Origin of the sequence: Flavobacterium glycogeni, assembly GCF_048286775.1 — a bacterium.
Taxonomy (GTDB): domain Bacteria; phylum Bacteroidota; class Bacteroidia; order Flavobacteriales; family Flavobacteriaceae; genus Flavobacterium.
In genome coordinates this window covers 57,672-115,342 of the sequence record NZ_JBLVPV010000009.1, presented here as the reverse complement: position 1 = coordinate 115,342, position 57,671 = coordinate 57,672, and the positions used below count along the sequence as shown (strand labels likewise).

General features: G+C 36.5%; 43 protein-coding genes (2 of these 43 cut by a window edge). 13 read left to right on the top strand and 30 right to left on the bottom strand.

Annotated features, from left to right (window positions below; all coding sequences use genetic code 11):
* The 10 genes from ACNQGX_RS09495 to ACNQGX_RS09450 all read right to left on the bottom strand — a co-directional run.
* A protein-coding gene (locus ACNQGX_RS09495) for a hypothetical protein (RefSeq protein WP_417975678.1) crosses the window boundary here: on the bottom strand, positions 1-282 show its 5' portion. It extends 225 nt beyond the left edge of the window; the window shows 282 of its 507 coding nt (coding positions 1-282); the start codon lies at positions 280-282; its stop codon lies off the left edge, out of view.
* A gap of 214 nt (positions 283-496) precedes the next feature.
* Positions 497-1,819: a hypothetical protein gene (locus ACNQGX_RS09490; RefSeq protein ID WP_417975676.1), complete on the bottom strand. Its 1,323-nt coding sequence runs from the start codon at positions 1,817-1,819 to the stop codon at positions 497-499.
* A gap of 189 nt (positions 1,820-2,008) precedes the next feature.
* Positions 2,009-6,649 carry a discoidin domain-containing protein gene (locus tag ACNQGX_RS09485; protein WP_417975674.1) on the bottom strand — a complete coding sequence of 1,547 codons (4,641 nt, stop codon included), beginning with the start codon at positions 6,647-6,649 and terminating at the stop codon, positions 2,009-2,011.
* Between the two features lie 243 nt (positions 6,650-6,892).
* The gene (locus ACNQGX_RS09480; RefSeq protein ID WP_417975672.1) at positions 6,893-10,957 is read right to left on the bottom strand and encodes a LamG-like jellyroll fold domain-containing protein; all 4,065 of its coding nucleotides are present in this window, start codon (positions 10,955-10,957) and stop codon (positions 6,893-6,895) included.
* A 248-nt stretch (positions 10,958-11,205) separates the two neighbouring features.
* On the bottom strand, positions 11,206-15,276 hold the full coding sequence (locus ACNQGX_RS09475; protein WP_417975670.1) for a LamG-like jellyroll fold domain-containing protein: 4,071 nt from the start codon (positions 15,274-15,276) through the stop codon (positions 11,206-11,208).
* A 504-nt stretch (positions 15,277-15,780) separates the two neighbouring features.
* On the bottom strand, positions 15,781-16,869 hold the full coding sequence (locus ACNQGX_RS09470; RefSeq protein ID WP_417975668.1) for a DUF5007 domain-containing protein: 1,089 nt from the start codon (positions 16,867-16,869) through the stop codon (positions 15,781-15,783).
* A gap of 121 nt (positions 16,870-16,990) precedes the next feature.
* The gene (locus tag ACNQGX_RS09465) at positions 16,991-17,650 is read right to left on the bottom strand and encodes a fasciclin domain-containing protein (RefSeq protein ID WP_417975666.1); all 660 of its coding nucleotides are present in this window, start codon (positions 17,648-17,650) and stop codon (positions 16,991-16,993) included.
* Positions 17,651-17,681: 31 nt separating this feature from the next.
* The gene (locus tag ACNQGX_RS09460) at positions 17,682-19,217 is read right to left on the bottom strand and encodes a RagB/SusD family nutrient uptake outer membrane protein (protein ID WP_417975664.1); all 1,536 of its coding nucleotides are present in this window, start codon (positions 19,215-19,217) and stop codon (positions 17,682-17,684) included.
* An 11-nt stretch (positions 19,218-19,228) separates the two neighbouring features.
* A complete protein-coding gene (locus ACNQGX_RS09455; protein WP_417975663.1) occupies positions 19,229-22,756 on the bottom strand; it encodes a SusC/RagA family TonB-linked outer membrane protein in 3,528 nt (1,175 codons plus the stop codon).
* A gap of 883 nt (positions 22,757-23,639) precedes the next feature.
* The gene (locus ACNQGX_RS09450; RefSeq protein WP_417975661.1) at positions 23,640-24,833 is read right to left on the bottom strand and encodes a FecR family protein; all 1,194 of its coding nucleotides are present in this window, start codon (positions 24,831-24,833) and stop codon (positions 23,640-23,642) included.
* 170 nt (positions 24,834-25,003) lie between these two features.
* Between ACNQGX_RS09450 and ACNQGX_RS09445 the strand changes: the two genes are divergently transcribed.
* Complete coding sequence (locus tag ACNQGX_RS09445) at positions 25,004-25,603, top strand: RNA polymerase sigma factor (RefSeq protein ID WP_417975659.1); 600 nt, start codon at positions 25,004-25,006, stop codon at positions 25,601-25,603.
* Positions 25,604-25,620: 17 nt separating this feature from the next.
* Here ACNQGX_RS09445 and ACNQGX_RS09440 read toward each other — a convergent pair whose 3' ends face one another.
* From ACNQGX_RS09440 to hemA, 11 genes are all read right to left on the bottom strand, one after another.
* Complete coding sequence (locus ACNQGX_RS09440) at positions 25,621-26,070, bottom strand: DUF1569 domain-containing protein (RefSeq protein ID WP_417975657.1); 450 nt, start codon at positions 26,068-26,070, stop codon at positions 25,621-25,623.
* Positions 26,071-26,263: 193 nt separating this feature from the next.
* Positions 26,264-27,703 carry a nucleoside recognition domain-containing protein gene (locus tag ACNQGX_RS09435; protein WP_417975655.1) on the bottom strand — a complete coding sequence of 480 codons (1,440 nt, stop codon included), beginning with the start codon at positions 27,701-27,703 and terminating at the stop codon, positions 26,264-26,266.
* Between the two features lie 146 nt (positions 27,704-27,849).
* Complete coding sequence (locus ACNQGX_RS09430; protein WP_417975653.1) at positions 27,850-28,563, bottom strand: 3'-5' exonuclease; 714 nt, start codon at positions 28,561-28,563, stop codon at positions 27,850-27,852.
* A 131-nt stretch (positions 28,564-28,694) separates the two neighbouring features.
* Complete coding sequence (locus ACNQGX_RS09425; RefSeq protein WP_417975651.1) at positions 28,695-29,165, bottom strand: methylated-DNA--[protein]-cysteine S-methyltransferase; 471 nt, start codon at positions 29,163-29,165, stop codon at positions 28,695-28,697.
* 215 nt (positions 29,166-29,380) lie between these two features.
* On the bottom strand, positions 29,381-29,767 hold the full coding sequence (locus ACNQGX_RS09420) for a c-type cytochrome (RefSeq protein ID WP_417975649.1): 387 nt from the start codon (positions 29,765-29,767) through the stop codon (positions 29,381-29,383).
* A 2-nt stretch (positions 29,768-29,769) separates the two neighbouring features.
* Positions 29,770-30,762, bottom strand: a complete 993-nt coding sequence (gene hemB / locus ACNQGX_RS09415; protein WP_417975647.1) for a porphobilinogen synthase — start codon at positions 30,760-30,762, stop codon at positions 29,770-29,772.
* Between the two features lie 80 nt (positions 30,763-30,842).
* Positions 30,843-31,745, bottom strand: coding sequence for an oxygen-dependent coproporphyrinogen oxidase (hemF, locus tag ACNQGX_RS09410; protein WP_417975646.1), 903 nt, complete (start codon positions 31,743-31,745; stop codon positions 30,843-30,845).
* 69 nt (positions 31,746-31,814) lie between these two features.
* Entirely contained in the window at positions 31,815-32,840 is a 1,026-nt protein-coding gene (gene hemE, locus ACNQGX_RS09405; protein ID WP_417975644.1) for a uroporphyrinogen decarboxylase, read from the bottom strand.
* A gap of 22 nt (positions 32,841-32,862) precedes the next feature.
* Positions 32,863-33,546: a uroporphyrinogen-III synthase gene (locus ACNQGX_RS09400; RefSeq protein ID WP_417975642.1), complete on the bottom strand. Its 684-nt coding sequence runs from the start codon at positions 33,544-33,546 to the stop codon at positions 32,863-32,865.
* The gene (gene hemC / locus ACNQGX_RS09395; protein ID WP_417975640.1) at positions 33,546-34,463 is read right to left on the bottom strand and encodes a hydroxymethylbilane synthase; all 918 of its coding nucleotides are present in this window, start codon (positions 34,461-34,463) and stop codon (positions 33,546-33,548) included. Before hemC ends, ACNQGX_RS09400 begins: the two co-directional genes overlap by 1 nt.
* A complete protein-coding gene (gene hemA / locus ACNQGX_RS09390) occupies positions 34,463-35,719 on the bottom strand; it encodes a glutamyl-tRNA reductase (RefSeq protein ID WP_417975638.1) in 1,257 nt (418 codons plus the stop codon). The genes hemC and hemA overlap by 1 nt, the downstream gene beginning before the upstream one ends.
* Positions 35,720-35,947: 228 nt before the next feature.
* Here hemA and ACNQGX_RS09385 point away from each other — a divergent pair, with 228 nt between their 5' ends.
* The 8 genes from ACNQGX_RS09385 (at position 35,948) to ACNQGX_RS09350 (ending at position 43,839) form a co-directional block, all read left to right on the top strand.
* On the top strand, positions 35,948-36,820 hold the full coding sequence (locus tag ACNQGX_RS09385) for a helix-turn-helix domain-containing protein (RefSeq protein WP_417975636.1): 873 nt from the start codon (positions 35,948-35,950) through the stop codon (positions 36,818-36,820).
* A gap of 10 nt (positions 36,821-36,830) precedes the next feature.
* Positions 36,831-37,955: a PDDEXK nuclease domain-containing protein gene (locus tag ACNQGX_RS09380; RefSeq protein WP_417975634.1), complete on the top strand. Its 1,125-nt coding sequence runs from the start codon at positions 36,831-36,833 to the stop codon at positions 37,953-37,955.
* Positions 37,956-38,067: 112 nt separating this feature from the next.
* Positions 38,068-39,123 (top strand): ferrochelatase, encoded by a 1,056-nt coding sequence (hemH, locus tag ACNQGX_RS09375; protein WP_417975632.1) that lies wholly within the window; start codon positions 38,068-38,070, stop codon positions 39,121-39,123.
* Positions 39,124-40,479 (top strand): MATE family efflux transporter, encoded by a 1,356-nt coding sequence (locus tag ACNQGX_RS09370; protein ID WP_417975630.1) that lies wholly within the window; start codon positions 39,124-39,126, stop codon positions 40,477-40,479.
* A complete protein-coding gene (locus ACNQGX_RS09365) occupies positions 40,466-41,020 on the top strand; it encodes a CopD family protein (RefSeq protein ID WP_417975628.1) in 555 nt (184 codons plus the stop codon). The genes ACNQGX_RS09370 and ACNQGX_RS09365 overlap by 14 nt, the downstream gene beginning before the upstream one ends.
* Position 41,021: 1 nt before the next feature.
* Positions 41,022-42,494 (top strand): sensor histidine kinase, encoded by a 1,473-nt coding sequence (locus ACNQGX_RS09360; RefSeq protein WP_417975626.1) that lies wholly within the window; start codon positions 41,022-41,024, stop codon positions 42,492-42,494.
* Between the two features lie 10 nt (positions 42,495-42,504).
* Complete coding sequence (locus tag ACNQGX_RS09355) at positions 42,505-43,287, top strand: enoyl-CoA hydratase/isomerase family protein (protein WP_131914546.1); 783 nt, start codon at positions 42,505-42,507, stop codon at positions 43,285-43,287.
* 150 nt (positions 43,288-43,437) lie between these two features.
* On the top strand, positions 43,438-43,839 hold the full coding sequence (locus ACNQGX_RS09350; RefSeq protein ID WP_417975625.1) for a hypothetical protein: 402 nt from the start codon (positions 43,438-43,440) through the stop codon (positions 43,837-43,839).
* Between the two features lie 56 nt (positions 43,840-43,895).
* Here ACNQGX_RS09350 and ACNQGX_RS09345 read toward each other — a convergent pair whose 3' ends face one another.
* The 3 genes from ACNQGX_RS09345 to ACNQGX_RS09335 all read right to left on the bottom strand — a co-directional run bounded on the left by ACNQGX_RS09345 (position 43,896) and on the right by ACNQGX_RS09335 (position 46,373).
* Positions 43,896-44,549 (bottom strand): HD domain-containing protein, encoded by a 654-nt coding sequence (locus tag ACNQGX_RS09345; RefSeq protein WP_417975624.1) that lies wholly within the window; start codon positions 44,547-44,549, stop codon positions 43,896-43,898.
* Positions 44,550-44,638: 89 nt separating this feature from the next.
* Positions 44,639-45,628 carry an acyl-ACP desaturase gene (locus ACNQGX_RS09340; protein WP_131914549.1) on the bottom strand — a complete coding sequence of 330 codons (990 nt, stop codon included), beginning with the start codon at positions 45,626-45,628 and terminating at the stop codon, positions 44,639-44,641.
* Positions 45,629-45,638: 10 nt separating this feature from the next.
* Positions 45,639-46,373 carry a lysophospholipid acyltransferase family protein gene (locus ACNQGX_RS09335; protein ID WP_417975623.1) on the bottom strand — a complete coding sequence of 245 codons (735 nt, stop codon included), beginning with the start codon at positions 46,371-46,373 and terminating at the stop codon, positions 45,639-45,641.
* A 125-nt stretch (positions 46,374-46,498) separates the two neighbouring features.
* Between ACNQGX_RS09335 and rnpA the strand changes: the two genes are divergently transcribed.
* From rnpA to ACNQGX_RS09315, 4 genes are read left to right on the top strand one after another with little or no spacing between them, the layout of a single operon-like run.
* The gene (gene rnpA / locus ACNQGX_RS09330) at positions 46,499-46,879 is read left to right on the top strand and encodes a ribonuclease P protein component (protein WP_417975622.1); all 381 of its coding nucleotides are present in this window, start codon (positions 46,499-46,501) and stop codon (positions 46,877-46,879) included.
* A 42-nt stretch (positions 46,880-46,921) separates the two neighbouring features.
* Positions 46,922-47,758 (top strand): DUF4349 domain-containing protein, encoded by an 837-nt coding sequence (locus tag ACNQGX_RS09325; RefSeq protein ID WP_417975621.1) that lies wholly within the window; start codon positions 46,922-46,924, stop codon positions 47,756-47,758.
* Between the two features lie 4 nt (positions 47,759-47,762).
* Positions 47,763-49,400, top strand: coding sequence for a S41 family peptidase (locus ACNQGX_RS09320; RefSeq protein WP_417975620.1), 1,638 nt, complete (start codon positions 47,763-47,765; stop codon positions 49,398-49,400).
* Positions 49,400-50,206, top strand: a complete 807-nt coding sequence (locus ACNQGX_RS09315; protein ID WP_417975619.1) for an OmpA family protein — start codon at positions 49,400-49,402, stop codon at positions 50,204-50,206. The genes ACNQGX_RS09320 and ACNQGX_RS09315 overlap by 1 nt, the downstream gene beginning before the upstream one ends.
* On the opposite strand, the gene ACNQGX_RS09310 is transcribed toward ACNQGX_RS09315, so the two are convergent.
* The 6 genes from ACNQGX_RS09310 to ACNQGX_RS09285 form a co-directional block, all read right to left on the bottom strand.
* Positions 50,207-50,653 carry a GNAT family N-acetyltransferase gene (locus tag ACNQGX_RS09310; RefSeq protein ID WP_417975618.1) on the bottom strand — a complete coding sequence of 149 codons (447 nt, stop codon included), beginning with the start codon at positions 50,651-50,653 and terminating at the stop codon, positions 50,207-50,209. It abuts the gene before it with no gap.
* 245 nt (positions 50,654-50,898) lie between these two features.
* Positions 50,899-51,876, bottom strand: a complete 978-nt coding sequence (locus tag ACNQGX_RS09305) for a DUF4837 family protein (protein ID WP_417975617.1) — start codon at positions 51,874-51,876, stop codon at positions 50,899-50,901.
* Positions 51,877-51,924: 48 nt separating this feature from the next.
* A complete protein-coding gene (locus tag ACNQGX_RS09300) occupies positions 51,925-53,688 on the bottom strand; it encodes a LysM peptidoglycan-binding domain-containing protein (protein ID WP_417975616.1) in 1,764 nt (587 codons plus the stop codon).
* Positions 53,689-53,987: 299 nt separating this feature from the next.
* Positions 53,988-55,175: a phosphoglycerate kinase gene (locus ACNQGX_RS09295; RefSeq protein ID WP_417975615.1), complete on the bottom strand. Its 1,188-nt coding sequence runs from the start codon at positions 55,173-55,175 to the stop codon at positions 53,988-53,990.
* A 400-nt stretch (positions 55,176-55,575) separates the two neighbouring features.
* Positions 55,576-56,535, bottom strand: a complete 960-nt coding sequence (locus ACNQGX_RS09290; protein WP_417975614.1) for a PorP/SprF family type IX secretion system membrane protein — start codon at positions 56,533-56,535, stop codon at positions 55,576-55,578.
* 47 nt (positions 56,536-56,582) lie between these two features.
* Positions 56,583-57,671, bottom strand: partial view of a T9SS type B sorting domain-containing protein gene (locus ACNQGX_RS09285; protein ID WP_417975613.1) — the end only. Its footprint extends 14,991 nt past the window's final position; the window shows 1,089 of its 16,080 coding nt (coding positions 14,992-16,080); its start codon lies beyond the right edge, outside the window; its stop codon occupies positions 56,583-56,585.

Here is a 57,671-nt window from a genome sequence, read left to right as displayed (position 1 = left end):
ATCATCTTTTACCACTTTTGCGATAACTTCCGAACGAAATTTTTGAAACGAAATCACATCATAATAAGCATTATTGTGTTTTATTTCTTTTTTATTCGAAAAGGCTCGCCATTCTTCCCAAGAGAAGGTTATTGTTTGGCTGAATTTGATTTTTTGAATTTGATTTTCGTGCCTTATTTTTTGAATTTGACTGAATAAATCACCTGAATAGGCCAAAAAAACGCCAGTACTATATAATGAAATGACTACGAGAATAACTAGTATTTTATTTTTTGGGAACATTTATATTTGTGATTTCAAGATAAAAATTAAACCTGTTTGCTGTTTCATATAATAAACTAAAAAAGTTTCTTAAAAAGAACATCATCATAAATAATTATGATGATGTTTTTTTGACTTACAAAACTATATTATTTCACGATACGTTTTGTACAAAATGTATCATCTTGGTTGTTTTGTCAGCAATAAACACCTACTAGCTAAATAGCCTCTCGTTTTACTTTCCATTGAAAGGGACTTTTACAATAACGGTTTCCCCTTTTCCCTTTATATTAGTCATACTTTGTATAGTCCATAAATCAAGAAGATTGTCGCCATCAATAATACTACCGCTATAATCTCCCCATGACACTCCATCAGTGGCACCTTTGCCTTCACCTGAACTTACAATTTTTCTTATGGTCCCCAAACGGTCTTTTGCCATTCTAAATGCAAATCGTGGACTAATAAACGAATTATTATTTACTTCCTGAAAACCAACCAAAACATCATTTTTTTTATTTACGGCAATCGTTGTCTGAATATAATTGGTGGTATCGCTTTTAATCAATCCTGTCTGTACTATATCTCCTGTAACAGCATTTATTTGATGCCACTGCACCGCTGAACGTCCTTCGCAATTTACAGCTTGTGAAAACCAAATACTTCCATTTTGATACACCAGGTTTTTGGGATTGCGATCACCGCTGGAAACTTTTTGTTCTGTGCCCTTTTGTGGAGATTGCGGAGGGTAATCGATGTATTTTAAACCGTGCGGTTTTTGGGATACAACCAGACAATAGGGTTGCCCATTTGCATCTTCTGATACTTTTCGGATTACAAATTGATCGTTTTCGATATCAAAAAAATACAAATCATCAATGGCATCCTGCACAAAAACGGGATGTCCTAAACTTCCTTTAAAATGATAAATAGTAGCCGGTTTACCCGCTTTGGCATCAGCCATACGCAAAACAAAGGTATTTTCTTCTCCTCCGGGATAAGAATAACCGATCCATTTTTTACTATACCCAATACCGCCACCATCAACTTCCTCCGTTCTTGAAACGGGATAAATATTCCACGCACCTGTTGGATTACTGGTTTCCGAAACGGAAATATTTACCGGTTTTGTCTTTGCTGCATCGTAATACCACCATAAATCAAAAACAAATACCTTGTTGTGGATATCAAAAAACATTTTGGGATCTATCCCATTATTAAAACATTTTTGAGAAACGCCTTGAACAAATTTGCCTTTTTTATCATAAATCATCAGTCCGCTGTTAGTTCCTTCCAGCACATAATCGCCCCCTACAGCGATTTGCGGATCTATCTGCCTGTTGCCATCCATGGAGCCATTAAAAACCTGATAGCCATTTACCACTTGTGGGTTCCCTCCTTGTTTGCGTTCAGGACATTGATTGCCGTTGTTGAAATCTACCTTGTGTATTGGGTTCACCCTTTCGGTTTTTGAAGGACGTATTGTATCGATACTAATTTGAGCATTAACCTGTACAAATAGCATTAATAATAAATACGTTAAGCATGAGTTTTTCATTATATTTTACATTTTTTAGTTATTAGAGTTGTTCCAGAATTCTGGCCCCACCTTTTTTTCAGATGCCGTTAATCTATCTGATTGCTTTTTGCTATAAACCTGCAAAAACCATTGAATAATTTGCAGAAAACTGGGAGTTTTAAAAAAGCCGTAAATTTCTTTACGGCTTTAATCTACCCATTGAATTTTTTATTCCGCTATAACCTTGCGAGTTATAACATTGTTATCTACAATAACTTTTACAATGTAGATTCCGGTATTGTATACAGGAATTGTATTCAAGCCTTTAAAAATTTCTTTTGTTTCAACTTGATGTCCCATTATATCATAAATGAATACTTTACCATCATTTTGTTCGCCGCCAAGGTCTATTTTTATTTCGTTACGATACGAATAAATAGAAACATCAACCGCTTTGTTGTTGTCTATTGAGGCAACACTCAGTACAACTGGATTGATACTTATGTTTACAGTATAGTCTTCGACTTCGCCATTCGTGAAGGCTTCACATGGGCCTGTTAAAGCAGTACTGTATTTTTGCATCACTCTCATTCGGGTTTGTCCGGTTAGGGCTGTCGTCAAAACGGTGAACGAACCGGTTTTTGTTGTTTTACCATTCACATTAATTACAAGTTCTCCAACATCTGTAAATACGCCATTGTGATTGTAGTCAATATACACTCTCCAATATTCGGTACGTGTTGTTCCTTTTGGTGCAAGTAAGTACGTTGTGGAAGCCCCTGAGGTTAACGGAATTACAGTAGACGTATAATTGCTGTATGTAGAACCTACAGAAGTTTTAGTTGTAGCTCCTATTGTTACCGTTTTGATGTAATCGTTAGTGAAGCTTGTACTCTGCGAAGCGCAATACGTTAGAGGCGCCGTTACTGTTATGTAAGCGGTTTTTGTCATGGTATTGTTTCCAGCCGAGTTGGTTGCCGTAAGTGCAACTGCGTATGTTCCAGCTGTATTGTAAGTAACTGTTGGGTTCTGAGCCGTACTGGTTGACGGTGTTCCTCCAGTAAATGTCCAACTCCAAGAAGTAGGCGTATTGGTTGTTAAATCAGTGAATGTAACTGCCTGTCCAGTAGTAATAGCCGTTGCACTGCCATTAAAATCTGCAACCGGAGGCAGATCGCCAGCCAGCTTCATTTTTATTTCGCCCACAGCAGTCCATGGATTTCCATTCACTTCAGACAAGGCTCTAAGGCGGATATAACGAACGCTAACCGCTGTAAAGTTCAACGATTTTTCCACTGCGTCGTTAGCCCATGTGCCAGAATTTGTTAAATTCCAATTTGTGCCATCAGTACTTACATAAAACTCATAATTTGCAATACGACCGTTTGCACCGTTTTGTCTTGGAACATAATTAAAACCGTTCACATTGTAGTTCGTCCCCATATCAATTTGAATTTCATGTGGAGGCGACGGATTTGTAGAAGACCAGTTTGTGCCCCAAAAAGTGCTGTTACTGCCATCAAAAGCATTCGTAGCAGGGGTAGTTTCACTGGATATTTCCTCGCTGTCTACATATTTTAAAGACCAACCTGTTTGAGGAACAAAAGTGCTTACATTAATGTATGAGTTTTTAGTTACGATATCTGTTCCGGAGGCACTAGTAACAGAAAGTGTTACTGGATATATGCCTTCAGTGCTGTACGTGACTGTTGGGTTTTGTGCGGTACTCGTTGAAGGCGTACCGCCTGGGAATGACCAAGACCAAGATGTTGGGTTGCCAGCCGATTTGTCTGTAAAATTTATGGATCCGTTTGGCATTATCAGCGTTTTATTGGCCGTGAAAGCCGAAATTAAACTCGTTGATCCGTTAATGCCGATTTCGGAAGCTTTACACCAATTTGTTCCTGTTTGTTGTGATAACGCTTTGAATTTAAAGTAACGGGCTGTAACCGGTTGCGAAAGCGTCACTATTTTCTCGCCTGAAGTTGCAGCATAATTTCCAGTTGCAACTGCGGTTCCCCAATTTGTTCCGTCTGTACTTACATACCATTCATATCCTTTCACATCCCCATTGCTGTTTGTGAGTTGTCCTTGATATTTGAACGATTCGATAGCAATTGTAGCCCCCATATCAATTCTAATTTCATGAGGATAAGGCGGATTTGTTGATGACCAGTTAGTTCCCCAAATCGTATTGTAGTCGCCATCAATTGCATTAGTGGCTGGTGTGCTTTCAGATGCTGTTTCCTGGCTATCATAATACGTTACAGTCCATCCCGTTTTTGCAATAGCACCTACGGTACGTACACGCACGAAATCAGTATAAGTACGAGAGTTGGTACCATTGGCATCAGTCACCGTTAAAGACACACTTTTGTCACCGCCAGCAGCATAAGTGACAACTGGTTTTTCAATTGTTGAAGTGCTTGGTGTTCCTCCAGGGAAACTCCAAGAATAGGTCGCATTAGCCAAGCAAACTGACATATCGACAAATTGAACGGGTTTTCCAATTTCAACTACGAAAGAAGGAGTTGAAGGATGGGCCACTGGTGCAGATGCGGAATATAAATCACTTTCCCAAATACCGGTTTCTCCGGCAATGCGTAGTTTCGCTTTTGCATAATTGATTTTGATCCAACCCACATGAGTGGCTACCGGCAAATTAGTGCTGAATGCAGTCCAATCAGACAATGAATTGTCGCGATAATAAATACCGGCATCAGTACCAATATAAACACCGCCAGCTGTTCCCATTTGGCTAACTATGCAATTTACAGCATACGAAGGAAGAACCGTTCCGGAATAATTGGTCCAAGTAACACCACCATCAGTTGATTTACCAACTTTTACGGTGCTTTGTTTTTGACCAAAAGTGACCCAAAGCACCGATGGATTGGAGCCATCAACTGCAATATGACTAATCGTTTTACCGGCACTGATGGAACTCGGCGAAACATCTGCCCAAGTAACTCCACCATCAACGGTTTTATTTATGGTATTTCCTGTACGGGCATAAATAATTTTATTGTTGGTAAGTGCCACAATATAGTCATCCACATTCGTTTGAAATGTTTTGCCTTGCTCAAAGCCCGAAGCATTGGTTGTACTCACATATACCTTACTGCCATTTGTACCGTATACCTGTTCATAGTAATCTGGGTCGTTCATATCGTTTTTGCCCTTATAAATTTGAGCAATTGAAATACTCGCGGGTGCAGTCATTCGGTTTGTTGAACGTGTAAATCTTGCATTCCCCCAAGGATGGGCATAGATATAGCGGTCATCTCCTTTGTTTACGAAAGCTTCGCCTGCATCGGCACCACTTAGAGGATACCAACCGGTATAAATAGAATCGTCGCGTAGCGTTGATGGCCCGTGATACATACCAATGGCCATAATGTCGCTTTTCCAACCTTGGTCAAATCCCCAAATGCATTGCGATTGTATTCCGTTATCAACAGTGTGGTCGTAGGTTGCGCCATTGTCAGTAGATTTGAAAATACCACCGTCACCGGCAGAATAGATTGCAGTCCCTTTAATCACAATACCGTGTACATCAGAGTGAGGACCGTATTTTGCATTATTGTTCGGACTTACTGTCCAGGAAGTACCACCATTTGTGGAAACGAACATATTATAAGCTCCCGTAGCCATAAGATTGGGATCCGTATCCGAAATTCCAAATGCCTGATTCCAACCTCCTTGCCAGAAACTATCGGTAAGATCAGCCGTTATATTCATTCTGGAAAACGATACGCCTCCATCAGTAGACTTATAGATATCATATGTTTTACTGGTTGCTGTTGATGTTTGTTTGCATATCAAATGCACCCATACATTGTTTGGCGCAGCCGGGGTAACAGCCAAAAGAGCAAGATCTGTGGTGTAACCGCTAATCGATGTCGGATATCCGTTAGTGATTGATGCCCAGGTCGTACCAAAGTCTGTCGAACGACGAACTTCCCACCAGGATCCGTTTTTAACAGTCGCCAAAACTACATTTGGGGTACTCGGCAATGCCCTAAGATCGCGTATCTCATTGCCAAATGTAACGTTAGTCCAACTCGCTCCGCCATCGATAGTTTTGTAAAGACTATTGCTGATTCCGAACAATACTGTATTTGGGTCATCGGTTTTTACTTCCATGGTCCAAATTTCATTCCCTCCTGGGTAAGCAGCCGTATTGTTGTACGAAGTCATTGTCCATGTGGCACCTCCATCGGTTGATTTCAGGACTCCTTGAGAACTTGCCGCATAAACAATTAAAGGATTTGACTTGCTATAAACCACCGCGCCAAAATGACGGGCCAACAGGTTCGTTCCAACTTGTGTCCAGGTTACACAATTGTCTGTAGTACGCCATAAGGTACCGCCGTCAATAAAAGCGGCAATCATCTGGTTACTATTCGATGGGTTGATAGCAAGCATATTGCATGTCCCCTGTGTATAACAACCCGCGCCCCAGTTAGGGACCATGTCGGGTGTTACATTGATACGTGACCAATTTGCGGTGACACTCTGTGTTCTATTTGTATTACTCTTTTTCTTTAAATCGTTGGCATTTTTATTTTGCTTCCCGACATTCCCTTCACTATCATAATTACTTCTTACGATATGTCTTGTCCAAAACTCGTAAGCGCGGGTTTCTTTACTCTTCACAAAACTATTGGTAAGGAAATAAGTATCGTATGCTTTCTTAACCTTGAATAGGTTTGTTTCCGGAGCATTCATTAGTTTATACCAATCGGCATTGGCATGCATACTTTTTAGGTTTTTACCCTCAAAACCTTCTCCCTCCGAATCCTGCGACCAAGATTTACCAGACAGGAGAAGTAAAATAACACATAAGATTGTAAATTTTTTTTTCATAATTTAAAATTTTTAAGTATTCATTAATTTCAAATATTTATTTTTTAACATCATGTTTTGACAATAATTTTTTTTCAAATTATCCTATTTCTGGAAGTATACTTCCTTTTCATTTGTGATTTCCAATATAAAAATCAAACCTATTTGGCTTTTCAGCTCATTGATAAAAAACTAAACTCACTTGAACTTAAAAAAGACCCCATCATAAATATGATGGTGTCTTTTCAACCAACCAAGACAATATTATTCCACAAGGAGTTTTGTACTAAAAGCATCATTTTGGTTGACAATTTTCAAACTGTATACCCCAGTGGACAAGTTAAGTAACATCTCGTTCACACCTTCTTTTAATGTAGCATTTATCATTAATCTTCCTAGACTATCGTATACAAACACTGTCGAATTTTTCCATTCTGCCGGTACCGATATTTTTAGGGGAGTATTACTTTTTAAAGGATTTGGATATACGACCGGCATTCCGTTAGTTTTAATTTGATTTTGTTTTACCGAAAGTGTTGCATTTTGTCTTAAAGCTGAAGCATTTTGACTCAATGTCATCTGTCCCAGAGAAGTCAAAGTAAGTCCTGTTGAAAATGTTATTGCGGCACTCGTTCCGGTTCCGGTTCTGGAATCGCCGGTATCCAAAGCCGTTCCCCAAGTTGCACCAAAATCATTAACATTCCTTTTATATAATTTATACGTGCTTGCTACGGATGACGAAGTATTCAACGCATTATCAGTAAATTTTAATGCTGATAATTTGGTAAATAGTTGGTTGACACCATAATTATCTACAGCCCAATAGGTATTGAAATTTAACAAAGCATCCGGTAATGCGTCTGGGTTGACAGTCGATTTAGAAACCCAAACATCCCCATTAGGTACTTTGGGATTTGCGAACGTCATGGACAATCCTGTTGTAGAAAAGTTTTTCACTCCGCTAGTCGTAACGCTGATTTTCTCACTCACCCCACCAAATACTGGAGCGGTAGAACTATCATGGCTAAAGGTGGATCCTCTATACGATAAATAACCACTTCCTGCCTTGTTCATCGATATTGAGCCTAAGTCTTCATTAAACTGATAATACGCCACTAATCCTGTTAGGATAGGATTTCCGGCATTGCTTTTTGTTAAGTGCCTCCATTTTCTGATTTCATCTGTTGATAAAGCCCTGTTCCAGAAGCAAACCTCGTCTATTTGAAAATTAGCAACACGATCATTGTACCCTCTGCCATAGGTCCCCAAGAATAGGTTAGTTATGGTTTCTGTTGGAATCGTTCCTGCAACACTGCTTGCAACACCGTTGACGTAAATCGTTACATTAGTACCGTTGCTAACCAATGCAACATGGGACCACTGGTTTGCAGGAGCAATTAACCCCGAACTCCAACTCCAATTGGGATGAAATCCAACGGTATTATTTCCATTTAAAAAGTTCATACCAAAGGCATTTGGAGAATCTTGAGCCATAAAAACAGCGCTATAATCTGTTTGAATTCCGTTTGGTTTTATCCAACAAGAAAAAGTCAAAGCATTATTACTAAGGCTTAGATTTGAAACGTCCAGATAATCCTGCCCTGCTGCCCCTTTTAAATTTGCTGCCTTTCCGGGAATGGTCTCTACTGCCGAGGTTCCGCATTGATTCAACACCTCAACAATTTCAGTTATGGTTTGGGTATCCGTTCCGTAAGCATCTGTTACCGTAAGTGTGGCATTATATTTACCATTAGGTGCATTGGCATAGGAAACTTCAGGGTTTTCAAGCGTTGATGTTGCCGGTGTTCCGCCAGGGAAACTCCATGACCAAGTGGCACTTGCATTACGAACGGTCGAATAATCTTTGAACTGCACTTTCTCAACCTGAGAACAGGTTACTTTACTTGTACTGGCAGAAATTTGCGCTTTTGGCGGAGAAATTTCATATAAATTATTCTCAAAAGCGCCTCTTGATGTCCCAATTTTTAGCTTGTTTTCATTATAATTGATAAACATAAATCGAACATCTGTTTGTGGCAATCCGTTCCCAAGCATAACCCAGTTAGCCATGGTATTATTTCTATAATAAATACCGCTTTTATTCCCTACATATACCCCGCCATTTGAACCTCTTTGAAAAACAATTTTCGTATTTGGATTCGTTGTCAAAACAGACTGGGTAAGATTAGTCCAGGAAGGAGTTCCTGTCAAAGCATTACTAGTTTTTAACACCTTGCATACCGATTGTACACCACTGTAAGTAATCCAGACTTGATTCGGGTCAACATCGCTAACGGCGATATCAGACATATTGGTCATATTACCACTAGCCGCGAGAGATGGTGTTATGTTAGTCCAGGTTACCCCCGCATCTGAAGTTCTCCAAAGCTTGTTGTTAGTCAATCCCTCAATAACATACATATATTTCGGGTCGGTCATGCATATTTTTTCCCTAAAAACTTGACTGGCAAATGTTTTAACTATGGCAATACTATTCCCGTTGTCTTCGGTTTTTATAAGCGAATTTTTCCAAGTGGCAAGATTTACATTTCCTGTTGGATACTGCCCCGCATGGTGCGTAATCATGGAGTAATAATAATTCGGATGGAATTCAATTGAATTGAAATAAGAATAAATACCTCCTAAATCCAGAAAATTGGATTCGTTTATCAAAGTATGGACTCCTGTTCTAAAATATCTGTAATTACTGTACCCTTGGCTGTAAATATACCTGTCGTCCAAAGGATTTACATCGGTATTGCCTTGATCAGCTCCTGTCCCATTATACCATGTAAATCCATTACCCGCTTCTTTAATCATAACCGGTCCATGATTGGCTCCTCCAGCTACAAGATTCGTTTTAAAAGCCGAACCAAAACCCCATAATTCATGATTACTGATGCTGTTTGTTATCGTAGTGTTTGTAGCTCCTCCGTCCAAAGACACAACAGATTCCCCATCTGTACCTATCATTACTCTGTTGTTCACCATATCCAGTGATCTGAGATCGGAGTGTATCGGGGTGGTGGCTTCTGTAAATGAAGCCCCATTATTTATCGAAAACCAATTTTTCTGGTGGCTATATGACCCAAAAACCAACTTGTTCTCATTGGTTCTGTCCATTGAAACATCACCATGATGCACCTCTTTTGGAAAAGTTCCTGAAATCATATTAACGCGTTTCAGTTCTTGTACACCCGTAGTAGCATTTAGTTTGTATAATTGTACCGCATGATGACCATAGGAATCCGCCCCTGTACCAATTGCAACATAAATGGAAGTCGCATTATTTGAAGGAAGCAATAATTTTGCCCAACCTATCACTTGACCATTTGCGGTAGGATCCAAGGTTATGGTTGACAAAATATTAAAAGTTAGTCCTGAATCAGTAGAACGGTAAATAGTCGAAACATTGTTGTTTGTAGTACTGATAAAATAAACTGTAGCCGTATTTGTTGTGCTCCAATCCAACATTTCGCTATTTGCAGAACAATCTCCAACTACATAATAATTAGACAAAGCAGTAACTATGCTTGTCCAAACTGTCCCTCCATCAGTAGTTCTGTATATCTTATCACCCCATCTGGCTACCACTATATTAGGATCTGTTGGAGACACCGCAATATCATAAGCTGTACCTGTATAAGCTGTATTAATCAATGTGGTAGAAGTCCAGTTTAATCCCCCGTCTATCGATTTCAGGAGTTGTTTACTACTCAAAGCATACACCGTATTTGGGCTGCCTGTACAAACATCAATATCCCTATACGCTTCATCTGGAAAATTGGAATCAGTTAATGTCCAACTTGTTCCCCCATCAGCAGTCATCCATAATCCACCAGTCACAAATGAAGCAAACATTTTTTGGGGATTGGTAGGGTCAATTCTATTGAGATACACATAACCTCCATGGTTTCCTCTTCCAGAGTAGGTTGTAGTGGCGCTATTTACAGGTCCAAGCAAACCCCAACTACCAATAGTGTTAGTTGTTGTACCTGTCAAAATAGTATTGGATTTAACTTTCGATCTCGACGCATCAAATGGTGGCCGCGATTGTACCAACCCCTCTTTATCCAAATAGAAAATATTTTCTTTTATCCAAGATTCCCCTATCTCCCGTGATTTACTCTCCTCCCATCTGTGATTTCCAAAATAGGCATCAAATTTTTCTTTAATTTTAAAATAATCTGCCCCTGGTTTCATTCCAGTAAACCAGGCTTGACTTTTGTGCTTTAATTCGTATTTTATATCTTCTTTCTCTTCTTCTCCCTTTTGAGAATAGGATAAATTCATTCCTAAAAGCAAGGAAATTAGTAGTGCTTTTTTCATAATTTAAAATTTTTAAGTATTCATTAATTTCAAATATTTATTTTTTTAATATCATGTTTTGACAATAATTTTTTTCAAATTATCCTATTTCTGGAAGTTTACTCCCTTTTCATTTGTGATTTCCAATATAAAAATCAAACCTGTTTGGCTTTTTAACCAATTTTATGACAAAAACTAAGAAAGTCTCTTAAAAAAGACATCACCATAAATGAATATGACGGTGTCTTTTCAAACTAACTAAAACAATATTATTTCACAAGGAGTTTTGTTCTAAAAGTATCATTTGGACTGATAATATTTAAATAGTAAATTCCAGTAGAGACGTTAAGTAACAGCTCGTTTACACCCTCTTTTAATGTGGCATTTATAATTAATCTTCCCATGCTATCGTATACAAACAATGTTGAATCTTTCCATTCTGCCGGTACCGCTATTTTTAAGGGAGTATTGCTTTTTAAAGGATTTGGATGTATAGTCGGCTTTTCGTTAGCAATAATTTGATCTTCTTTTACAATACGAACGGTCTTTTGAAGAGCCTTCTTTTGAGAATCTGCCTCTTGGCTCAACGTCATCTGACCGAAAGAAGTTAAATTAAGCCCCTTTAAAAATGTTATTGCTGCATTTTTTGATGATCCGTTTTTAGAATGGCCTGTATCTATAGCCGTTCCCCAAGTTGGACCAAAATCATTGCTATTTCTTCCAAATAATTTAAATGAACTTGCAGATGACTGGATATCAAAAGCATTATCAGTAAAAATCATTTTTTTTACTGGATCAAACGTTTGGTTGATACCATAGTTATTAATAACCCAATAGGTATTAAAACTTAATGAACTATCTGGTAATTGGTCTGGATTTATTGAGGATTTTGAAACCCAAATATCGCCATCAGGCAGTACCGAATCATTGAATAGTATCGATAAACCCGTTGTGGAAAAATCTTTTACCCCTCCAGTCGTAACGTTAATTTTCTCACTTACCCCTCCAAATACTGGAGCGGTAGAAATATCGTGACTAAACGTCGACCCTCTATAGGATAAATAATCGCTTCCTGCTTTGTTTAAAGATATTGAGCCTGACTCTTCATTAAACTGATAATACGCCACTAATCCTGTTAGAATTGGGTCCCCATCATTACTTTTTGTTAAATGTCTCCATTTTCTAATTTCGTCTGTTGATAAAGCCCTGTTCCAGAAGCAAACCTCATCTATTTGAAAATTAGCAACACGACTCGTGTATCCTCTTCCATAGGTTCCTAAGAATAGGTTTGTTATAGTTTCCGGTGGAATAGTTCCTGCAACGCTGCTCGCAACGCCATTAACGTATATGGTTACACTTGTCCCGTCGCTAACCAATGCAACATGGGACCACTGGTTTGCAGGAGCTATTAATCCTGAATTCCAACTCCAATTAGGATGAAACCCAACCGTGTTATTTCCGTTTAAAAAGTTCATACCAAAGGCACTTGAAGCATCTTGGCTCATAAAAATAGCGCTGTAATTGGTTTGAATTCCGTTTGGTTTTATCCAACAAGAAAAGGTCAAAGCATTTTTATTGAGGTTTAAGTTTGAAAGTTTTAGATAATTTTGCCCTGATGCCCCTTTTAGATTTGCGGCTTTTCCGGGAATCGTTTCTACTGCCGAGGTTCCACATTGATTCAGGACCTCAACAATTCCAGTTATGGTTTGGGTATCGGTTCCGTAAGCATCGGTAACTGTAAGTGTGGCATCGTATTTACCATTTGGTGCATTGGCATAGGAAACTTCAGGATTTTCAAGCGTTGATGTTGCCGGTGTTCCTCCAGGAAAACTCCATAACCAAGTGGCGCTTGCGTTACGAACGGTTGAATAATCTTTGAACTGCACTTTCTCAACTTGGGTACATGAAACTTTAGCGGTACTTACAGAAATTTGCGCTTTTGGTGGAGAGATTTCGTATAATTCATGCTCGAAAGCACCTCTTGACGTACCTATTTTTAGCTTGTTTTCATTATAATTGACAAACATAAACCGAACATCCGTGTTTGGCAATCCGCTTCCTAGCTTAACCCAATTCGGCATGGTGTTATTCTTATAATAAATACCGCTTTTATTCCCAACATAAACCCCTCCGTCTGAACCTCTTTGAAAAACAATTTTCGTGTTTGGATTCGTCGTTAAAACAGACTGTGTAAGATTAGTCCATACGGGAGTTACGGCAGCTGCATTACTTGATTTCAACACCTTACAAGTAGCTTGTACCCCACTATAAGTAATCCATACTTGATTAGGATCAACATCACTAACGGCAATATCGGACATATTGATCCTGTTACTGCTCTCCGCAAGAGAAGGTGTTATATTAGTCCAGGTTATCCCCGCATCTGAAGTACGCCACAGTTTATTGTTAGTTAATCCTTCAATAACATACATATATTTCGGATTAGTCATGCATATTTTCTCTCTAAAAACTTGGCTAGCGAAAGTTTTAACAATAGCAATGCTATTTCCGTTGTCTTCGGTTTTTATGAGTGAATTTTTCCATGTGGCAAGATTTGCATTTCCTGTTGGATATTGCCCCGCATGATGCGTAATCATCGAATAATAATAATTAGGATGGAATTCTATTGAATTAAAATAGGCATAAATACCTCCTAAATCCAGAAAATTAGATTCGTTTATTAAAGTATGAACTCCTGTTCTAAAATATCTGTAATTGCTATACCCTTGACTATAAACATACCTATCGTCCAGCGGATTTACATCAGTATTCCCTTGATCTGCCCCGGTTCCATTATACCATTCAAATCCATTGCCCGCTTCTTTAATCATTACCGGTCCATGATTGGCTCCTCCAGCCACAAGATTCGTTTTAAAAGCCGAACCAAAACCCCATAATTCATGATTACTGATACTGTTTGTTATCGTAGTGTTTGTATTTCCTCCATCTAAAGACAAAACAGATTCTCCGTCGGAACCCACCAATACCCTATTGTTTATCATATCAAGAGAGCGAAGATCTGAATGTTGTTCGGTTGCACCCTTAGTAAATGAAACTCCATTATTTGTCGAATAATAATTATTCTTATGACTATACGAACCAAATACCAACTTATTCTCATCATTTCGATCTATAGCAATATCACCATGATGTATCTCATTAGGAAAAGTTCCTGAAATCATATTAACCCGCTTCAATTCTTGCGCACCCGTAGTGGCATTTAGTTTGTACAAATGTACCGCATGGTGACCGTAAGCATTTGCTCCTGTGCCCAAAGCAACATAAATTGAAGTCGCATTAGTTGAAGGAAGCAACAATTTTGCCCAACCTATCACTTGACCGTTTGCAGTAGGATCTAAGGTTATAGTAGACAAAATGCTAAAACTTTGTCCTGAATCTGTAGAACGGTAAACCGTCGACACATTGTTGTTTGTGGTACTGATGAAATAAACTGTAGCTGTATTTGTTGTGCTCCAATCCAGCATTTCACTATTTACAGAACAATCCCCAACAATATAATAATTTGGCAAACCAGAGACTATGCTTGTCCAAGTGGTTCCACCATCGGTAGTTCTGTATATTTTATCACCCCATCTTGCAACAACCATATTTGGGTTCGTTGGAGATACCGCAATGTCAAAAGCTGTCCCTGTATAGGCTGTACTCGTTAATGTTGTAGAAGTCCAGTTTAATCCTCCATCTACTGATTTTAGGAGTTGTTTTTTACTCAATGCGTATACCGTATTTGGACTGCTTGTACAAATATCAATGTCTACATACTTTTCATCCGGAAAATTAGAATCGGTTAAGACCCAACTCGTTCCTCCATCCGATGTTACCCATAGTCCACCCATTAAAAATGAGACAAACATTTTTTGGGGATTGGTAGGATCTATTCTATTGAGATACACATAACCTCCGTGGTTACCTTTTCCGGAGTAGGTTGTAGTGGCGCTATTTACAGGTCCAATCAGACCCCAACTACCAGCAGTTCTGGTTGTTGTCGCAGCAAATACGTTATTAGTTTCAATATCCGCTCTTGATGTATCGAACGGCGGTGGGGATTGCACGAATCCCTCTTTATCCAAATAAAAGATATTTTCTTTTATCCAGGATTCCCCTAATTCCCTGGGCTTGCTTTCTTCCCATTTGTGATTCCCAAAATAGGTGTCGAATTTTTCTTTAATTTGAAAATAATTGGCCCCTGGTTTCATTCCTGTAAACCAAGCTTGATTTTTATGACTTAGTTCGTATTTTATATCTTCTTTCTCTTCTTCTCCTTTTTGAGAATAGGATAAATTCATTACTAAGAGTAAAGAAATTAGTAGTGTTTTTTTCATATGTAGATAATATTTGTTCATTATTGGAATATGGAATTCGCATATCTTCATCGGTGTTTACATCGAGTTTTCGTTATGCTCATTTCATAATTTAAATTTATAAGTTAAGCAACTTGTAATTTAGTGGTTGGTTAATTAGGCAATAGTTTCATTTTATTAATTTCAAAAATGAGGTGTAATTCTTTGAAAAATAAATCAATACCATTTAATCTTTCTTTTTACTGGAATAAAAACAGTATCTATTTGTCATTTCGACGAAGGAGACTCGAACGAAGTGACAAAATCACAACAACTTAACCCGGTAAATTTTATGCTAAAATGAATTAAGCCGATTATCCAGGTTAACTAGAATATCAAACTTTTCGGTTTTTCAGCTAATTTTAAGGCGTGAAAAACTATGCTACTTGAATTTAATCAAGAACATATACTAAAAAAGACATCATCATAAATAAATGCGATGATGCCTTTTCAACTAACCAAAAAAATTATTGTCTTAAAATAAGACTATTTCTTAATTGTATAAGGATGTCTCATTGTAAGCTCATAAGTACCGGTGTCATTGATTTTTATACCCCATCTAATGTAACCTCTGACAACGATGTTTCCATTGGCATCTTTAAAAGGAGCATAAAACGAATCCGGTTTCACACCCTTTTCCGCTTCATATGCAGCCCTGTCAAAACTATAGGCATCATTTGTAGTTAAATAATACATTAAATAGGCATTAGTCCCTGTATATGTTCTGGAATATTGCGGAAACGGTGGAGCCGGAAGCCCAAATGTGGTTCCGTCTGCACTTACTTCAGGCGTGATCGTGTTGTCGTGGAAATTAGCCAAAACAGCTCCACCGTTGACAAAAAAGATGACCTTCGAAGGAGATATAGCATTATTTTTACTATCTGTAGTAATCATTTTTACTTTTATCCCCAAAGCCGGTTCATTAATTACCTTCTTAATGGAAAAATATTTGTCTGTTCCATTCATAACATTTGGAACTTTCGTGTCAAATTCATTTTCAATTCTATAATCCAAGGCGATAGTTGTAGCTCCGGTAGTTTGATTTATAAACTGTGTGATACAACGGGTCGTAGTTGGGAATTCAACCGCCTTAAAAGGAGTCATCTTTATATTCGTAAACTTTTCCAATTGACGTTCGCCACGAACATTTTTAGCACTCACATTCACAATAAAATGATCGTTTACAACATTCTTTGTTGCCTGTGTGAAAGTAAACTGCCCGCTCACCGGATTCATCAGAATGGCTGGTTTTTTCTTTAATTCCAATTTTTTCATCGCCAGTTCCAAGGTGGTATCCGTTCTGGGATCAAAAGGGCTTTTCCACAATAAAATCTCATGTTCTTCCTGCAACTCAGTTGTAGGCTTGCCGTCTTTATCGGTAATACTGGTGATTTTCCATTCCAACGGATAGGTAGATCCTTCAACAGCAGGAATACTGCTGTGCATAAATATGCCGCGGGGAACAAACATTGAATCCTGCAATGAATGTATATCATCGCTGAGATAGCCAACTTCTGGCCGTTCACATGACAGCCCAAATACGGCTAGTATAAAAAAACAGATTATCTTTTTCATAAGTATATATTATTTATTATCAAAAGATCAGATGAAATAAGTCATAATAAAACAGCTCTTCTTATGACCTATTTCAAATATCTCTTTTTGGTTATTTGGATTAACTTATAACTCTTTTATTTTAAGGAGTTGGTATATAATTCGAGAATATATGATACCCCTGAAGCACATGGATGATACCGTTAGTGGATACTAAATTAGAAGTCCTGACCACTGTTTTCCAGTCACCCTCTAACGGGTCATCAGAAATATTATCGGTAGGATCCCAGACAGCTCCACCTTTGAAAGTATAAAACACATATTCCGGAAAATTATCCAACTGGCCGGCATATTGCGCTACTGGCTCCAGTGAAAGCAGTCGCTCTTCCCCGCTAAGGGTTTTATATATCTTTCCCTGTTTTACCAGTTTGCTTCGATCGATAGTCTCGTTAAAAATATAATTCCCTAACATTACTTTTAAATCCGCCACAGGAATATCATTTACGGTAAAAGTTGCCTGCGGATCTAATTTCAATTTTTTGACTAAAATGTAATTGACATATCTTTTGATCGATGAATTATTTGGCGCAAAAAGAGTCGTAGATTTGGCATTAACGGCAGCAATCATGTCAGCTCTTTCGATTAACAGGGCCAAAGTATCCAATTGTTTGTTTGATTTCAAGAAATCATAAGTGCTCATTTTTACATTCGAATCGGCCACACCTCCATCAACGAGATAATCGTCGTTGGAACATGAATACAGACTGAATAGCACAATTAGTAATAATATTGTATTTTTCATAGTGAATATTTATTGTTTACTTTAAACTAAATTACAATTTCCCTTTCCAGTAATCGGTTTGGACAATTGCCGGGTTGATGGATATAATGTCAGGGTGAACCGGCCAGAAATAACCTTCCTTGGCATTTCTCGCTGGATTAGCCCAGTTCACTCCGGTAAAATAATTCATTCTGATTCGGTCAAAACCGGATTGTCCTTCCCCTACCAACTCAATGGCTCTTTCGTCAAAAATTGCCTTGGTAAGTGACGTTCTATCTGTAGCTCCCATATAATCAGGTACATTGGCTTTACTTCTGATCGTGTTGATATCAGCTACAGCCGCTCCAGGATTATTCAATTTCATATTCGCCTCGGCTCTAAGAAGATAAATATCGGCCAATCTGAAAATCAAAATATTCGATTCCGAAAAAGTGGCATAAGCATCCGAAGCATTGGGATCCTTTGTTCGTTGGGAATATTTTCTAAGATAAGATTCAGGTTTTGTATTGTATTCCGAGAAAAATAATTCTTTACGCTTATCATTGTCTCTGCTATTATCAGAATCCATCATCAAAGATCCGTAAAAATCAGGATCAATTAGAGGAGCTGAACCACTGTAACCAAAAAATATTGGATAATTCAATGTCAATCCGGTATGAGTGTTGTCACCAGCGCTTACCCTGAAAGATTCATTTACATCAGAACTGATATTAATTTCGAAAAGACCGGTTTTGGACTGTCCGACACACATCGCATTAAATCCGTCTTCGCCCTCAGACACATAATCAATAAGAGAGGCATTACTGTTGTTGATTACCGAAGTGGCTGCAGCAATTGCTTGGGCAATCATTTGTGGATTGTCATTGTCTCTGCTGGCATACCATAAAGCAATGTGCGCTTTCAAGGCCTCGGCACTTCCTTTATTTGCCTGAATGGCCCATCTAGGTTGCCCCGGTGAAGAATATTGCAATAAACCGATGGCTTTATTGGCCGCTTCAAGAGCATGAGCCAAAACTTTTTTCTCATCTTCCCTGGGCTTGGTTACAACATAACCGTCTTTAATCAATTGATCTGAAGTCTCAATCACTTCGGTAACAATGGGCACATCACCCCAAATACGGGCCATATAGAAATACGACAACGATCTGATAAATGCCGCCTCACCAATAATTCTGTCTTTTTCAGCTTTCGATTTAAATTTACTGTCCGGCATCTCACTGACGTGTTTTTCGATAGCCAGCGCCCAGTTGGCGGCTCTGTAAAATCCTTTCCAGTTACGGGTATTGTCCCTGTATGCCAATACATAATTACCGCTCCCTTCAATATAATCCGTGATCCAGTTTCGGCTGTTCATAAAGGTCATTCCCGTAAACTCACCCCAATACAAGAAAGCGGTATCGTCTATTAACGTGTTTTTTAACAATCCATAACAGCCCGCAACTGCCGATTCCGCATTGGGTTGATTGATCCAGAAGTTATCGGGAGTGGCAATATTTAAAGGCTCCTGATCCAACATATCCGTACAGCCTATCATGCTGAACAAACCCAAAACCAGGACACTTACTTTAATTTTTATATTTTTTTTCATTTTCAATTCATTTAAAATTTAACATCCAATCCAAAAGAAAAGGTTTTTGACTGTGGATACCCATTCCCTAAGGTATATCCGTGCTCATTTACCTGAGAAGCATCAGCTACCGTTTTAGAACGTTGCCATTGGTATGGATTTAAGACAGATCCATAAACACGTACACGAGATAAATGTAGTTTATCTAAAATAGGGCTTCTATCAAAGGTATATCCGATAGAAGCATTGGAAATTTTCCAAAAATCGCCACTTTCTATCCATAATGATTGTCCTTCTCTAAATCTATAGTAAGGAGGTAAACCGGTTACAGACGGGTACATTGCCGGGAATCGCACTCCTGCGGCGCCATCGCCCGGTTGTTGCCAGAAGCTCAGGTCGCTCAAATCGGCCAATCCTTTTTCTGCCCATCCTGTTCCTCCTCTGTCGTATCTATCCATATAACTTTGCAGAACTGAATTCATGATATCTGAACCAAAAGAGAATTGACTATACGCCTGCAAATACCATCCTTTGTATTTTAAGTTTATGTTAAAAGAACCTGTAAAATCAGGTGTTGGTTTAAATTTAGTGTCCAATATATTATCCCTAACCCCTACTTCGTCATGCAATATATAATCTCCATTATAATCTTTCCAGATTGGGAAGCCCGGAGCTATGATTCCCCAAGCCCCTTTCGCTTTAAGCAACTCACCCGTGTAAGGGTTAATTGGCAATTGGCTCAGGTCATCCAATATATACTCGTTTCTGAATAATACAGGAAGGTTAAGAGGCATACCTACCACATAGCCAAATTCTCTTCCGGTGTTTGGATCTACTCTAAAATAATCCTTGTTTCCGTTAGGAAGCTTGGTCACAAAATTTTTATTTTGGCTGAAGCCGACTGTAAAATCCAGATTCCAATCATTCTGTTTTGGAAAAACATTCCATTTAACCATGGTTTCCCATCCGTAATTCATCACACCGGCTACATTGGATAAGGCCTTATTATAACCTGAATAGGCCGGAAAAAAGACATCAAAAAGCAAGGCTTCAGTTTTCTTGTTATACGCGTCAAAGACTACATTTACTCTGTAGTTAAACAAATCCAAATCGACCCCTAAATTCCATTGTTTTGAATTCTCCCATGATAATTGGTCATTTCCAATGGCATTATAATTAGGCACTACCCCTGTCACGCCACCATAAGAAGAAACATTCATTAAGTTAGACCACAACGGATTACCTCCGTAGCCCAAACTGTATGCCCCATATCTTAAATAGTTTTCACTAAACTGTTTCCCATTTACACCATAACTGGCTCTGAATTTACCATAGTTCACTATATTTGAGATGTTGTCTTTAACAAAAGCTTCTTCTGTAAAGATCCAGCCTAAATCTATAGATGAGAAATTTGCCCAACGCACCTCTTTACCAAAACGGGAAGATCCGTCCCTGCTATAAGTAGCGCCAATCATATAACGCTCTTTGAATTGGTATCCTAAACGACCGAAATAAGACAACAATGCATTAGCCTCTATACTCGTATATCCGTTTATTTGTTCTTTAGTATATCGACCGTTAATCACCTTGATGGCATCACTACCAAAACCTTGAGCCCAAAGCCCCATGTTTTCGTATTTGTTATAATCGGTTTTAGTCCCTAAAACACCGGTAAACGTATGATCATTAAACCTCTTATAATAATTCAAATAAACATCCGAAGACAGATTCTTGCGGGTGTATAAGGCATAACTGGCAAAACCGTCCCCTTCCTCACGAAGTATTGATGGTTCATAAAAATTTTTCTTTTGGGTACTGTACACAAAACTAAATTGGGAATTAAAAGTAAGCCCATCGGTAAGATTGAATTTTGAAAAATTCGAAATAGTGGTTTGAATCGTCTCGTCCGTATTCAATTTTTCACTCAATTCCCCCGTGAAAGATTTCTTTTTAGCATCCGAAATATAAAATAAGGACGAATTTAAGCTGGCAGGATCCGTAGGCAGGGTGGTATTAAATTGATAATTGTTTTGATCCGGATTTCCCTGACCCGTTTGGTTGTCCGTAAAGACTATATTCATCCTCAGTTGGTTTTCGAAACTTTTCCCAACTTTAGAATTGAGATTCCCTGTAAAAGTATAACGCTTTAAACCAGAATTTTGAATAACCCCTTTGGCATCATCATAACCTAAGGACAGCCTGTAATTCGAACCTTCCGATCCGCCTCGCACACTTAAATTGTATTTTTGCGTAGCCCCTGTTCTGTAAAACATTCCCTGATAGTCCACATTGTTATTGAATGCAGGATTCAAACTGTCGGACAACACCATCGGCACCAACGAACTTTGTGCATATTCTGGTCTCCACCATTTGTTAATCATCCCCATTTTGGCATTTCTTTCGGCAGACCCCACCAACATTGGAACCAATTCCGGAATTGGCGAAATACCCGTACTCATCGAAAAATTGAATTCTGGTTTATCCAAAGCAATTCCTTTTTTGGTCGTGATAATAATTACCCCATTGGCACCACGGGATCCATAAATCGCGGCAGCTGAAGCATCTTTCAACATATCGATGCTTTCAATGTCATTGGGGTTCAATGAAGCCAAAAAGTCGATATTGGAGGTGTTGTACCCGGCCAAATCTTCCAAAGAAGTCTGTACACCATCAATTACATATAGCGGATTACTGTATCCGGTACCATCAGTAGCTCCGGACATATTAGAGTTACCACGAATAACAACGGAACCTCTTCCACCGGGAGCACCACTTTGTGTCGGGGTCATAACCCCTGTAGATAAACTGGCAATCAAAGCGGATACACTTAGTACAGGTATCGATTCCAATTGTTTGCTATTTATACTGGAAACTGCAGCATTAACATTTTTTTTACGGGCCTTTTGGTACCCTATAACCACAATGTCATTTAGTTCATTTTGTTCTGGTTTAAGTCTAATTTTAATTTCTTTTTGGCTACCAACTGCTACTTCTTTAGTAGTATATCCAATAAAGGAAACTACCAAAACATCAGTATCTTTAGCTACGATGCTAAAGCTTCCGTCAACATCTGTAGATACCACCTTGTTTGTCCCCTTAATTTTAACAGATGCTCCAGGCAAGTTCTCCCCTAATTCACCCGTTACTTTTCCAGTAACCGTAATGTCAGCTAGTTCTTTAATTGCTAAAGCTGCTTCTTTTGAAATTGGCACAATCAGTATAACTGAATTATCAACTAACTTCACTTCAAAATTTGGCCCAACTAAATCCGAAACCATTTCCAATGCCGTTTTATTAGTGAATTTAACACGAACCAACTTATCTACATTTAGCTCATCATCACTATAAAACATCGTTACATTCCCTGCTTTTTTTATTCTGTCAAAACTTTCGTGTAAAGTAACTTTACCTAGGTTTAAAGAAAAATTTTGAGTGTATCCAAAAGAAGTAATGCTAAATAAGGCAATAAAAAAGAATAGTGATTTCTTCATTATCCAAAGGATTAATTTTTTTTGTTTAGTTAACATCCCAACATCTGCTGAGTCTAACGTTTTTTTCATAAATTTGGTTGTTTAATGGTTAGTAAATAGCTCTTGTCCAGAGTTTTTTTAATGATTAAATAGTTTTATAACCAGGAAAATGTTGGCGCATTTTCCTTTTTTTTACTACTTCTTTCGTGTTTTTTATATTTTCCTGTTTTTTAGTATTTTTAAACTTACACATTGCAAATCTTGCTTATACTATCCAACAAATTTCTACTGGCTATTCATAAATTGACTCCGCAATTGGGAACCACAATTTTTATTCTTTTTCTTGTTTTTTTTCAACCAGAAAAAATCTCTTAATTCAACGGTCAAAGAACTGATAACTTCTAAAAAATCTTACATAATTTTCAACCTTCCGCAACATAAGTACAGGCTTATCTTACGCATTCAATATCCTGTGTACCAGTATTTTGCAAAACACTAAAATCTTCTCATTCAATTAAATTAATTTCACCCTCCAAGTGATTTAATTTATTAATACATCACGAATCTAAATATTAAATCTTAATAAAACAAGGAAAATACAAAAAAATGTGCTCGAGCACAGAGTATTTTTATTTTTTTAGCACAAAAAAATATTATGTTTTTTTTTGTGCTAAAATTATGTTTTTTTAATAAAATTAACCTAGAGATACTACTCAGTTTTCCATATTTTCAACGGATTACTGAAAGGCTTCTGGAGGAAAGAGGTGATAGTAAAAAGTGACGTAAAAAAACTGATCTTCCTAACCAAAGATTTATTTTTTTATTTACTTAATACCTCGACATCAACTGAGTCTAATATTTTTTTCATAAATTTGGTTGTTTAATGGTTCATAAATAGCTCTTGTCCAGAGTTTTTTTAATGATTAAAGTTTATAGCTAGGGAAATGTTGGCGCATTTTTCTAGCTTTTTTTATTACTTCTTCCTTATTTTTATAAGCTTTCTGTTAGTCTTGGTTTTTTTAACTATTTCATACCTCACATCAGAAGTCTTACTTATAATATCCAACAAATATTCAACAGGCTGATCTTTTTTGGCAACACCCGTAAAAGTATAATTTGCAACAGACTGATTTTCAAATATAAAATCCACATTATACCATCTGCTTAATTTGGTTATAATGGTTCCTAACTTTTCTTTTTCAAAAAAGAATTTCCCATCTTTCCATGCTATTTCTTGATACACATCAACCTCTTTTACGCCTATTGAGGAATTGTTGCCTTTGACTAAGCTTCCTTTTTGACCCGGTTTCAAAATCATCGTTGAACCCTCTGGATTCGAAGCACTCAATTGAACACTTCCTTCAACTAATGTTGTGGCAAAAAAATCATCCTCACTATAAGAATTCACATTAAAATGCGTTCCCAAAACTGTTACGGCTGCCGTTTCGGTTTTAACTATAAACGGTTTTTTCTTGTCTTTTTGAATTTCAAAATAAGCTTCCCCATCAATAGAAACCACTCTTTGATTGCCAACAAACTGTGTTGGAAATTTTAACGAAGTGGCTGAATTCAACCAAACTTTTGAACCATCCGGCAACTCAATTTGATAAATTCCTCCATTAGGCACATGCAGTGTATTGTAGGTAACTTTACTTGGATCTGTATTTACAGAATTATCAACCGTACTGTACTTTAACACTTTGGCATTGTTCACAATTTTAACACCAGCATCTGTTTTAATCTCTTCATTTTGATGCTCTTCTAAAACAACTTCTGTGCCATCCGCAAATACCAAAGTGGCTCTGTCATAGGCCTTCGCATTAGTTCCGGACAAACCTAAATCTTGTTTGTAAATATTCTGATACAATAAAAAAGAGCTTATTGACACGCCAATAAATACCGCTGCATATTTTAAAATTTTATAGGCCAACTTAGGTTTCGTTATTGGGACTACCTTAACTTCGTTTATTTTCTCAATAAACTTTTGGTACGCCAAATCAGTATCTATATGCTGTTTCGATTCTATTGTCGAGAAATAAACTTTAACTGCATCGATGTATTCTTGCTGATTATCAGAAATCCACTCTTCCAAAAAATCAACCTCTTCTATAGTTGCGTCTCCGCTAAAGTATTTTAACAAGATTGTCTCTATGTTTCTTATATACATGCCGTATTTTTTATCTTAAAGTTGTGTTTTAACTTAATTTTATGTTAATTCGCTTTTCATATGACAGTTGAAAAAACAAATACCCCTACTCATTTTAATTTTTTTTCTGTTTTTTTTATTTTAATTTCTAACAACCATTAAATCAACGTTAAAAAATTATTAAAAAAATTATGATTCATTCCTTCAAACATGATAATTATTTGATTGAAGCCCTCAAAAACGGAAATGAGGAGGCCTATAAATACTTATATGCGAATAAATACAAAGACATTGTACATTATATAAATGGTCTGACACGAGATTACGATAAGGCAGAGGATATTGTTCAAGAAGTAATTTTCAGACTCTGGAAAAATAGAAGTGAAATAGAAATTACCACCTCCATAAAAAGTTACTTGTATAAGGCTGCTTATTATTCCTTTATAAACGAATACAAAAAAGATAAGCGTAAGGAAAGTTTATCTGAAAAAAATCAAAAAACGGCAGTTCTTGAACTGATAGAAAGCGATGAAGAATATACACAACAAAAATTAAGATATATAGCGCAAATAATAGAACAACTTCCCCCTAAAAGAAAAGAAATTTTCATCATGTGTAAAACGGAAGGCTTGACCTATGAGGAAATTGCATCGCATCTGGAAATTTCCGTAAAAACGGTGGAAACTCAAATGGGTAAGGCTTTATATGAAATCAGATCCAAAATTAGAGAAACTAACATCAACAAGGCGGTGCAAATTATTTTCTTGTTGCATTGGCCTTTTTTTAAATGATATTCCGGATCTAATTTTTAACAACCAAATTGTTTCAAGTGGTGATCCAGATGTTTGTATTGCAAAATTCCCCATTCCTCTTCGGTCATTTCACCAAAAAAAGGATGTCTACTATTCGCTATGATTGTTGGCCCCATGGCTCCAAAGCGAGCAATTTGGCTGCATAACACTTCTTTTTCTTTCTCGAAATCGGGAGATGACTTAATGATAAATCCTTTATCGGTTGGCAAGTTTTTCTTAAAATATTCATTTTGTAAAAAACTTCTCTTTGCCATTTTACCAAAAAGAAAACCAATAATATTCCTTTTTAGTTCCAATTTACCTTCGGCAACATCCAGTGGTTTCTGGCAGTGCAGCACCATTTGGGAAACCGACATTTCCCCCCAAGTACTTTTAGAAGCTGAAGTTAACTTTTGCACCCTCTCAATAAGCTCTTGATTGTCTTTCTTGTCGAAAATATTTTTCATATTGATTGTTTTTAACTGGTAACAGCGACTGTCTTGATAGCTCAATATCTCTAAGTTGAGCCGTTTCAGCCGTCACTCATATCTTTTTAAATTAATCCCCAAACAGACAAATTCTTAACTAATAATATTGTCAGAAGCTACCGGGAACTTTAAACTATCCCCTTCGGAATGCATTAATGATAAATCATTCCATCTAGAAGAACCAACTTGCTACAAAAATAGCGGTAATCACACAAATCAAATCTACCAAAAGCATCGTTCCTAGTGCATAACGAGTGTTTTTAATATTTACTGAACCAAAATAAACTGCTATCACATAAAAAGTACTTTCGGCACTACATTGAAAAATACTACTCAATCTAGCCGTTAAGGAATCGGCACCAAAAGTATTCATCGAGTCAATCAAAAATCCTCTTGATCCGGCCGAACTAAAGGGACGAAGTAAGGCAACTGGTAAGGCATCCGTAATTTGCTTACTTACTCCCATATTAGAAAAAATGAAAGCGATCCAATTGCTTATAATTTCAAATAAACCACTGTTTCTAAATAAAGAAATAGCAACCAACATCCCCAAAACATAAGGAAAAATAGTCACTCCAGTTTTTACACCATTATTTGCTCCTACTACAAAGCTTTCAAAAACTGTTGTAGATGCTTCTGTGAATTTCTTCTCATTGATAAATGAAAAAATTAAGGTAAAAGCAATAATTCCAATTAATATTAAAGCGGAAAGATTAGAGGTAAAATAATTTTTTCCAATTAAATCCAAATGGTTCACATACATCAACAAACCAACAATTCCAGCTATTAATGTCATCAATACGATCACCAAAGAAGCACTTTTGAAATTGATTTTTTGTTTGATTCCAACAATTAAAAAAGCTGCAATCGTTCCTATAAAAGAAGTGATAATACAAGGCAACATCACATCTGCAGGATTGCTTGCATTAGCCGCAGCACGATATCCTATAATAGAAGTAGCAATCAAAGTAAGACCTGAAGCATGCAAACACATGAACATAATTTGTGCATCACTCGCCTTATCTTTCTCTGGATTTATTTCTTGTAAACTCTCCATTGCTTTTAGACCAAAAGGAGTTGCAGCAGAATCTAATCCTAAGAAATTAGCAGCAAAATTTAAAGTCATATAAGAAATGGAAGGATGGTTTTTGGGAATACTCGGAAACACTTTTACAAAAACGGGACTCAATGCTTTAGCTAATTTTCCAGAGGCTCCGGAAATGATTAAAAGTTCCATCAATCCACAGAAAAAAGCCAAATAAGCAATAAGCGGAAGGATTAAATCTAGCAAAGTACTTTTACACGTTGGTAATAAACCATCTGATTTTTGAACACCACTATATATTTTTACGGTTTTGTTTTTATAAACATAAGTCGTGTCCGCATTTAGCGTATCACGATTGATAATCATGGTTTGTTCTGGTGCTTTTTTGATGCTGTCTTTAATAAAAGCAGGAAGTTCTTCGGCAAATTTCTCAGAAACCAGAATTGGATCATCTTTCTTTCCATTCAAAACATGGTCAATGGTATAACTGTCTCCAGAAAACAAACTAAACACTACAAATACAATTGCTGAAATAAAAATAACCAACCAGAATCTACTCAATACCATAATTTATAATTTTTGTAAATATAATAAATCAATTACAATGACAATAGCAATACCAAAAAGACAAGGTCAATCTCAATGTCAAACACAAAATCTAGATGTTTTGCACATGCATTGATTTTTGAAATTGAAATTGAAATTGATTTTTTTTAAACGTGAATAATCTCCTCCTCTATCAACAATTCTTCTCTACGCAATCGAAGGAAAATCTGTGCTACCGCAATCGTGTCTTTTTCACAATAGGTTACAATTCGGTCAATGTCTTTATCCACATAAAAAACATGTCCCACCTGACTGCCGTCGATATCACCTTTTGGAGAAGGAATTCCGAGGACTTTACACATCAATTTTAAAGAAGTAAAATGTTTGTAATCACCAAATTTCCATAATTCCAACGTATCCAAATGTGGGATTTCCCATGGTTTTTTTCCAAATAAATTCAGCTTGTTAGGAATGGCAATTTGGTTAATAATCATGCGTCGGGCGAGGAAAGGAATATCGAATTCCTTCGCATTGTGACCACACAAAACATGTTGCGGCTGGTTGAAATGATTGTTCAACAAATTATTAAAATCCAACAATATTTTCTTTTCTTCTCCAAAAAAGGAAGTCACCCTAAAATTTCGAATATCGCCTTTGATGGTAAAATAACCCACCGAAATACAAACGATTTTCCCAAACTCGGCCCAAATTCCCGCACGATCGTAAAAATCCTCCGGTGTGTATTCGTCTTTGCGCTGATACTGGGTTTTATGTTCCCAAAGATCTTTCATTTCGGTATCCAAAGCATTGAAATCTTCGGCTTCCGGAACAGTTTCTATATCGAGGAACAGAATGTTATTGAGGTTTATTTTTTCAATCATCAGCTAGATTTGTTAGATTTTTAGACTTCTTAGATTTTTAGATTAAAATAGAAAAACCTAAAGTAGTAAAATTGATCGATTTTTTGATATCTAAGACAGTCTAATTTTCTAACAATCTAAGAAGTCTAATTTTAAAATAAACTTTGCTGCGTTGTTGGGTTTTCATGTTCCAATAACCATTTTTTTCGCCACAAACCGCCTGCATATCCTGTTAATGAACCATCTGTTCCAATGACTCTGTGACACGGAACGACAATCCAAAGCGGGTTTTTCCCGTTGGCAGAAGCGACGGCACGAATGGCTTTGACATCACCCAGTTTTTTGGATAAATCCATATAAGACATGGTTTTCCCAAAAGGAATTTCAAGTAATCCTTTCCAGACTTTTTGTTGAAATTCAGTACCTTTTGGATTGAGTGCAAAGTCAAAATCGGTTCGTTTGCCTTCGAAATAATCGTTGAGTTGGGTAACGGCTTCTTGCAAAACCGCTGGAATTGTAGTTAAAACCTGTCCTTCTTCAGCAACAGAGATTACGGAAATTCCGTTTTCATCGCCTATGATTGTAGCAATTCCTAAAGGTGTTTTGATGTATGCTGTTTCCATATTTTAAAGATAAAAAAATTAACCACATTGTTCCTAAAGAAGTAACAAAGTTCAGAAAGAAATAAAACTTAAAACGTTTTAAACATAAAAAAACCATTCGCAGAGACGAACGGTTTTGTGTTTTAGCCCCGATAAAAGCGGCATCCTTTATGTTTTTCCTTTAAAAACATAAAGATATAGCGTAGAGCGGGATTAGCTCCTAAAAAACGTCAGGATTATTTCAAATTTGAATACATATAAGCTTCTAATGCTTCCAATTCGTCATCAGACATGGCTTTTGTAAGCGCAAAATTCGTTTTCATAACTTCATATTGGCTTGGATCAACAATAGGCTCGCCTTCGCCTTTTAAAAACGTCACAATACTTGCATTTTTATCTTTATAAATTTTCGCAATATCCTGTATACTTGGGCCTATCACTTTCTTATCTACTTGATGACAGGCAACGCAATTTCCCTTTCCTTGAAAAATTGCTGCCCCTAATTCCTCAGGAGTCTGGGCGATTTCTTCTGTAGAAGTTGGGTATAAAGATTCTTTTTTGACTTCTTCTTTTTTGCAAGATAAAAACACCAATGCAGATAAAAAGAATATAATTTTTTTCATTTCTATTTGTTTAAAAGTATCGCAGCTTCTTTGGCAAAATAAGTCGAAATTAAACTGGCTCCAGCGCGTTTGATACACATTAATTGCTCCATCATAATTTTATCGTGATCCAACCAACCTCTTTCGGCAGCGGCTTTGATCATCGCATATTCCCCCGAAACATGATAAACTGCTACAGGAACATTTACCGCATTTTTAACCTCGCGAACAATATCTAAATACGCAATTCCTGGTTTTACCATGACCATATCAGCGCCTTCTTCCACGTCCCACAACGCTTCTTTGATGGCTTCAATGCGATTGGCATAATCCATTTGATAGGTTTTTTTGTCTTTTGGAATTTCAGTGGCATCAACAGGAGCGCTGTCTAACGCATCACGGAACGGTCCGTAAAATGCAGAAGCGTATTTTGCAGAATAACTCATGATGCCTACGTTGTGAAAACCGGCTGCGTCTAGACCTTCACGCAAACGCAATACGCGTCCGTCCATCATGTCCGACGGCGCCACAAAATCGGCTCCGGCTTGTGCATGAGAAACAGCCATTTTTACCAAAGCATCATTCGTTGCATCGTTTGCAACATCACCGTTTGCAATGATTCCGTCATGGCCATAAATAGAATATGGATCCAAAGCTACGTCTGGCATTACAATCATTTCCGGACAAGCGGCTTTGATGGCACGAATGGCATTTTGCATTAATCCATCTTGATTCCAGGCTTCTTTCCCGGTATTGTCTTTTAGATTTTCACTAACTTTTACATAAATATTCACCGCACGAATACCTAAAGCGAATAATTCATGGATTTCTTTTACCGTCAAATCAATCGAACGACGAAATATTCCAGGCATAGAAGGAATTTCCACTTGTACATTTTCGCCTTCAGCTACAAACATAGGAAACATAAAATCCGATGGACTTAAACTGGTTTCGCGAACTAAGCTTCTGATGGATTCGTTCGTTCTTAATCTTCTGCCTCTGTGTAATGGGAACATATATTTTCGTTTAAAGTTTCAGGTTTAAAAGTTTAAAGTTAAACCCATTTAAAATTTAAAATTCAGAATTTAAAATAAATTTAAAGCCAATCTTTAGGATTCTCTAATACATTTACTAATTTTTCTTCTTCGCTTCCCGCTTCTGGATGATGGTCGTACACCCATTGCACATGCGGTGGTAAACTCATCAGAATGCTTTCGATTCTTCCGTTGGTTTTTAGTCCAAATAAAGTGCCTTTGTCGTGTACCAAATTAAACTCCACATAACGACCGCGACGGATTTCCTGCCACGTTCTTTGTTCTGGTGTATACGGTAAATCTTTTCTTTTTTCTACAATTGGAACATACGCTTCGAGGAAACTATTGCCGACTTCGGTTACAAAGTTGAACCAATCTTGCATTGACATTGCATCTGTTGCTTTGCAATAATCGAAAAACAATCCGCCAATTCCGCGTGCTTCATTTCTATGGGCATTCCAGAAATAGGCATCACATTGTTTTTTATACTTGGGATAAAAATCTGGATTGTGTTTATCACAAGCCGTTTTACAGGTTTGATGGAAATGTTTGGCATCTTCTTCAAACAGATAATACGGTGTTAAATCTTGTCCGCCACCAAACCATTGTTGAATCACGTTTCCGTTGTCATCGTACATTTCAAAATAACGCCAGTTCGCGTGAACGGTTGGCACCATTGGATTTTTGGGATGCAAAACCAAACTCAGTCCGCAGGCAAAAAAATCAGCTTCACCTACGTTGAACATCTTTTGCATGGCTTCCGGTAATTTTCCGTGAACGGCCGAAATATTGACACCGCCTTTTTCGAAAACTGATCCGTTCTCTATCACGCGGGTTCTTCCACCGCCACCCTCCGGACGTTCCCAAAGGTCTTCACGGAATTTGGCTTGACCTTCAACAGCTTCCAATCCTTTACAGATTTGGTCTTGAAGGTTTTGTATGTATTGGTAAAATTGTTCTTTCATTATAAATTAGTTTTCAGCAGCAGTTTCTTAATTCCAAAAATGGAAACTGATAACTGTGACTGTGACTGACTACTGATTGTACTCCTTCACTGCGTCAATAAACGCTTTCGCATGATCTACAGGAATATTCGGTAAAATTCCGTGGCCCAAATTCACGATGTATTTGTCTTTTCCGAATTCGTCAATCATTTCGTGTACCATTTTCTTAATCACCGGAATTGGAGATAATAATCTGGATGGATCAAAATTTCCTTGTAAAGTAATATTTCCACCAGACAAGTATCTTGCATTTCTTGGAGAACACGTCCAGTCTACACCAAGTGCCGAAGCTCTGCTTTTCCCCATTTCGCCAAGCGCAAACCAACATCCTTTTCCGAAAACAATTACCGGAGCATCATCAGCCAAAGCTTCAATGATTTGGTTGATGTATTTCCATGAGAATTCCTGATAATCCACTGGAGATAACATTCCTCCCCAAGAGTCAAAAATTTGAACGGCATTCACTCCCGCTTTTACTTTTTCTTTTAGGTATAAAATAGTCGTATCAGTGATTTTTTGTAATAAAACATGCGCAGCTTCAGGATGTTGGAAACAAAACCCTTTGGCCATGTCAAAACTTTTAGAACCTCTCCCTTCTACTGCATAACACATAATTGTCCAAGGAGAACCTGCAAAACCAATTAACGGCACCTCATCATTCAACATTTCTTTGGTCAATTTGATGGCGTCAAAAACGTATCCTAATGTTTCATTAACATCCGGAACAATTACTTTTTCCACATCCTGAATCGTACGAATTGGATTTGGCAAAAACGGACCAAAATTTTCTTTCATCAACACTTCAATTCCCATTGCTTGAGGAATTACTAATATATCTGAGAATAAAATCGCAGCATCCGGAGCAATTCTTCGTATCGGTTGTACGGTGATTTCAGCAGCTAATTCTGGCGTTTGACAACGGGTGAAAAAATCATATTTATCGCGCAAAGCGATGAATTCCGGTAAATATCTTCCGGCTTGACGCATCATCCAGACTGGTGGACGTTGTACTGTTTCTCCTTTTAGTGCTCTTAAAAATAGGTCGTTCTTAATCATGTATTTAAATTTTAGCAGATTGCTAGATGCTTTCCGTTTTATAATATTCAATAACTTCCAAAATCACCTCTTCGATAGTTGGTGTTTCGGCAATTACTATGTTTTTAATTTTCTTTGTTTCTAATGCTGATGCTGTAGTAGCGCCTACGCAAAAACAAACTTCATTCTTGATTTTATTATTTGTCAAATAACTTTCAACGGCAGATGGGCTAAAAAATAGAATTCCGTCAAAATTTTCTTGGTCTGATATTTTAAAAGGCGCAAGTGTTGTTTGATAAACTTCGATTTCGTTAAAAGTTATTCCTGCGCTTTTTAATGCTTCAGGCAATGTTTCTTTACGCAAATTTCCGCTCAAAAAAGTATAGCTTTCCTTATTGTAAATTAAAGTGATTATTTCGGCTAATTCAGATGCGTAATCCAAATAAACATCAACTGTAAAACCATGAAATTCAAGTAATTCCTTGGTTTTAATACCTACACAAAAAACAGGTTTAGTCTTTAAAACTTCCCAACCGTTTTGTTCTATCAAACTTAAAACAGCATTTTGGCTACTAAAAATTAAGTTGTTGTTGATTGTATTCAGTTCAAAAAGGTTGTTTTTAATTTCGATGAAATCTTGTTCTAAAAGATCAAAATTAGCGTCAAGAAATACTTGCCTTTGTTCTGCCGACAATGTTTTGGTGGATAAAATGCTTGTTTGGCTCATTATTTCTTCAAATTAATTTTAATTTCTGTCATCAATTCTGCTCCGCCATTTTCTAAAATTTCTTTGGCACAATAAAAGCCTAATTTTTTCCATTCTTGCATCGGAACAGTTTTTTCGATTTCGATTTTTTGTTTTCCATCTATAGAAAACAAAACGCCTTTAAACACTATTTCATCTTCTACAAAAACTGCCAAAGCTCCTATTGGTGCCGTACAACCGCCTTCCAGTGTTTTTAAAAACTGTCTTTCGATATGCGTACACACTTCGGTTTCGATATCATTCAGTTCAGAAACCGCCTCTCTGCAAAAATCGTCATTTGCCATAGCAACAACTACCATTGCACCTTGAGCCGGCGCCGGAATCATCCAATCCAGATCGATATAATTTGACGGTTTCAAGTTGATTCTTTCCAATCCTGCTGCCGCAAAAACAGCTCCGTTCCAGTCGCTTTCCTTAAATTTTTGCATCCTGGTATTTACATTTCCACGTAAATCGACTGTGCTGTGATTCGGATATTTATGCAACCATTGTGCCTGACGACGCAGACTTCCTGTTGCTATGACACCTTCTCCATCCAGAAAACCAAGATCTCCTTTATGAACCAAAATGTCTAACGTATTGGCTCTTTCCAGAACAGCTCCCTGAACAATTCCTATTGGCAAAGCCGTGGGAACATCCTTCATGGAATGTACTGCAATATCAACTTGACCGTTGATCATAGCAATATCAAGGGTTTTGGTAAAAATTCCTGTGATTCCTAATTCGTAAAGTGGTTTGTCAAGAATGATATCACCTTGTGATTTTACGGCGATAATTTCGGTTTTATACCCTAAATCGTTTAGCTTCTTTTCGACGTTATGGGCTTGCCAAAGCGCGAGTTCGCTGTCGCGGGTTCCTATGCGTATTGTTTTATTCATTATCTTGTGGTAGCTCCAATTTTAAAAACTTTTTCAATCCATTCGATACTTTCATCCACCATAGTATCATCATCTTTCAAATGATTAGCGAAATGTGTCGTTATTTTTTGAATAATTCGGTTGCTGATTATTTCGGCTTGCTCTTCATTGAAATTTGAAATTTTCTTGCTTTGGAAATCCAATTCGGATGTTTTTATCGCATTCAATTTTGCTTTTAAAGCATTGATTGTCGGGGCAAATTTTCTGCCTTTGGTCCAGGTAATAAATTCCTCTTTTATTTCTTCGATGATAGCTTCAGCGGCAGGAATGTGTTTTTTTCTATTTTCTAAAGTTTCATCTGTCATTTGAGACAAATAATCCATGTGAATCAGCGTAACGCCTTCTAAATCCTGAACATCTTCATTCACATTTTTCGGAATGGACAAATCTAAAATCAAAAGTGGTTTCTTCAAATTCAGAATCGCTTTGTCAATAGTTGGATTTTGTGCGCCGGTAGCTACCACAACAACATCTGCTTTTTGTAATTCCAAATGCAGTTCCGAATAATCTTTTACGATTAAATTCAATTTTCCGGCTAATTTCTCTGCTTTCTCTTTGGTTCTATTAATTAGCGTAATGTGCTCGTTTTTAGTGTGCTTCACTAAATTTTCACAGGTATTTCTACCAATTTTTCCAGTACCAAACAATAGAATGTTTTTGTTTCCAATGTCTTCTACATTCTTGAAAATATATTGAACCGCGGCAAAAGAAACCGAAGTAGCGCCTGAGCTAATTTCCGTATCGGTTTTTATTTTTTTACTGGCTTGAATCACGGCATTCACCAATCTTTCCATAAAAGCATTGGCTAAACCCAATGATTTTGATTGTGAAAAAGAATTTCTTATTTGCGCGATAATTTCGAAATCACCAAGAATTTGACTGTCTAAACCGGTTCCTACACGAAACAAGTGACTGATGGCTTCTTGATTTTTATAGACAAAACCCACTTTTTGAAATGCTTCAACAGAGCCTTGACTATTCTCACAAATTAATTTGATTAATTGAAACGGGTGTTCCGCGTAACCGTAAATTTCAGTACGGTTGCAGGTAGAAGTGACTATTAAACTCTCTATTCCTTCATTCTTAGCTTGTTCCAGTAAACGCGTTTTTGCAGCGGCGTCTAAACTAAACTTACCTCTAATCTCCGCATCCGCTTTTTTATAGCTCAATCCAACTGCGTAAAAATAGTGATGCTTTGATGTGTTATTGTTTTCCATATTTGCACTTTTCCAGAAAGTGAAACAAAATTAGAACTATAGTATTTATAAAAGTAACGCTAGAAGTTCTTTTTGTATCGCTATGTGATTTTTTGGTTTTAAATCGTTGTTTTATTATAAAAACCCTTATTTTTGTAGCAGAAATGGGTTCTTTTAATCGCTTTATTTAGAGTGTTTCTAAATAAAACAACCTGATAATTATCATTTTTACATTAAAAAAACATCGCTATGAGTTCTCAAGAAATTATAAAAATTGAAGATGACTTTACCTTAATTCGCTTTCTGAATGACGGCACCGATGTCTTTCAAGCCCAACGTGAAGTAAGCAGCGGATTGATTCAGTTTCATTTTGGATTAAAAGGAAATGCAAAATTTATCTTTAATCAAGGAAACTACGCATTGGAATTAAAGGAAGAAAAATCATTGCTTTTATACAATCCCCAAAAGGAATTGCCATTAAATCTGGAATTAGCACCAAATTCCTGGGTGATTTCTGTGATTATTTCCATCAAGAAGTTTCATGCTTTATTTTCGACCGAAGCCGATTATATTACTTTTTTAAGTGCCGATAATAAAGACAAAAAATATTATAACGAAGGAAATATCAGTCCTTCGATGGCAATTGTTTTGTCGCAACTGTTTCATTACAGCTTGCATCCTTCGATAAAAAACCTGTATTACAAAGGAAAAGGATACGAATTATTGAGTTTGTATTTCAATAGAACCGAAGATCCAAATGCAGAACAATGTCCGTTTTTAATTGATGAGGATAATGTAATGAAGATTAGAAAAGCCAAAGAAATCATCATTGCTAATATGGCGGAACCGCCAGGATTACAGGAATTGGCTGACGAAATCGGGTTGAATTTGAAGAAACTAAAAATGGGTTTCAAACAAATCTATGGCGATACTGTTTATGGATTTCTATTTGACTACAAAATGGATTTTGCCCGAAAATTACTGGACAGTGGCTCTTATAATGTGAACGAAGTAGGATTGAAAATTGGATACAGCACCGGAAGTCATTTTATAGCGGCATTCAAAAAGAAATTTGCCACCACGCCAAAAAAATATTTGATGTCGATAAATCCAAATACTTAAATTACAAAAAATGAGTGTAGAAAATCCCCATGTACAAACTATCAAGCATTTAAAAACTGCAATTCTATCCAGCCGGTATCGCGTTGCGGTTTTGGCGAATAAAGAGATGCTTGGTTTGTATTTTGCTGTTGGAAAACTCATTTCGGAAAAAACGCATCAGGAAAAATGGGGCGCAAAAGTTCTTGAAATACTATCCAAAGATTTGCAAGATGAGTTGCCTGGTTTAAGAGGCTTTTCAGCTTCAAATATCAAAAAAATGAAAATTTTTTATGATACTTGGGCCGATTTTTTCTCAATTCGTTCGTTGGTGACGAACGAATTAGACAACAATTACATTGTTGAAAATCAATACATTACAATTCGTTCGTTGCCAACGAACGAATTGAGTTCGTCAGTAATAGCCCAATTGGGAATAGATTTTCAAAAGGTAGGATTCACCCATCATTTTGAAATTTTATCCCAAACGAATACCATTGAAGAACGCATTTTTTATATCCAAAAAACAGCTTCCGAGTTTTGGAGTGTTACTACATTAAAACACCATTTAAAGACCAATTTATTTCAACAAAACGGAACTTTACCGAATAATTTCTCTAAAACAATTTCGAAAGACGATTTACGAGCTAAAGCATTGCAAGCTTTTAAAGATGAGTATTTATTAGATTTTATCAATATTGAAGATCCGGAAGAAGAAAACGAACGATTAATTGAAAGTGAAATTGTTCGAAATATCAAAAAATTCCTTCTTTCTCTGGGAACTGATTTTGCATTTATTGCCAATCAATATCGGTTTATACTGGATGAGACAGAATATTTTGTTGATTTATTATTTTACAATCGAAAAATGCAATGTTTAGTTGCTTTCGATTTAAAGAAAGGCAAATTCATTCCAGAATATTTAGGGAAAATGAATTTTTATCTTTCTGCATTGGATGAAATGGTAAAATTGCCCCATGAAAATCCTTCCGTTGGAATTATTCTTTGCAAAGAAAAAAACAATAAAGTAGTAGAATTTTCATTTCGAGATTTCAACAAAGCAATGGGAGTTTCAACCTATAAAACTGCAAATGAATTACCAAATAAATACAAAGGATTGTTGCCAGATGCGGAAACATTCAAAAAATTAATGGATTAAATAGTTCAAAACGAACTTTAATCATTTTCCTATATTAAACAATAAAAAAAAGTTAATCACAATTTATAAAAAAGTAAGTTTATTTACTTTTACATCAATAAAAATTAGAAACATGAAAGGCGTATTATTAGTTAATTTAGGTTCTCCGGAAAGTCCAACTCCTAAAGATGTTAAACCGTATTTAGATGAATTTTTAATGGACAAATACGTAATTGACGTTCCGTTTTTGTTGCGAGCATTATTAGTTCGTGGAATAATTTTGCAAACAAGACCTAAAAAAGCAGCAGCCGCATACGCAAAAATATGGTGGGACGAAGGTTCTCCACTTGTGGTCATTTCCAAAAGAATGCACGAAAAAGTAAAGCAATTAGTTGATATTCCTGTTTCATTAGCGATGCGTTATGGAAATCCTTCATTATTATCTGGTTTACAAGAATTGCATGATAAAGGTGTGAATGAAGTGCTGCTTTTTCCATTGTACCCACAACATGCGATGGCATCTACGACTACAATATTAGAACTGGCCGAAGAATTGCGCAAAAAGCATTTCCCGGAAATGAAATTCACAATTGTTCCTGCATTTTATAACAAACCTGATTATTTACAAAATCTGGCCGATTCTATCAAAGATCATTTAAAAGGTTTTGATTACGATCATTTATTATTCTCCTACCACGGAATTCCGGAGCGTCACATTCGCAAAACGGATATCACCAAATCACATTGCAAAATAGACGGTTCATGTTGCAACACGCCTTCACCGGCACATGAGTTTTGTTATCGTCACCAATGTTATGAAACCACCAAACAAGTGGTAAAATTACTGGGAATCCCGGAAGGAAAATACAGTCAGACTTTTCAATCGCGATTAGCTGGAGACAAATGGTTGACACCGTATACTGATGTGGAAATAAACAAAATGCCTGAAAAAGGAATTAAAAATTTAGCCGTTGTAACGCCTGCTTTTGTATCAGATTGTTTGGAGACTTTGGAAGAAATTGCCATGGAAGCCAATCATCAGTTTAAAGAACATGGTGGGTCAGCATTTTTAGCAATTCCGTGTTTGAATGACAGTGATGATTGGTGTAAAACTGTAAGCAACTGGATTTCAAACTGGTCGAACGCCTCTTCATCCGTTAAAGTTGCCTCAGAAAAAATAAACGCATAAATGGCTGTTACCGCCGATGAGTTAGGAACTCAGGACATCAAAAAACTCTTGATAAAACAAGCGGTTCCGTCTTCTATTGGAATTTTATTCATGTCGGTTAATATTTTAATCGACACCATTTTTGTTGGGCAATGGATTGGCACTTTAGCTATTGCAGCGGTAACCGTGGTCTTACCCATCACCTTTTTGATTTCTTCTTTGGGAATGGCGATTGGTGTGGGCGGAGGTTCTGTACTTTCCAGGGCATTGGGAGCCAATCATAAGGAAAAAGCATTGCATACCTTTGGCAATCAAATCATGATGACTTTTTTATTGGCATCTGTTTTTGTGCTATTTGGTCTTTTTTTCAGTGACGAAATGTTGATGCTTTTTGGTGCGAAAGGAACCATAATGGAACCTGCAAAAGAATTTTTCTTTCCCATCATTATAAGTGTTCCGTTTTTGGCACTTTGCATGATGGGAAACAACGTAATTCGTGCAGAAGGCAAGGCAAAATTTGCCATGGTCGCCATGATTATTCCCGCTTTTATAAATATTTTATTAGATATTATTTTTATAAAATACCTGAATTTAGGAATGTTTGGTGCTGCTTTGGCTACAGCCATATCCTATTTCACCTGCTTCTTATTTGTATTTTGGTTTTTTTATTTTAAAAGTGAACTAAACCTAAAAGCCAGACATTTCAAATTCAACATTCCTATTGTAAAGGAAATAACCGAATTGAGTTTTGTAACTTTTTCGAGGCAAGGAGTCGTGAGCATTTTAGCGATAATCCTGAATCATACTTTATACACGCACGGCGGTGAACATTCCGTTGCTATTTATGGAATTATCAGCAGAATGTTAATGTTTGCTTTGTTTCCAATTCTGGGAATTACGCAAGGTTTTTTACCAATTGCAGGCTTTAATTATGGTGCTGAAAATTATGAAAGAGTCAAAGAAAGTGTGCAGCTTTCGATAAAATACGCAGTCTTTTTAGCCACTATTATTTTTGTGGTTATTCTAATTTTTGCCAAACCTATAGTCGCTATTTTTACTACAGATCCACTCGTGATTGCCCAAACTCCGGAAGCGTTGCGCTGGGTTTTTGCGGCTTCGCCAATCATAGCCGTTCAATTAATTGGTGCGGCTTATTTTCAAGCTGCGGGAAAGGCAAAAAAAGCATTGCTTTTGACCTTAAGCAAACAAGGATTTTTCCTAATTCCGTTAGTGCTGATTCTACCAAATTTTTTAGGTATTTTTGGGGTATGGATTGCATTCCCAATTGCTGATATTTTATCAACACTATTGACTGGCTATTTTCTAAAAAAAGAAATGAACACAAAACTGATTCAAACTAACGATGGAATACTATAATTACCTTAAATCCTTACACCTCATCTTTGTAATCACATGGTTTGTAGGTCTATTTAATATTGTACGCCTATTTGTTTACCAAATAGAAGCGGCAGATAAACCCTCGCCTGAAAAAGAAATTTTACAAAAACAATTTAAAATAATGACCTATCGCCTGTGGTACATTATCACTTGGCCATCAGCAGTTTTAGCCAGTGTTTTTGCTTTTTGGATGTTGTTTTTTACTGATTTAGGTAATGCTTGGTTAAAAATGCCCTGGATGCATGTAAAGCTTGGCTTCGTATTTGTGTTGTATTTATACCATGCAAAATGCCATCAAATTTTCAAGCAATTGCAAAATAATCAAGTCAATTATACTTCAAACTTCATGCGTTTGTGGAATGAGGGTGCAACAATAATCCTTTTTGCAGTGGTTTTTTTAGTAATTTTAAAAAATGCTTTTAACTGGATTTATGGTGTAATAGGAATAATTTTGTTTTCTGTTTTGATAATGCTAGGCTTTAAATTTTATAAAAAAATCAGAGAAAGAAATCAATCTTAATATGTTTAAAAGCTTCAAAATAGCAATGCTTTCGTTACGAATCAGGATTTTCCTTTCGATGATTGTATTAATAGTAATGGCTTCTGTTTTATTGGCTTCCATTTCTATTATTCAGTTTAAAAACGAAGCCAAGGAATACCATCAAGAACGTCTGGAACGCAAAGAAAATGCAGTGAAAGAGCATATCTATTATGTGCTTTCCACAACTACGTATCCGTTGACATCAGGGAATTTAGATTTAATTTTTAAAGATAAAATTCACGAATTAGCACAAATTCATAACATTGAAATCAACATTTACAGTCTGGATGGAAAGTTGTTGAAATCATCAAAAGAATCGTTTTCAGTAGACAAAGTATCTCCTCCTATCCCAAAATACATCCTGAAATTAGTTCGTTCCTCTATTGAAAAAAGATACGTGGACATTAAAACCATTGATGGGATTAAGAGTCTTTCCTCATACAGCCAAATAAAGGACGACAAGTTTAAACCGCTTGGTATTTTAAATTTACTCTATATTGAAGACGATGAATTTTATAAAAATGAGTTAAATAGTTTTCTTATCAGTTTGGGACAAGTATATTCTTTTATGCTTATCGTCGCATTTGCATTGGCCTATTTTCTTTCTACATACATCACAAAATCATTAAAAACAATCTCAGACAAATTAAGTGAGACGAGTTTGAATCAAAAAAACGAAAAAATTGTTTTGGAAGCCAGCAGCAAAGAGATTAATCTTTTGATAAAAGCGTACAACGGAATGGTGGATGAACTGGAGAAAAGTGCCATCAAACTAGCGCAAAGCGAACGTGAAGAAGCTTGGCGCGAAATGGCGAAACAGGTGGCACATGAAATCAAAAATCCGCTTACGCCAATGCGATTAACAGTGCAGAGTTTTCAGCGAAAATTTGATCCGACTGATCCCAATGTAAAGCAGAAAATGAATGACTACTCCGAAACTTTAATTCAACAAATTGATACGATGAGTGCAGTTGCTTCGGCTTTTTCGAATTTTGCATCGATGCCGGCCCAGCAAAATGAAACCTTAAACGTGGTGGGAGTAGTAGAACTTGCGATGGATATTTTCAACGAAGAATACATTGAATTTCACAGTGATTCTCCCGAAATTATTTCGAAAATTGACCGAACACAACTTATCCGAATTATCACAAATTTAGCGAAGAATGCCATTCAGTCCATTCCGGAACAGCAGGAAAACAAGTCTATCATTGTATCGGTAAAAAAAGAATTAAACAACGTTCTAATTACTGTTGCCGATAACGGAATTGGCATTCAGCCCAAAGACATCGACCGTATATTCGAACCAAAATTCACTACTAAAAGCAGTGGAATGGGTCTTGGTCTTGGTATTATAAAAAACATTATTGAAAATTATAAAGGAACAATTACCTTTGAAACTGAATTAGGAAAAGGAACTACTTTTATTGTCTCACTTCCAATAATTAACACCTAAAAATACAATTATGAATTACGAAAACATTTTAATTGCAACTGAAAATAACATCGCAACGATTACCATTAATCGTCCTACAAAACTAAATGCTTTGAATGTTGCAACTATTTCTGATTTGAACAAAGCTTTCAAAACATTAGGAAAAAACAATGAAATTCGTGCTATTATTCTAACTGGAAGCGGTGAAAAAGCATTTGTAGCCGGAGCTGATATTTCTGAATTCGCCAATTTTTCGATTGAAGAAGGAATGCAATTGGCGGCAGAAGGGCAAGAAAAATTATTTGATTTTATAGAAAATTTAAAAACTCCGGTCATTGCAGCTGTCAATGGTTTTGCATTGGGTGGCGGATTAGAATTAGCCATGGCATGTCATTTCAGAGTGGCTTCGGAAAATGCAAAAATGGGATTGCCTGAAGTTTCGTTGGGCGTAATTCCGGGTTATGGAGGGACACAACGTTTGCCACAATTGATAGGAAAAGGGCGTGCAATGGAAATGATAATGACCGCAGGAATGGTAACCGCACAGGATGCTTACAGAACTGGACTGGTGAATCACGTAGTCCCTGAAGCAGAACTTTTAGACTACTGTGTGAGTGTGGCCAATAAAATAATAAAGAACTCTCCTTACGCTATTGGTAAAGCCATCAAAGCGGTAAATGCTAATTTCAAAGAAGGCAAAAACGGCTATGAAACCGAAATAAAAGCTTTTGGAAAATGCTTTGGAACTGAAGATTTTAAAGAAGGAACAACCGCTTTTTTGGAGAAAAGAAAAGCAGTGTTTACTGGGAAATAATAACAAAAGAGAACCACATTGGTTCTCTTTTTAGTTTATAAGTGATTATCAATTTAAAATAATCTTTCCTTAAAAAGGGATTGTTTGGTTTACAACACTTAATTTTACAGACCCGTTTCGGAATATAACACACCATCTAAAATTAAACTTATGTCCTTCCAACCTGTATTTGCACTTTTCTGGGAAAAGGTAAAAGAAAGCATCCAAAATGGAACTTACGCCAAATTAACACTTGCCAAAACCATTGGCGATACGGAACTGAAAAATATTTATGTCCGCCCCGTTTTACTGGAAAATGACGTTTTTAGTCTTTCGGTTATGGCGCGTTACAAAACCGAAGAAGTAGAAAGTTTCCATACGCTTGACGAAGCTTTTATTATATTGGCTCCGTATATGAATAACCCGTTTTTAACCGCTTTGCTGTTTACAACGGAGAATGACATCACCTTTAAACTCAATAAAAAAAGAGTGGGAAGCATTATTGAGCAAGCGCCAACTTTTAAAAACGCTTCAGATGTGATTTTGGAAATGAAAGCAAAAGGAATTATCTAAAAAAATGATTCCCGTTGTAGAGACGTACGATAGAGACGCACTGCAGTACGTCTCTACTACAATTCCCCTTCCCATTCTGCATAAAACTGCGCCAGAAATCCTTCCATATAACGGTGTCTTTCTTGTGCAATTTGCTTTCCGGTCTCGGTATTCATCTTATCTTTCAAAAGCAATAACTTTTCATAAAAATGATTGAGCGTTGGAGAATCGTTCTTCTTGTATTCCTCCTTGGTCATGCTGGAATTTGGAGCGATTTTAGGATCGTAAAGCGCTCTATTTTTAAATCCGCCATAATTGAATGTTCTGGCAATTCCAATGGCGCCAATCGCATCCAAACGGTCTGCATCCTGAACCACATCCAATTCTATTGAAGAGAATTTCTTTTCGAAATTGCCGCCTTTGTACGAGATGTTGTCAATGATATTCACCACATGCGTGATGATTTCTTCGTCAACATTTTCTGATTCCAAGAATGCTCTTGCTATTCTTGGCCCAACGGTTTCATCACCGTCGTGAAACTTACTGTCGGCAATATCATGAAGCAAAGCCCCAAGTTTAACAACAGTGGTATCACAAACTTCATTTTTTGAAATCAGAACAGAATTTTTAAACACTCTTTCGATATGGAACCAGTCGTGTCCGCCTTCGGCATTTTCTAGTTTTTCTTTTACAAAAAGAATCGTTTTGCTTATTAAATCAGGGTTTGTCATTGTTTATATACTTTTAAAAAAAATGTTGAATTTCAAAGTTCTCCAACTTCAAAATTCAACATCTCATTCTTTATTTAGAATTCAAAAATCTATCTTACTAAAGCTGGCTCCACCCATTTGAAGATATGCGACTCTTTTGGAATCACTAATCTTTCCGATATTTTCGCCATTCTTCCCGGTAATTTCATCAAGTAATCACGAGCTTTTTCTGCCTCATCTGTCAAACCGGAAATTTTATCGATTTCCCATTTGTCTATTAGTTTTTGCATGATATCCACATAATCCGCCGCAGTGTAAACCCCAATTCGTTGTGCCGAATCAGAAAACTGTTCGAAAGCTGTGCTTATCTTTTCACCAGATTCTCTCAAGAAATGCGCAGGCATAACGATTTTTGCTTTCATCATGTATTGAAACGCAAGCATCATTTCACTTGGATCAACTTGAAAAATGCGGTTTACAAATTCGCTGTACGCATGATGATGGCGCATCTCGTCTCCGGCAATCATTTTGCACATTTTAGACAATTTGTTATCGCCATATTTCTTAGCCATTTGCGCCACTCTGTTGTGAGAAACATAGGTCGCTAATTCTTGAAAACTGGTATACACAAAGTTTTTGTATGGATCTCTTCCGGTTCCAATATCAAAACCGTCGTTGATAAGGTGTTGTGTCGTGATTTCTACTTCACGCATGTTCACACGACCTGATAAATACAAATATTTGTTCAATAAATCGCCATGACGATTTTCCTCTCCAGTCCATTGTCTGATCCATTTAGACCAACCGTTTCGCTCTACATTATCAATTCCGTCTACGTCCATTAACCAGGATTCATAGGTTGGTAAAGCTTCCTCAGTAATCGTGTCACCTACTAAAGTCACCCAGAAATCATACGGTAATTCTTTTGCAATTTCACGTAATTCTTTGACCTCATCAAAAAAAGTATCGCTTTGAGAATTAGGCAAAAAATCAGTTGGTTGCCATATTTTCTCCACTGGAATTAGATACTGATCGACAAAGCTGTCTACGTTTTTTTCCAAAAACTGCATTACTTCTAATCGAATGTTTTTTATTGACATTATATATAAATTAAATTTTTATTCCTTGAACAACTGCTGTTTCTGTTTTTTCCATTAGATCCGCAAAATTATAATCTTTAACCGCTAATGGTTTATGAACTACAAAGGTAAGGCGATTTCCTAAACCTAAAGGAAAAAACCCGTATTTAACTATTTTCCAAGAATTGTTTATGCTTACTGGAACCACGTATGCCGATGGCGCATATTTACATAAAATTTTCAAACCACTTTGAGCAAACTCTTTTGGTTTACCAGTCTTGCTTCGTGTTCCTTCCGGAAAAATAACTGCAGAACGGTTGTGTTTTTCAATATATTCTGACAATCCTTTGATGGCCGGAATGGCTTGTTTGGGATCTTTACGATCGATAAGAGCAGAACCTCCATGACGTAAATTAAAAGATACACTTGGGATGCCTTTTCCTAATTCTTTCTTACTGACGAATTTACAATGAAATCGGCGGAAAAACCAAATCATAGCAATAATATCGTACATACTTTGATGATTCGACACAAAAATCAGTGGAACATTTTTAGGGATGCTTTCTATGTTTTCAAATTTGTATGTTGTCCCCAAAAGGTTGGTGCATTTCAATAAGAAAAAATTCAAATAATCGACACTTTTTTTATGGGCTTGATAACCAAAAACATTGAAGCAAACCCACTGAATTGGATGAAATATAACCAATGTAAGACTGAAACATAAATAATAAATTACGGAAATGGGATACGAAATTAGTTTTTGCATGCTTTAAAAATTTGCCACAAAAGTAAGAAATATATTTTTAGCCCGATTTAAATCGGAAACAATATACAGGCTCAACGTTTAATCGTAACTTTGCCAATCAAAATCTATGTCTTTTTTCTATTAAAATGAACTTCACTTACCCAAAAAACGAAAAGCTAAAAAGTAAAATCACCATTGGATTATTGTTTACCGAAGGGAAATCAGTATCGAAATATCCGTTGCGATTGGTATATAAAGCCGGTTCTTTTGACAAAAGTGAAAAAATAAAAATGGGCGTTTCGGTTTCCAAAAAGAATTTTAAGAAAGCCGTAGACCGCAATTATTTCAAACGTGTGTTGCGCGAAACCTACCGTCTCAACAAACACTTATTGATTGACAATCTGGACCAACCGTATTCCTTTATGTTTTTTTACCAAACTAAAGACCGGTTGACGTATGCCGAAATTAATACCAAAACCATTCAATTGTTTGAGAAGTTTTTGCTTCAAATAAAAAAAGAAGAGTAGCAATTCTATTTTTTGTATTTTTAGCATTAAAATTTAATGTTTATGAAATCAATAGCCTTGTTTTTTCTATTAATACTTTCTTTTTCCAGTTGTAAAAAAGCCGAGGCTGATTTAGACATGAAAGTATCGGCTATCAAACTTCCTCCAAAAGAAGCTTCAGCTGGCAATGCTCTTTATGACAAAGCCGATTTAAATGCGCCGGCAAAAGAAACTCCTCAAAGCATTGAACAAAAAATCATCAAAGAAGGCAATCTTCGTTTTCAAACCAATGATTTAACAGCCACTTATAATCAAATACAAAATGCAGCAAAGAGCCATAATGCTACTATTCAAAATGATACGGAAGGCAAAGATTATGAGTCTGTTTTTAGAAGATTAATCATTCGTGTTCCTAGTAAAAATTTCGATTTGTTTTTGAAAGACATTTCAAAAGGAGTTGCTTATTTTGACAATAAAGAAATATCATCTCAAGATGTAACCGCTGAATTTATTGACATTGATGCTCGATTAAAAGCTAAAAAAGTACTTGAAAACCGTTATCTCGAACTTTTGAAAAAAGCAAATAAGGTTACCGAAATGTTGGAAATTGAAAAACAACTTTCCTCCATTCGTGAAGAAATCGAAGCAAAAGAAGGCCAGTTGAACTATATGCAAAACCGGGTTTCATTCAGTACAATTACTGTAGAATTCTACAAATCTATCGCTGAAGAAAGTGGCGTAACAGCCTCTTATGGAATGAAAATTTGGACTGCTATCAAATCGGGATTCAATAGTATGTCGAGTTTATTTATAAATTTACTCAGTATTTGGCCGTTTATCATTATCCTGTTTGCTATAGGTTACTTTATTAGAAAAAGATTTAAGACAAAAAAAATATAAAACAATGTATTCTTTCTTCAAAAAAAAATTCATCCTTCCCGTTGTCGCTTCGGCATTTCTGTTTATTGGTGCTAGTTTCAAAGATGATTTTTTTGAAATCGCCAAGCAAATCGAGATATTCACGACCCTTTTCAAGGAATTGAACCGGAATTATGTCGATGAAACGAATCCTGGGGAATTAATGGATAAAGCCATCAAAGGGATGCTGGCCAATTTAGACCCTTACACCGTTTATTTCAACGAACAGGATGTGGTGCGATTCAAGATAAACAACACTGGAGAATATACCGGAATAGGCGCTTTATTGACTCGAAAAGAAGATAAATTAATAGTCAAGGAAGCGTATAAGAACTTCCCTGCGGATAAAGCGGGTCTTAAAGCAGGTGATGAAATTACTCAAATAGGCGATGTACTATTATCTGATTTCAAAGAAGATGCTTCACAGCTTTTTAAAGGTGCGAAAAACACTAAAATCGACATCAAATACATCCGACAAGGGAAAATGAACACTACTCAAATTGTCCTTGACGAAGTCGAAATTAAATCGGTTCCCTTTTTTGCAAAAATAGACGACAAAACCGGATATATTGTATTGTCTCATTTTAACAAAAAAGCGTCCTTCGAAACCAAAGAAGCATTGGAACAATTAAAAAAAGATGGCGCTGAACGAATTATATTGGATTTAAGAGACAATCCGGGAGGACTTTTGAATGAAGCGGTGAATATCTGTAATCTCTTTGTTCCAAAAAATGAAATCATTGTTACTACAAAATCAAAAATAGAAAAACACAACAGTACCTATAAAACGAGTAAAGATCCTGTAGACACTGAAATTCCTTTGATCATTATTGTCAATGGCAGAAGTGCTTCGGCATCAGAAATTGTGGCTGGCGCCTTGCAGGATCTAGATCGCGCTGTGGTGGTAGGAAGCCGTAGTTTTGGAAAAGGATTGGTGCAAAGACCGGTGGATTTAACCTATGGAACGCAACTAAAAGTAACCATTTCGCGCTATTACACGCCGTCAGGAAGATGCATTCAGGCCTTGGATTATGCTCACAAAGACACAAACGGCAAAGCTATAAAAACAGATGAGAAAAATTACAATGCTTTTAAAACCCGAAAAGGAAGAACAGTTTATGACGGCGGTGGTATTCAACCCGATGTGGAACTGGAAGAAGCAAAATCAAGTCCGATAACGGATGCTTTGATAAAAAATGACGGGATTTTCAATTACGTAACTAGTTATTATTATAAAAACCCCGATTTAGGAAATCGTATTCCTACCGTTACTGATACTGATTTCTTGGATTTTAAACAGTTTTTAAAAGTACAGAAATTCTCTTTTGATACCGAAACGGAACTCGCTTTGAAAAACACTTTGGCTATAGCCAAAAAAGAAAAAATAGAGGAATCCATCCTTACAGAATACCAACAACTGCTTAGTGCGCTTCAGAAAAGTGAGAATGCTTTATTGGATAAAAACCAAAAAGAAATTAAAAATCTAATTTTGAATGAAATCATTAAACGCTATCAATATCAAGAAGGATTGTATCAATATTACATAAAAAACAACTCCGAAATTAAGAAAGGAGTTAGTATTTTGAACAATAACTCCGAGTATAAGACTATTTTAAAAATATAATGAAAAACTTATTTAGTCTACTATTCCTGTTGTTTTTTGGTTATCTATCCGCTCAGAGTAAAACCGCAGAAACCGTATATTTTGAATTTGACAAATACAATCTTTATAACGACCAAGTACAAACTATAGTCGATTTTATAAAAAGAGTAGATACTACAAAAGTCGAATCCATACAGATTTATGGGTATTGTGACGATAGGGGCGATAATGATTACAATTATAAATTATCGGACAATAGAGTAAAAACCGTTCAAGATATCCTGACTTCTAATGGTTTTAATAAAAACAAAATTGTTATTATCGAAGGGAAAGGTCGGGTGATTTTAACCAATGATCCATTTGAGAATTTAAACGAAACCCGTTCCAAAAACAGACGTGTTGACTTGTTTCTTGTTAAGAAAAATAGTTTTGGAAAAGGAATTTATAACTCTTTTCAGGACAACCTCAAAGTTGGGGATCGAGTCTACTTAGACAATATTTTATTCCCTTTGGGGAGCAGCAAATTAACCGAACAATCCAAACTGGAATTAGACAAAATTTCAAAGCTTTTACAAAAACAAAAAAACGTACAATTCGAAATTAAAGGACACGTATGTTGTACTCCCAATTATTATAATGATGCCATCGATAAAGACAGTCACGAAAGGAAACTTTCTTTGAATCGAGCCAAAAGCGTATACAAATACCTCATATACAAAGGCGTAAACAGCCTTAGAATGAAGTATATAGGAAGTGGCAACAAATTCCCTACGGGTCTGGGAGAAGCGCTAGACCGAAGAGTAGAATTTCTTATTGTAAAAATTTAGCTACTCTCTTTTCATCTCAATATGCGGAATATCATCTTCGAGATACATTTCGCTGGTTTGCACAAATCCGTGGTTTTCGTAGAATTTTTTTAGATACAATTGCGCTCCAATAGTGATTTTGCTTTCGCCAAAATGCAAAGCGATTCCGGCAATTGATTCTCGCATTAAGTCATGTCCCCATTTCCTGTCGCGATAATTGGCATCAACAGTTACCCTTCCGATAGAAGCATTATCAAAACTGATTCCGGGTTTGAATAATCTGGAATGAGCGACAATTTTGCCTTCAAATTCGCCTATAAGATGTAACGCTACTTTATCTTTCCCGTCAAGATCAAGATAAACGCAATTTTGCTCCACTACGAAGATCTCACTTCTTAATTGCAACAAATCGTATAGTTCGTGAACCGTTAGTGCGTCAAACGCCTTAATTTTCCATTCTAATGCCATGTATTATTTGTTTTTAATGTTGATTATAATTTTCGTTCGTCAGTTCGAGTGATTTTTAAAGCTAAACAAATTTTATTTGCAAACTAAAATACTCTGCTTTAAAAATTGTATCGAGAACCGTTGAGTACTAAAACTTCTCGATACATTTTTGGCTTATTAACATCTGTTTTCAAAACCTTATCCCTTCAAGCCAAAAACACTCGAAGAGACGACCAGTACATTTTTTCAGTAAGGAAAGACAAAAATTATCTTTTCAATACATCTACTGATTTTATAATAGCTTCCAGTTCATGCATGAGATCACGTTTTTCTTTGGATGGCGCGTAGCAAAAACCTTCTAAAACCAGAACTCGATTGTATTCCTTATCGAGGATGGCATAATTGATAAAAGGACCCGACATGAAATCATTGTTTAACTCCCAAGTTCCCTTCGTTTCAAAGGTTTCTTTATCATCAAGAGTAATCTTGAAAAGATAAGGTGCGTAAGCCTCTTCAGTAATCATATTAGTATCAGGCTCGGTTCCGCTGATGTATAAATTCCCGATGGAATCTCGCATTTTAATAATGCTGGAGATTAAATCAGCGTCTTTTTTAATCGCGCTTAAAGGAACTTGATAAATTAAAAGACTCGTGTTTCCGCCGATAATTTCCTTTTTTAACCACATAAAATTGCTTTTGTGAAGCACGTAGGCGTAACCGGAAGGAACCTGCAATGTGATATGGAATTTATTCGAAATTACCTTAGGATCAATATGGGATTGATCATTGATTCTCTGGCTTTCAGCGATTTCTGCCTGCTTGATCAGCTGAATCATTTTGGGTGCATTTTTTTCAATGCTTGCTATAATATCCGCGCTTGTTTTACCGGAAATATGAAATACATTCTGAGGAGATGCATATTGATCTTTAGCGATCTCAAATTTATTTATTTCGCCTTTCTTTACCACAATAATCGCTCGGGTATCAGTCATAAAACCTTCCAAAAGCTTAACTGGATATTGATTTATGTTGAACAGCGGTTCTTCTTGTGGCAATCCAATTACTGGCGATGCAAACTTGTTTCGAATGCTGTCTCCTACATCACCATTCCATAACTGATCCTCAATAATAACTGAAATAGTATTGATTTTTCCCGAAGTTTTTCGCGGCAAAGATTCATTTTCCTTTTTACAGGAAAACAACATCAAAGAAATCAGAAGAAATAAAAAATGGGCTTTATTCATTGCTATTCAATTATAAAATAAAACCCAAATTTATAGAAGTTTATCGTATTATCCGTTTATTTTTAACTTCATTCCGGGCTTGAGTTCTTCACTGCGAATAATACCGTTCCATTTTTTTAAATCAGAAATGGTTACTCCTGGATATTTTTTAGAAATACTATACAAGGAATCTCCTTTTTTCACATAGTAATCAATCGCTTCTTTCTTAGAGGAATCGGTGCTATTTGTTTTTTTCTTAAATGAACTTACCGTTGCTTTATTCGTATTGATGACTATTTCATCTTTGGCAACAATCAAAGTGGCGCCGATGCCAATCGTATTATCCGGTAAATTATTCCATTGTTTTAAATCCGCTAATGAAGCTCCGAATTTTTTAGCGATATCCCCTAAATTATCTCCTTTTAAAACTACATATTCAATGTCTTTTCGTTCCGGACCTGAAACTAATTCTTCTTTACTGTCTGACGCTTTTTTTACAACTTGCAATGAAGTTCCTAATTGTACATTATCATTTGAAAGGTGGTTCCATTCTTTGATTTCGGCAACGGTAACGTCATGTTTATCGGCAATTATACTCAGATTATCTCCGCGTTTTACTTTATAATAGGTTGTTTTGGATCCCGCAATTTTCTGAATCGCGTAATTTGCAGTGTCCTTCACAGCCATTGCTTTTTCAATCTGAAATGGCTTTTCGCGCTTGCTTAATTCATATTGAGTGTAGGCGTAAATCTGGTTTTCATTTGACGCAAAAACGGCTATTTTTTCTTGTGGTAATCTCAAATAATGATTTTCATCGTGATAAAACGGAATCACATTTAACTTATAGGACGGATTCAAAACCTGCAATTGCGCCACCGGAACATCCAACAAATCAGATATTTGCTTGAACGTCATCTGCTTCTTAATCATAATAGTATCTGTGGCAAAATGCTTTACTGAGGCTCTGTTGGGAATAATTCCGTGCTCTTTATGGTATTCATAAATGTACATTGTAGCAAGAAAAGCGGGTACATATCCTTGTGTTTCTTTAGGAAGATTTTTTCTGATGTTCCAATAGTTTTGCTGCCCTCCAGAACGTCTAATGGCTTTTGCAACATTACCCGGACCAGAATTATAAGAGGCCAAAACTAAATCCCAATCGCCAAATATTTTATACATATTTGTCATGTATTGCGCCGCGGCTTCACTGGCTTTCAATGGATCGCTGCGTTCATCAACATACGAATCAATTTTCAACCCATATTGTTTTCCGGTTTGATACATAAACTGCCAAAGTCCTGTGGCACCCATTTTAGAAACTGCTTTTGGATTCAAAGCCGATTCTACAATAGCCAAATATTTTATCTCCAAAGGAACATTTTGCTTCGCCAAAGCTTCTTCAAAAAGCGGGAAATAATATTCTGATGTGCCCATCAAGCGCTCAAAAGATTTCTTTCTGTTTTTTAGAAATGATTTAATGATATTTTCCAGACCTTGATTGTACTCAATATTAAAAGGTGATTTGGCATCCATTGCCGCCAGTCTTTCTTTCAAAAGGGCAGTAGGTAATTCATAATCCACTATTTGGTCCATATTAATGTTCTTAATATCTTCCGATAGGTTGTTGTATAAATCTAAGTTTGTCAATTCTTTCATCCACAAACTGTCCACACAAGATGCTAAGTCATCTTTTATGAAGGTTTTCTTGATGGAATCTAAATAGGATAATTTTGTTTCTACTTTTGCGAAGTCTTTATTTACAACTGTTTCTTGCGAAAATAAATGCACGGATGCTAATAGAAAAAACGATAGGGTGGTATTTTTTATATTCATATTTTTACGATCAAAGACCTATATTTCAAATGATTACAAAGCTTGTTTTTACAAACTTAACAGGTTTAAACTAAAAAATTCTATAAATGTTGTTAAAAATGCAATCTTTCGTTCATTTGTAAAGAATTTTCAGTGGTTTTTGAGGCAAAAATCCCTTTAAAAAATCAATTCTTGAAATTTAACACAAAAAAACCTCAGCGATAAATAGTATCACTAAGGTTTTCATTGAATTCTGATACCGTTTTTAATTTGAAATCATTACAAATCAAACGGTTTGTATTTGTTTAGCAATAGCTGTATTAGTCAAGAATAGCTGCTATTCCAGGCAATGTTCTGCCTTCAAGCATTTCTAACATGGCACCACCACCAGTTGATACGTAACTCATTTTTTCTTCCAGACCAAATTGTTTTACCGCTGCTACAGAATCTCCTCCACCTACAAGTGAGAACGCTCCGTTTGTAGTTGATTCAGCAATGAAGTTCCCCAAAGCGATCGTTCCATTAGCAAAATTTTCCATTTCAAAAACACCTAATGGGCCATTCCAAAGGATTGTTTTAGAATCCATAATTACTTTTTTGAAGTTTTCCAAAGATTTTGGTCCTGCATCCAAACCTTGCCATCCATCAGGAATTGCTGAAACGTCAACAATTTGAGTATCGGCAGTATTTGAAAAAGCATTTGCAGCCACAACATCAACCGGAATGTGAATTTGAACTCCTTTTTCCTTAGCCAATCTCAAGATTTCCAATGCCAATTCTTGTTTGTCATCTTCACAAATAGAATCTCCAATTTTACCTCCTAATGCTTTCACAAAAGTAAATGTCATTCCACCACCAATAATCATGTGGTCTACTTTGTCCAAAATATTCTCAATAACCGTAATTTTAGAAGAAACTTTAGATCCACCAAGAACTGCTGTTACTGGTTTTTCACTGTTTTTCAAAACTTTGTTTAAGCTTTCGATTTCTTTAGCCAATAATAATCCGAAACATTTTTCAGTTGGAAAGAACTGAGCGATAATTGTAGTCGAAGCGTGTGCTCTGTGCGCCGTTCCAAAAGCGTCATTTACATAAATATCACCAAGTGACGCTAATTCTTTTGCGAAAGCAACATCTCCAGCTTCTTCTTCGTCATGAAAACGTAGATTTTCTAATAATAAAACTTCTCCTGCCTGTAATTTTTCCGCAGCAGTCGCAGCTTCTGAACCAATACAGTTTGAAGCAAACTGAACCGGTACTCCAAGCACTTCTGAAGTTGTTTTCAGGATGTGTTTCAATGAATATTTCTCTTCAACACCTTTTGGTCTGCCTAAATGTGACATCAAAATTACGCTTCCGCCTTGAGCAAGAATGGCATCAATTGTAGGTTTTGCCGCTTCGATACGGGTCGCATCCGTTACGTTGAAATTTTCGTCCAAAGGCACATTAAAATCAACACGTATTATTGCTTTTTTAGTTGCAAAATCAAAGTCATTTAAAGTTTTCATCAGGTATTTTTTTAGTTTGTTTTTTGAAAGAAAAACAAATATAGAACTTTTAAATTATTAATAAATTTGAAAAACTTAGAAAAAAACAGCTTTTACCAACGAAATCGTTGTAAATCTTTTAAAAGTTTAAGAGTTATGAGTTAGACGTTATGGGTTAGGCGTTAGGATTGTGGTCTAAACCTCATCATTTTTAATTCAGTCCTTTTGGGTTTTGGAATGAGGAATATTCGCTCAATCATTTCACCCTATAATCATTCCTTTACTATGACAAAGATACTGTACTAAAAATGTGTAAGTTAAAAGCTGAATGTTGTTCAGAAGTGTAGGGGTTAAACTAAAGTCACTAATCTTTAACGCATAACGCCTAACTTTTAACCCCTAACCCTCAACGGATAACCCGTTAATCGTGAACCGGACCTTGGGTACAAGGGCAATTACTGATGCCTTGAAGAAAATCAAGCCCGATGGTGATAACATGTGTACCGGCGTTGAATGCCCCTATCTGATTTAATGCTAATTGATACGAATAGCCAAAATAGAAATTAGATTTTTTTAGACCGACCATAGGTCCAACACTGTTTGGTTTTAACAATTGATCATTCAAGAAACGATACGACATACCCGCCCAATAATAGTCATTGTAGCGGTCGTAATGCCTGTATTTTACGTTAAAATCCGTACTAGAACGTTTATCACTTGCAAATAATTGATAGTAGACTGAGGGCTCAATATCAAATTTATTGTTATCCCCTTTGATAACATAACCCGAATATATCTGATAGTTACGAATCAAATCGGGTTCGATGCCTGAGAAATTCTCAATGTCTTTATTCAGAATGTTACTGGCATTGAAACTCATAAAAAAGCTCTTGTTTCTATACAAAAAACCTACATCAAAGTTGTTATTGGAATTGAAGCGGTTGTCGGTGATACTCGGGTCGAAAGTACCTGGTTTAGAATCTTCGATATCAATCTTAAAATTATTAATGTTGAAAGAAATACCAAAGGATAAATATTGTTTCGAATAATAATCTAAGATAATGTGGTGTGCAAATGAGACTTTGGCACCCGCTTGTCTGGTGTATCCGTTTTTGTCATTGTAAACAGACAATCCAACACCTGATTGATCGGCAATTCTAAAATCGGCGTAAATCGATTGGTTGTTGGGTGCGTCTTTAATCCCGACCCACTGCGTTAATCCGTTGGCGCGAATTCTTAGGTTATCTCCAATTCCCGCAAAGGTAGGAGAAACAACAAAAGGGTTGTCGGCCAAATACTGCGTAAAAACGGGCAAATTAAGCTCTTGACTGTAACCTGAAGTTACAGTCAAAAGAAAAATAGATATGATGAATTTTTTCATTTTTTGAATATTTTTTAAATAAGACAACCTGCTAAATCGAAACTATGTTATCTATAAAGGGTAAAGTGACCAACAAACTCACGTGCATCTTTCACGGCATTCAGTTTCAGAATATACCAGTAGTCTCCAGAAGGAAGTTCGGTTCCATTGTATTTCCCATCCCAAGATTGTCCTTGTCTAAAAGTGGCTAATTTACGGCCGTATCTATCAAAAACTAAAAATTCTAAGTCTTTATAATTTTCAGTTTTTAAAGGCTCCCAATTGTCGTTGGTTCCGTTTCCATCTGGCGTAAAAATAGTAGGTATTTCGATATCTATAAATTCAAAATACTCCTTAGCCGCAGCCACACAACCATTGGCATCGGTAACGGTAACAGCATAGTATCCAGATTTGTAATAGATATAGGAATTTTTGGTACCGGTAGATTCACTCTCAAAGATAAATTGGTAAGGTCTCGAACCACCCGTAGCGGTAGCCACAATTTCATTCAATCCGCCTAGTTTTAAGCTGCTGATTTCCAACTTATCAATCACATCGATAGTAAATTTTTGTGTGTCTTTCGAACATCCATTTTTATGGTCTACTCTAATAAAGTGCGTACCAGAAACCACATCCGAGAATACTTCACTTGATTGAGAAGGACCATCTACCAAACCATTCAAAACCAAAGTGTAAATCACATCGGCAGCGTTGGTTATACTAGCATCAAGAGTTACTGTTACGGTATTACTTGATTTGTTATCCAAACAACCGTACTCTACAATTGCAATCGGGTCTAATTTTACCGCCGCGTTCATGGCAACTGTTCTTTCATCATCACAACCGTTGGCATCTAGAATGTAAACCGTATGCTCGCCTCCTGATAATTTATCAAATGTATAAGGCATTTGAGCCAATGTAAGCGTTGTATAGTTCGGATTAGCTAAATTAACTTTCTTGTCTAAACTCACTTTATAAGGTCCTGTACCGTCTTTTATATCAATTGTAAAAGCACCATCCTTATCGCCATCACAAGCCTCTTCTTTTAGGATTTTGGTTATGGCACTAATCGGATTTGGTTCGGTAATTGTAACTTTTGATACTGGGAAAGGACAACCATTGGCATCTTGCGCATAAACATTATAAGTACCTGCACG

What these genes read in the sequence shown, in the direction of transcription:
- ACNQGX_RS09345 (WP_417975624.1), bottom strand. Translation starts at nt 44,549, where the DNA reads ATGACAAACCCTGATTTAATAAGCAAAACGATTCTTTTTGTAAAAGAA.
- ACNQGX_RS09355 (WP_131914546.1), top strand. Translation starts at nt 42,505, where the DNA reads ATGAATTACGAAAACATTTTAATTGCAACTGAAAATAACATCGCAACG.
- ACNQGX_RS09455 (WP_417975663.1), bottom strand. Translation starts at nt 22,756, where the DNA reads ATGAAAAAAACGTTAGACTCAGCAGATGTTGGGATGTTAACTAAACAA.
- ACNQGX_RS09350 (WP_417975625.1), top strand. Translation starts at nt 43,438, where the DNA reads ATGTCCTTCCAACCTGTATTTGCACTTTTCTGGGAAAAGGTAAAAGAA.
- ACNQGX_RS09320 (WP_417975620.1), top strand. Translation starts at nt 47,763, where the DNA reads ATGTATTCTTTCTTCAAAAAAAAATTCATCCTTCCCGTTGTCGCTTCG.
- ACNQGX_RS09475 (WP_417975670.1), bottom strand. Translation starts at nt 15,276, where the DNA reads ATGAAAAAAACACTACTAATTTCTTTACTCTTAGTAATGAATTTATCC.
- ACNQGX_RS09360 (WP_417975626.1), top strand. Translation starts at nt 41,022, where the DNA reads ATGTTTAAAAGCTTCAAAATAGCAATGCTTTCGTTACGAATCAGGATT.
- rnpA (WP_417975622.1), top strand. Translation starts at nt 46,499, where the DNA reads ATGAACTTCACTTACCCAAAAAACGAAAAGCTAAAAAGTAAAATCACC.
- ACNQGX_RS09440 (WP_417975657.1), bottom strand. Translation starts at nt 26,070, where the DNA reads ATGAAAAATATTTTCGACAAGAAAGACAATCAAGAGCTTATTGAGAGG.
- ACNQGX_RS09460 (WP_417975664.1), bottom strand. Translation starts at nt 19,217, where the DNA reads ATGAAAAAAAATATAAAAATTAAAGTAAGTGTCCTGGTTTTGGGTTTG.
- ACNQGX_RS09465 (WP_417975666.1), bottom strand. Translation starts at nt 17,650, where the DNA reads ATGAAAAATACAATATTATTACTAATTGTGCTATTCAGTCTGTATTCA.
- ACNQGX_RS09300 (WP_417975616.1), bottom strand. Translation starts at nt 53,688, where the DNA reads ATGAATATAAAAAATACCACCCTATCGTTTTTTCTATTAGCATCCGTG.
- hemE (WP_417975644.1), bottom strand. Translation starts at nt 32,840, where the DNA reads ATGATTAAGAACGACCTATTTTTAAGAGCACTAAAAGGAGAAACAGTA.
- ACNQGX_RS09485 (WP_417975674.1), bottom strand. Translation starts at nt 6,649, where the DNA reads ATGAAAAAAAAATTTACAATCTTATGTGTTATTTTACTTCTCCTGTCT.
- ACNQGX_RS09315 (WP_417975619.1), top strand. Translation starts at nt 49,400, where the DNA reads ATGAAAAACTTATTTAGTCTACTATTCCTGTTGTTTTTTGGTTATCTA.
- ACNQGX_RS09490 (WP_417975676.1), bottom strand. Translation starts at nt 1,819, where the DNA reads ATGAAAAACTCATGCTTAACGTATTTATTATTAATGCTATTTGTACAG.
- ACNQGX_RS09445 (WP_417975659.1), top strand. Translation starts at nt 25,004, where the DNA reads ATGATTCATTCCTTCAAACATGATAATTATTTGATTGAAGCCCTCAAA.
- ACNQGX_RS09365 (WP_417975628.1), top strand. Translation starts at nt 40,466, where the DNA reads ATGGAATACTATAATTACCTTAAATCCTTACACCTCATCTTTGTAATC.
- ACNQGX_RS09430 (WP_417975653.1), bottom strand. Translation starts at nt 28,563, where the DNA reads ATGATTGAAAAAATAAACCTCAATAACATTCTGTTCCTCGATATAGAA.
- hemA (WP_417975638.1), bottom strand. Translation starts at nt 35,719, where the DNA reads ATGGAAAACAATAACACATCAAAGCATCACTATTTTTACGCAGTTGGA.
- ACNQGX_RS09310 (WP_417975618.1), bottom strand. Translation starts at nt 50,653, where the DNA reads ATGGCATTAGAATGGAAAATTAAGGCGTTTGACGCACTAACGGTTCAC.
- hemF (WP_417975646.1), bottom strand. Translation starts at nt 31,745, where the DNA reads ATGAAAGAACAATTTTACCAATACATACAAAACCTTCAAGACCAAATC.
- ACNQGX_RS09325 (WP_417975621.1), top strand. Translation starts at nt 46,922, where the DNA reads ATGAAATCAATAGCCTTGTTTTTTCTATTAATACTTTCTTTTTCCAGT.
- ACNQGX_RS09295 (WP_417975615.1), bottom strand. Translation starts at nt 55,175, where the DNA reads ATGAAAACTTTAAATGACTTTGATTTTGCAACTAAAAAAGCAATAATA.
- hemC (WP_417975640.1), bottom strand. Translation starts at nt 34,463, where the DNA reads ATGAATAAAACAATACGCATAGGAACCCGCGACAGCGAACTCGCGCTT.
- ACNQGX_RS09420 (WP_417975649.1), bottom strand. Translation starts at nt 29,767, where the DNA reads ATGAAAAAAATTATATTCTTTTTATCTGCATTGGTGTTTTTATCTTGC.
- ACNQGX_RS09425 (WP_417975651.1), bottom strand. Translation starts at nt 29,165, where the DNA reads ATGGAAACAGCATACATCAAAACACCTTTAGGAATTGCTACAATCATA.
- ACNQGX_RS09470 (WP_417975668.1), bottom strand. Translation starts at nt 16,869, where the DNA reads ATGAAAAAGATAATCTGTTTTTTTATACTAGCCGTATTTGGGCTGTCA.
- ACNQGX_RS09435 (WP_417975655.1), bottom strand. Translation starts at nt 27,703, where the DNA reads ATGGTATTGAGTAGATTCTGGTTGGTTATTTTTATTTCAGCAATTGTA.
- hemB (WP_417975647.1), bottom strand. Translation starts at nt 30,762, where the DNA reads ATGTTCCCATTACACAGAGGCAGAAGATTAAGAACGAACGAATCCATC.
- hemH (WP_417975632.1), top strand. Translation starts at nt 38,068, where the DNA reads ATGAAAGGCGTATTATTAGTTAATTTAGGTTCTCCGGAAAGTCCAACT.
- ACNQGX_RS09335 (WP_417975623.1), bottom strand. Translation starts at nt 46,373, where the DNA reads ATGCAAAAACTAATTTCGTATCCCATTTCCGTAATTTATTATTTATGT.
- ACNQGX_RS09290 (WP_417975614.1), bottom strand. Translation starts at nt 56,535, where the DNA reads ATGAAAAAATTCATCATATCTATTTTTCTTTTGACTGTAACTTCAGGT.
- ACNQGX_RS09385 (WP_417975636.1), top strand. Translation starts at nt 35,948, where the DNA reads ATGAGTTCTCAAGAAATTATAAAAATTGAAGATGACTTTACCTTAATT.
- ACNQGX_RS09305 (WP_417975617.1), bottom strand. Translation starts at nt 51,876, where the DNA reads ATGAATAAAGCCCATTTTTTATTTCTTCTGATTTCTTTGATGTTGTTT.
- ACNQGX_RS09380 (WP_417975634.1), top strand. Translation starts at nt 36,831, where the DNA reads ATGAGTGTAGAAAATCCCCATGTACAAACTATCAAGCATTTAAAAACT.
- ACNQGX_RS09480 (WP_417975672.1), bottom strand. Translation starts at nt 10,957, where the DNA reads ATGAAAAAAGCACTACTAATTTCCTTGCTTTTAGGAATGAATTTATCC.
- ACNQGX_RS09370 (WP_417975630.1), top strand. Translation starts at nt 39,124, where the DNA reads ATGGCTGTTACCGCCGATGAGTTAGGAACTCAGGACATCAAAAAACTC.
- ACNQGX_RS09400 (WP_417975642.1), bottom strand. Translation starts at nt 33,546, where the DNA reads ATGAGCCAAACAAGCATTTTATCCACCAAAACATTGTCGGCAGAACAA.
- ACNQGX_RS09450 (WP_417975661.1), bottom strand. Translation starts at nt 24,833, where the DNA reads ATGTATATAAGAAACATAGAGACAATCTTGTTAAAATACTTTAGCGGA.
- ACNQGX_RS09340 (WP_131914549.1), bottom strand. Translation starts at nt 45,628, where the DNA reads ATGTCAATAAAAAACATTCGATTAGAAGTAATGCAGTTTTTGGAAAAA.